At 63.7% G+C, this 49,152-nt stretch carries 43 protein-coding genes and 1 pseudogene (1 of these 44 cut by a window edge); 17 read left to right on the top strand and 27 right to left on the bottom strand.

Features of this window, described 5'->3' with window-relative positions; translation table 11 throughout:
* From HDG37_RS30355 to HDG37_RS30370, 4 genes are all read left to right on the top strand, one after another.
* Positions 1-209: the 3' portion of an oxidoreductase gene (locus HDG37_RS30355; protein ID WP_184054114.1), read on the top strand. It extends 604 nt beyond the left edge of the window; 209 of the gene's 813 nt are visible here — the last part of the coding sequence; the start codon falls outside the window, past its left edge; it ends in the stop codon at positions 207-209.
* A gap of 59 nt (positions 210-268) precedes the next feature.
* Complete coding sequence (locus HDG37_RS30360; protein WP_184054116.1) at positions 269-1,270, top strand: NADP-dependent oxidoreductase; 1,002 nt, start codon at positions 269-271, stop codon at positions 1,268-1,270.
* 69 nt (positions 1,271-1,339) lie between these two features.
* Positions 1,340-2,164 (top strand): SDR family oxidoreductase, encoded by an 825-nt coding sequence (locus tag HDG37_RS30365; RefSeq protein WP_184054118.1) that lies wholly within the window; start codon positions 1,340-1,342, stop codon positions 2,162-2,164.
* A gap of 107 nt (positions 2,165-2,271) precedes the next feature.
* Positions 2,272-2,616, top strand: a complete 345-nt coding sequence (locus tag HDG37_RS30370) for a hypothetical protein (protein WP_184054120.1) — start codon at positions 2,272-2,274, stop codon at positions 2,614-2,616.
* A gap of 67 nt (positions 2,617-2,683) precedes the next feature.
* Here the strand turns inward: HDG37_RS30370 and HDG37_RS30375 are convergent, their stop codons facing one another.
* Positions 2,684-5,650 carry a Tn3 family transposase gene (locus HDG37_RS30375; protein WP_184054122.1) on the bottom strand — a complete coding sequence of 989 codons (2,967 nt, stop codon included), beginning with the start codon at positions 5,648-5,650 and terminating at the stop codon, positions 2,684-2,686.
* A 153-nt stretch (positions 5,651-5,803) separates the two neighbouring features.
* On the opposite strand from HDG37_RS30375, the gene HDG37_RS30380 reads away from it, so the two are divergent.
* Positions 5,804-7,510: a phage integrase family protein gene (locus HDG37_RS30380; RefSeq protein WP_184054124.1), complete on the top strand. Its 1,707-nt coding sequence runs from the start codon at positions 5,804-5,806 to the stop codon at positions 7,508-7,510.
* 260 nt (positions 7,511-7,770) lie between these two features.
* Here HDG37_RS30380 and HDG37_RS30385 read toward each other — a convergent pair whose 3' ends face one another.
* From HDG37_RS30385 to HDG37_RS30450, 14 genes are all read right to left on the bottom strand, one after another.
* Positions 7,771-8,508: a GntR family transcriptional regulator gene (locus HDG37_RS30385; protein ID WP_260335150.1), complete on the bottom strand. Its 738-nt coding sequence runs from the start codon at positions 8,506-8,508 to the stop codon at positions 7,771-7,773.
* A gap of 84 nt (positions 8,509-8,592) precedes the next feature.
* Complete coding sequence (gene hpxZ, locus HDG37_RS30390) at positions 8,593-8,991, bottom strand: oxalurate catabolism protein HpxZ (RefSeq protein ID WP_090811898.1); 399 nt, start codon at positions 8,989-8,991, stop codon at positions 8,593-8,595.
* 5 nt (positions 8,992-8,996) lie between these two features.
* Positions 8,997-9,659: a cysteine hydrolase family protein gene (locus HDG37_RS30395; protein ID WP_184033140.1), complete on the bottom strand. Its 663-nt coding sequence runs from the start codon at positions 9,657-9,659 to the stop codon at positions 8,997-8,999.
* A gap of 43 nt (positions 9,660-9,702) precedes the next feature.
* Positions 9,703-11,316: an ABC transporter ATP-binding protein gene (locus HDG37_RS30400; protein ID WP_184054126.1), complete on the bottom strand. Its 1,614-nt coding sequence runs from the start codon at positions 11,314-11,316 to the stop codon at positions 9,703-9,705.
* 2 nt (positions 11,317-11,318) lie between these two features.
* The gene (locus HDG37_RS30405) at positions 11,319-12,011 is read right to left on the bottom strand and encodes a cysteine hydrolase family protein (protein WP_184054128.1); all 693 of its coding nucleotides are present in this window, start codon (positions 12,009-12,011) and stop codon (positions 11,319-11,321) included.
* A gap of 75 nt (positions 12,012-12,086) precedes the next feature.
* Positions 12,087-13,013, bottom strand: coding sequence for an ABC transporter permease (locus HDG37_RS30410; RefSeq protein WP_184054130.1), 927 nt, complete (start codon positions 13,011-13,013; stop codon positions 12,087-12,089).
* Complete coding sequence (locus HDG37_RS30415; RefSeq protein ID WP_184054132.1) at positions 13,006-14,160, bottom strand: ABC transporter permease; 1,155 nt, start codon at positions 14,158-14,160, stop codon at positions 13,006-13,008. The genes HDG37_RS30410 and HDG37_RS30415 overlap by 8 nt, the downstream gene beginning before the upstream one ends.
* 30 nt (positions 14,161-14,190) lie before the next feature.
* Positions 14,191-15,288, bottom strand: a complete 1,098-nt coding sequence (locus HDG37_RS30420) for a BMP family ABC transporter substrate-binding protein (protein ID WP_184054134.1) — start codon at positions 15,286-15,288, stop codon at positions 14,191-14,193.
* Between the two features lie 32 nt (positions 15,289-15,320).
* Positions 15,321-17,171 (bottom strand): allophanate hydrolase, encoded by a 1,851-nt coding sequence (gene atzF / locus HDG37_RS30425; protein WP_184054181.1) that lies wholly within the window; start codon positions 17,169-17,171, stop codon positions 15,321-15,323.
* A gap of 919 nt (positions 17,172-18,090) precedes the next feature.
* A complete protein-coding gene (locus HDG37_RS30430; RefSeq protein ID WP_184054136.1) occupies positions 18,091-19,206 on the bottom strand; it encodes a LacI family DNA-binding transcriptional regulator in 1,116 nt (371 codons plus the stop codon).
* Positions 19,207-19,271: 65 nt separating this feature from the next.
* Positions 19,272-20,231, bottom strand: coding sequence for a dihydrodipicolinate synthase family protein (locus tag HDG37_RS30435; RefSeq protein ID WP_184054138.1), 960 nt, complete (start codon positions 20,229-20,231; stop codon positions 19,272-19,274).
* Positions 20,232-20,269: 38 nt separating this feature from the next.
* Positions 20,270-21,589, bottom strand: a complete 1,320-nt coding sequence (locus tag HDG37_RS30440) for an MFS transporter (protein WP_184054140.1) — start codon at positions 21,587-21,589, stop codon at positions 20,270-20,272.
* Positions 21,590-21,642: 53 nt separating this feature from the next.
* Positions 21,643-22,557 (bottom strand): ribokinase, encoded by a 915-nt coding sequence (gene rbsK, locus HDG37_RS30445; protein WP_184054142.1) that lies wholly within the window; start codon positions 22,555-22,557, stop codon positions 21,643-21,645.
* A gap of 193 nt (positions 22,558-22,750) precedes the next feature.
* Positions 22,751-23,470 (bottom strand): TetR/AcrR family transcriptional regulator, encoded by a 720-nt coding sequence (locus HDG37_RS30450; protein WP_184054144.1) that lies wholly within the window; start codon positions 23,468-23,470, stop codon positions 22,751-22,753.
* Between the two features lie 344 nt (positions 23,471-23,814).
* On the opposite strand from HDG37_RS30450, the gene HDG37_RS30455 reads away from it, so the two are divergent.
* The 5 genes from HDG37_RS30455 to hydA all read left to right on the top strand — a co-directional run bounded on the left by HDG37_RS30455 (position 23,815) and on the right by hydA (position 30,978).
* Positions 23,815-25,080, top strand: a complete 1,266-nt coding sequence (locus HDG37_RS30455) for a Zn-dependent hydrolase (RefSeq protein WP_184054146.1) — start codon at positions 23,815-23,817, stop codon at positions 25,078-25,080.
* 127 nt (positions 25,081-25,207) lie between these two features.
* Positions 25,208-26,593, top strand: coding sequence for an NAD(P)-dependent oxidoreductase (locus tag HDG37_RS30460; protein ID WP_184054148.1), 1,386 nt, complete (start codon positions 25,208-25,210; stop codon positions 26,591-26,593).
* Positions 26,594-26,641: 48 nt separating this feature from the next.
* Entirely contained in the window at positions 26,642-27,922 is a 1,281-nt protein-coding gene (preA, locus tag HDG37_RS30465; protein ID WP_184033161.1) for an NAD-dependent dihydropyrimidine dehydrogenase subunit PreA, read from the top strand.
* A 53-nt stretch (positions 27,923-27,975) separates the two neighbouring features.
* A complete protein-coding gene (locus HDG37_RS30470; protein WP_090811229.1) occupies positions 27,976-29,478 on the top strand; it encodes an NCS1 family nucleobase:cation symporter-1 in 1,503 nt (500 codons plus the stop codon).
* A 42-nt stretch (positions 29,479-29,520) separates the two neighbouring features.
* Positions 29,521-30,978, top strand: a complete 1,458-nt coding sequence (gene hydA / locus HDG37_RS30475) for a dihydropyrimidinase (protein ID WP_184054150.1) — start codon at positions 29,521-29,523, stop codon at positions 30,976-30,978.
* Positions 30,979-31,206: 228 nt separating this feature from the next.
* Here hydA and HDG37_RS30480 read toward each other — a convergent pair whose 3' ends face one another.
* Both HDG37_RS30480 and HDG37_RS39660 read right to left on the bottom strand, forming a co-directional pair.
* On the bottom strand, positions 31,207-32,229 hold the full coding sequence (locus HDG37_RS30480; protein ID WP_311541638.1) for an oxidoreductase: 1,023 nt from the start codon (positions 32,227-32,229) through the stop codon (positions 31,207-31,209).
* A gap of 105 nt (positions 32,230-32,334) precedes the next feature.
* Complete coding sequence (locus HDG37_RS39660; RefSeq protein WP_260335151.1) at positions 32,335-32,718, bottom strand: type II toxin-antitoxin system RelE/ParE family toxin; 384 nt, start codon at positions 32,716-32,718, stop codon at positions 32,335-32,337.
* Between the two features lie 3 nt (positions 32,719-32,721).
* Here HDG37_RS39660 and HDG37_RS30485 point away from each other — a divergent pair.
* Together HDG37_RS30485 and gpW are read left to right on the top strand one after the other, a co-directional pair.
* Positions 32,722-33,992: pseudogene (locus HDG37_RS30485) on the top strand (terminase gpA endonuclease subunit).
* A gap of 3 nt (positions 33,993-33,995) precedes the next feature.
* Positions 33,996-34,271, top strand: a complete 276-nt coding sequence (gpW, locus tag HDG37_RS30490; RefSeq protein ID WP_184054152.1) for a gpW family head-tail joining protein — start codon at positions 33,996-33,998, stop codon at positions 34,269-34,271.
* Here gpW and HDG37_RS30495 read toward each other — a convergent pair.
* The gene (locus tag HDG37_RS30495; RefSeq protein WP_184054154.1) at positions 34,268-34,537 is read right to left on the bottom strand and encodes a hypothetical protein; all 270 of its coding nucleotides are present in this window, start codon (positions 34,535-34,537) and stop codon (positions 34,268-34,270) included. The genes gpW and HDG37_RS30495 overlap by 4 nt on opposite strands.
* 69 nt (positions 34,538-34,606) lie before the next feature.
* Here HDG37_RS30495 and HDG37_RS30500 point away from each other — a divergent pair, with 69 nt between their 5' ends.
* Positions 34,607-34,885, top strand: coding sequence for a hypothetical protein (locus tag HDG37_RS30500; RefSeq protein ID WP_184054155.1), 279 nt, complete (start codon positions 34,607-34,609; stop codon positions 34,883-34,885).
* An 82-nt stretch (positions 34,886-34,967) separates the two neighbouring features.
* Here HDG37_RS30500 and HDG37_RS30505 read toward each other — a convergent pair whose 3' ends face one another.
* The 8 genes from HDG37_RS30505 to HDG37_RS30540 form a co-directional block, all read right to left on the bottom strand.
* A complete protein-coding gene (locus tag HDG37_RS30505) occupies positions 34,968-35,393 on the bottom strand; it encodes a UPF0158 family protein (protein WP_090806713.1) in 426 nt (141 codons plus the stop codon).
* A 10-nt stretch (positions 35,394-35,403) separates the two neighbouring features.
* Positions 35,404-36,540, bottom strand: coding sequence for a hypothetical protein (locus HDG37_RS30510; RefSeq protein ID WP_184054157.1), 1,137 nt, complete (start codon positions 36,538-36,540; stop codon positions 35,404-35,406).
* 18 nt (positions 36,541-36,558) lie between these two features.
* A complete protein-coding gene (locus HDG37_RS30515; protein ID WP_184054159.1) occupies positions 36,559-39,237 on the bottom strand; it encodes a DEAD/DEAH box helicase in 2,679 nt (892 codons plus the stop codon).
* A 20-nt stretch (positions 39,238-39,257) separates the two neighbouring features.
* Complete coding sequence (locus HDG37_RS30520; protein ID WP_184054161.1) at positions 39,258-40,979, bottom strand: site-specific integrase; 1,722 nt, start codon at positions 40,977-40,979, stop codon at positions 39,258-39,260.
* Positions 40,980-41,029: 50 nt separating this feature from the next.
* The gene (locus tag HDG37_RS30525) at positions 41,030-41,230 is read right to left on the bottom strand and encodes a hypothetical protein (protein ID WP_184054163.1); all 201 of its coding nucleotides are present in this window, start codon (positions 41,228-41,230) and stop codon (positions 41,030-41,032) included.
* A 126-nt stretch (positions 41,231-41,356) separates the two neighbouring features.
* Complete coding sequence (locus tag HDG37_RS30530) at positions 41,357-42,856, bottom strand: ATP-binding protein (protein WP_184054165.1); 1,500 nt, start codon at positions 42,854-42,856, stop codon at positions 41,357-41,359.
* Positions 42,857-42,870: 14 nt separating this feature from the next.
* Positions 42,871-44,763: an integrase gene (locus HDG37_RS30535; protein WP_184054167.1), complete on the bottom strand. Its 1,893-nt coding sequence runs from the start codon at positions 44,761-44,763 to the stop codon at positions 42,871-42,873.
* Positions 44,750-45,421 (bottom strand): hypothetical protein, encoded by a 672-nt coding sequence (locus HDG37_RS30540; protein ID WP_184054169.1) that lies wholly within the window; start codon positions 45,419-45,421, stop codon positions 44,750-44,752. Before HDG37_RS30540 ends, HDG37_RS30535 begins: the two co-directional genes overlap by 14 nt.
* A 295-nt stretch (positions 45,422-45,716) precedes the next feature.
* Between HDG37_RS30540 and HDG37_RS30545 the strand changes: the two genes are divergently transcribed.
* The 4 genes from HDG37_RS30545 to HDG37_RS30560 all read left to right on the top strand — a co-directional run bounded on the left by HDG37_RS30545 (position 45,717) and on the right by HDG37_RS30560 (position 47,438).
* Positions 45,717-46,169, top strand: a complete 453-nt coding sequence (locus tag HDG37_RS30545; RefSeq protein ID WP_184054171.1) for a hypothetical protein — start codon at positions 45,717-45,719, stop codon at positions 46,167-46,169.
* Positions 46,166-46,381 carry a hypothetical protein gene (locus HDG37_RS30550; RefSeq protein WP_184054189.1) on the top strand — a complete coding sequence of 72 codons (216 nt, stop codon included), beginning with the start codon at positions 46,166-46,168 and terminating at the stop codon, positions 46,379-46,381. Before HDG37_RS30545 ends, HDG37_RS30550 begins: the two co-directional genes overlap by 4 nt.
* A gap of 134 nt (positions 46,382-46,515) precedes the next feature.
* Positions 46,516-46,971 (top strand): antitoxin Xre/MbcA/ParS toxin-binding domain-containing protein, encoded by a 456-nt coding sequence (locus HDG37_RS30555; protein WP_184054173.1) that lies wholly within the window; start codon positions 46,516-46,518, stop codon positions 46,969-46,971.
* Positions 46,968-47,438, top strand: coding sequence for an RES family NAD+ phosphorylase (locus HDG37_RS30560; RefSeq protein WP_184054185.1), 471 nt, complete (start codon positions 46,968-46,970; stop codon positions 47,436-47,438). The genes HDG37_RS30555 and HDG37_RS30560 overlap by 4 nt, the downstream gene beginning before the upstream one ends.
* Positions 47,439-48,526: 1,088 nt before the next feature.
* Here the strand turns inward: HDG37_RS30560 and HDG37_RS30570 are convergent.
* Positions 48,527-48,796 (bottom strand): DUF1488 family protein, encoded by a 270-nt coding sequence (locus HDG37_RS30570; protein ID WP_184054175.1) that lies wholly within the window; start codon positions 48,794-48,796, stop codon positions 48,527-48,529.
* Positions 48,797-49,152 lie beyond the last annotated feature (356 nt).

Raw genomic sequence — 49,152 nt, forward strand, 5'->3', positions numbered from 1 at the left:
CGGGCATGGAGCAGCGGCTCAAAGAAGGCATCGGTGGCGCAGAAGGACCTGAGATGGTGGCCACCATCGTGTTGAAGGCGGCCACCGCCGCGCAGCCCAAGACCCACTACGCTCCCGGGATGGCCGGCCGCCTGCGCCTGCTGCGCAGGTTTGCGCCCGCCAGTATGCTGGACGCCGGGGTGCGCAAAGACCTTCAGCTTGACGCCTAGGCGGCTACCGTTTCGACACGCCATTCACCAACCTCGCTACCACAGGAACTAGAAGGGCCATGAAAGCACTCACCTTCAAACGCTATGGCAAGTCGCCCGACATCGGGATTTCGGACGTTCCCCGCCCCACGCTCAAGCCCAACGAACTGCTGGTTCAGGTCCACGCTGCGGCCGTGAACCCGGTCGACAACGTTATCCCCACCGGCATCTTCAAACCCGTCCTTCGGTTCCAGCTTCCGGCTACGCTGGGCAGCGATCTGGCCGGTGTGGTGACGGAGGTCGGCAGCCGCGTGACGCGCTTCAGACCCGGCGATGCCGTCTTCGCCAGCATCTTCGACCTGGGTACGGGCTCGATCGCCGAGTTCGCAGTGGTACCGGAGAGCGCTGCCGCGATGAAGCCGGCCAACCTGGACTTCGTGCAGGCGGCATCGATCCCGATGGTCGGACTCACCTCGTGGCAAGCGCTGAACGAACGGGCCAATCTTCGGGCCGGTCAAAAAGTGTTCATCCCGGCAGGCTCCGGCGGTATTGGCACGTTTGCGATTCAGCTGGCAAAGCACCTGGGCGCCAAGGTGGGAACGACCACCAGCACGGGCAACGTCGAACCGGTGAGCAGCCTTGGCGCAGACGAGGTGGTCGACTACAAGAAGCAGGAGTTCGAGAAAGTGCTACACGGCTACGACGCGGTGCTTGGCACGGTCAGGGGTGACGCGTTAGAGAAAGCCATCGATATCCTTAAGCTGCGAGGCACGGTGGTCTCTCTGGTCGGCCCGCTGGACGCGGCATTCGCACGCGCTCGACGGCTGAACTTCTTCCTGACGTTCGTCTTCGGCTTGATGAGCCGCAAGATCATGCGCCTTGCGAAAAAGCGGGACTGCACTTACTCATTTTTGTTCGTGCGTCCCGATGGCGATCAACTCGCCCAAATCGGCGAACTCCTCAAGGAAGAGCGCATCCGGCCGGTGATCGACAAGGTGTTTCCATTCGAGCAGGCAAAGGAAGCCCTTGAATACCTTGCCCAGGGGCGTTCCAGGGGCAAGGTCGTCGTCAAGATGAGATAGAGGCCATCAGCAAGCGCAACGTCCCAGGATAACTTAGCGTCAATTTTTTGACACAATAAGGAGAACGATTTGAGTACATACCCAACCGCCAACATTGGCAAGCGCGCGCTGGTGACCGGCGCATCTAGCGGCATTGGCGCGGCAATCGCGCGTGAGCTCGCGGCGCTCGGCTTTGATTTGGTGTTGACGGCGCGGCGCCGTGACGCACTCGACGCGGTCGCCGCGACCTGCAAGGGCGTAAAGGTCGAGATCGTTATCGCAGATCTCGGCAAGCCTGATGCCGCGCGCGCGCTGTGGGCCTCCGCCACCGAATGCGGCCCGATCGACATCCTGATCAACAACGCCGGGTTCGGCTACTTCCGCCGCTTCGACGAGGTCGACTGGGCGCGCGACGCGGAGCTCGTCCAACTCAACATGACCTCGCTGGTCGCACTCGCGCGGTGCTTCGTTGACGCCCACAAGGCAAGCACCGGACCGGCGTACATGGTGAACATCGCGTCTACCGGCGCGTACCAGGCAGTGCCGAACATGGCGCTGTATGCCGCGTCCAAGGCGTTTGTCCGCAACTTCAGCGAGGGTCTCCATGACGAGCACCGCGGCACGCCGCTGTCGGTGACCTGCATCTGCCCTGGCGGCACCGAAACCGCGTTCCACGCTGCGTCTGGCGGCGGCGACTACTCGTGGATTGCGAACGCGTCGACGAAAAGCCCGGAGTTCGTCGCGCACGCCGCGATCCGCGCGATGCTGCTCGGCAAGCGCACGGTTGTGCCCGGCCTGTTCAATAAGCTGTCGTGCTTCGGTGTGCGCTTCTTGCCGCGGCGGTTCGCGTCTCAGGTTGCGACTGTAGTGCTAGGCAAGCCGCGGTTAGCGCTGCCGGCGCGCACAGCGACTTGAGACTACTCCAGGCCCCTTGGCGGGGTCCAGCTCCAGGCGTAAACGTCGCGTTCAGAATTCAAAGGGCCTAACGGAGAACTGAGCGGCTGCCGCCCGGGAATTAAACAATGAACTGGGGGTTGCTTCTTACGAAAGCAATGCAAGCGGAAAACGACGCACCTGGCCGCGCAGTGTTCGGCGCCGACGACATGCAGTCTGTGCAGACGTGGTCGGACCGCATCATTCACGAGATTGAGACCCGGACGTCGGCGCTGTCGGCGAAAGTATTCCTGTCTAACACGTGGACGGAGGGCGAAATGAGATCTTTCAGCCCATCAATCTGGTCGGCGTACAGTCTTCCGTCGCAGGGCATGGCGGGCAGGAAAATCATCGGCAGCGACATATCGATCCCGGTTTGTTGGCGGGAGAATAGTCTAACCGGTGACAAGTTCGAACATCTGAAGTGGGCCTGACCAGGCCGGTCAGCCAGCCTACTCAAAACAGTTGCCGCGCTTAGTACCCAATCAGAAAATGTTGATGCTATTGGTCCCGAGCCGGACGCAGTGGCCGGAATCCACCGCGCCGCACATGCTGGTCCTCACGCCACACGTAATCGCCCGTCAGGTTGATGTGTTCCCAGCCAAGCGGCGAAAGATATGGTAGCAAAACTGCATCGGGCGGGGCACCGCGTGCGGCCATCGCGTGGACAGCCCGTTCGAGGTAGACGGTGTTCCACAACACGATCGCGGCGGTCACCAGATTCAGGCCGCTGGCGCGATAACGCTGCGACTCAAAGCTGCGATCGCGGATTTCCCCAAGGCGGTAGAAGAAGACCCAACGTGCAAGCGCATTGCGGGCCTCGCCCTTGTTCAGGCCAACGTGAACGCGTCGGCGCAGTTCGACGTTCTGCAGCCAGTCGAGGATGAACAGCGTACGCTCGATACGACCGATCTCGCGTAACGCAACGGCGAGGCCGTTCTGCCGCGGATAGCTGCCGAGCTTGCGCAGCATCAGCGAAGCGGTGACGGTACCCTGCCGGATCGACGTCGCCAGGCGCAGGATCTCGTCCCAGTTCCGCCGGATTGCCTTCTCGTTGTACGCGTCGCCAATCATCGGCTGGAGCGCCGGATAATCCTTCACGCTGCCCGGCACGTACAGTTTCATGTCATGCAGATCACGGATGCGGGGCGCGAATCGGAAGCCCAGGAGGTGCATCAGTGCAAAAACGTGGTCGGTGAAACCGTTGGTGTCGGTGTAATGTTCCTGAATGCGCAGATCCGACTCGTGGTACAGCAAGCCGTCGAGCACGTATGTCGAATCGCGCACGCCGACGTTCACGAGGTTCGGGTAGAACGGCGCGTACTGGTCGGAGATGTGCGTGTAGAACATCCGGCCGGGTTCAGCGCCATACTTCGGGTTCACATGTCCGCTGCTCTCGGCGCGTCCGCCGGCCCGGAAACGCTGCCCGTCCGATGATGAAGTGCTGCCGTCACCCCAGTGGGCGGCAAACGGATGGGCGAACTGTGCGTTGACCAGTTCGGCCAGCGCCTGCGAATAGGTCTCGTCACGGATGTGCCAGGCCTGCAGCCATGACAGTTTCGCGTAGGTGGTCCCCGGGCATGCTTCTGCCATCTTTGTCAGCCCGAGGTTGATCGCATCGGCCAGGACCGTTGTGAGCAGCAATGTCTTGTCTTTTGCGCTCTCTCCGGTCTTCAGGTGCATGAAGTGGCGGGAGAACCCGGTCCGCGCATCGACCTCCATCAGCAGTTCGGTGATCTTCACGCGCGGCAGCATGACCGACGTCTGGTCGATCAGCGTCTGGGCAGCCTCGGGCACTGCTGCATCGAGTGGCGTGATTTTCAGGCCCGATTCCGTAATGATCGCATCTGGCAGTCCGTTTTCGGCCGCGAGCCGGTTGACGGTTGCCAGCCGCTGCTCCAGCAACTGACGCCGCTCGTTCAGGTAACGGTCGCAGTCCGTGGTGATGGGTAGTGGCAGCGCATTGTCCCGCCTGATCGCCTGGAAATTTTCCGCCGGGAGCAGATAGTCGTCGAAGTCCTTGAACTGGCGTGAGCCCTGCACCCAGATGTCGCCTGATCGCAGCCCATTCTTCAGCTCGGCCAGCGCGCACAACTCGTAGTAACGACGATCAATACCGATGTCGGTCAGGACCAGCTGTTTCCAGCGTGGCTTGACGAAGGCGGTCGGCGCGTCCTCGGGCATCTTGCGCACGCCATCATTGTCCATGGCCTTGATCAGGTTGACGGCGTTGAGCACATCGGTCGCCGCCGGCGCCGCGCGCAGTTTCAGGATTTCGAGGAAAGCCGGTACGTAGCGACGCAGCGTCGCGTAATGGTCGCTGATCCGATGCAGGAAATCGAACGCTTCGGGCTGAGCCAATTGCTCGGCCTCGCTGACACTTTTCGTGAATACCTCCCACGACATGACGGACTCGATAGCCTGGAACGCATCGCCGCCATTTTCCCTGGCCTTCAGCAAGGCGCGGCCGAGCTTCCCGTACAGTCTCACCTTGTCGTTGATCGCCTTGCCCGAGCGGTGGAACTGCTGCTGGTGTTTCTTTTTCGCGGCATTGAAAAGCCGGCCGATGATGCGGTCGTGCAGGTCGACGATTTCATCGGTGACTGTTGCCGTCGCTTCCATGACGATGGCCGCCAGGGTCGCGTGACGGCGCTGCGTTTCGAACTTCCCGAGGTCGTGTGGCGTCATCTGCGCGCCTTCGCGGGCAATCTTGAGCAAACGGTTCCTGTGCACCAGCCGGTCGAGGCCCGCGGGCAGCTCGACCGCGTGAAGGATTTTCAGGCGCTCGATGTGCTGCAGCATCTGCCGCGAACTGGCTTTGCCCGGCGGTAGTCGCAGCCACGCGAGCCATGTCATGCGGCCGTCGTCCCGACGTGTGAGCAACCGGTCGAGTCTTTGCCGGTGAGCATCCGACAGCGATTCAGTGAGCACGTCGTGGATCCGGCGTGTCGCGCGGATCACCGCCTCGGCACAAATCCGTTCGATCACGTTCGCACCGGGCAGAAGGATGGCCCGCCTGCGCAGGTATTCCACGAGCGCCTGCGCAAGCACGAGGCCCTTGTCCGTCTGCATCGCGAGATCAACGAGCGCCAGTATTGCCGGACGATAGTCGGCTACGGTAAGCGGGCGCAGGTTCAGCACCGCCTGCAGCTCGAGGAGGTGTTCGCGGCGCGTCTGGTCCCGCCGCGCGTATTCCTTCCAGAGCGCAGGATCAATGTCGAGCTGTCCGGCAACGTACTGCAGCAGCGCGGGTGGAGGCTCGACGCCAGCGGTCAGGATGATGCCCGGATAGCGCATACAGCAGAGCTGGACGGCAAATCCCAGGCGGTTAGCCGCCCCACGATGCTGGCCGGTCAGCGACAGCTCAGCTTCGCTGAAAGTGTAGTGGCGGATGAGTTCATCGCGGCTATCCGGAAACGGAAAGAGACTGTCCCGCTCGGCGGGCGAGAGAATGGAACGACGAGGCATGTTGGGCTCGACAGAGGATGGGGATGGTGCTGACGACGGGTTGCAGCACCGATTCCACTGAACTGGCGGTTCAGAAAAACAGCAGTGTAATACGTTCCATTGCCATAATCCTTCTTATCGCAATGGATGCTTTTTTCCACTAAACTGCCAAACATGAAAACGCGTCAGTCCCGGCCCGCCTCGCACACCGCCTCCGCCGAACCGCTGGCGTTTCCGGATGCCGACCAGCTTGCCGCGCTGCGCGGCTGGTATGCCGGCCTGTCGTCGCGGGCCGCCGTGGACCGCTACCTGCCTCACGCCCGGGCGCCGGGTGAATCGGCACGCGGTATCATCAGTGCCGTTCGCCGGCAGCTCACCAACCTGGCCCTCGAACGCCAGCGCGGCGATATTGCCGAGCTGCTGCAGCACCCCGTCGGTGAGCGGAGCGACCGGGCAGGCGCGGTCGCGCACGCGATGGAAATCCTGCGTGCGCTGCCGGTGCCACAACCCCAGATTGCTGATGACATCGGCCTGTGGCTGACGCCGCGCGCGGCGCGCGTGCTGCGTGCGCATGGCATCGCAACCCTCGCGGACCTGACCGTGCGGGTGCCGCGCCGGCGCCGCTGGTGGAGCACGGTGCGCGGACTCGGCCAGACCAGTGCCCGGCAGATCGAGGCGTTCTTTGCCGCCCATCCGCAACTGACGGAACGCGCTCACGCGCTGATTGCCGTGACCGCGCCGGGCGTCGTCGTCCCTTGGGAGCGGTTGAGGGTGCCGCACGAGGTGGATGGTTCGCACGGCAGTTTCCGGGCGCCCCGGCGGGCCTGCGCGCTTGACGCGAACAACGACTATGACGCGGTTCACGCGTGGCTCGCGTTGCACGAAACTCCTGCCACGCAGCGTGCCTACCGCAAGGAGGTTGAACGCCTGATCCTGTGGGCCATCGTCGAGCGCGGACGGGCGCTGTCCTCACTCACGACCGAGGATGCGATCGCGTATCGGAGCTTTCTGCGGCATCCCGGTCCGCGCGAGCGATGGGTCGGGCCGCCGAGACCGCGCAACGCACCCGACTGGCGCCCGTTCTCTGGAAACCTGTCGGCGCGCTCGACCGCCTACGCACTCTCTGTCCTGGGTGCCCTGTTTCGCTGGCTGATCGAGCAGCGCTACGTGCTCACCAATCCGTTTGCCGGCATCAAGGTGCGCGGCAAAACGCGCGTCACGCCACTGGACACGTCGCGCGGCTTCACGGAAGGCGAATGGGGGCTGGCTCGCACGATCGCCAACGGACTGGAGTGGTCCTACGGCTGGGAAGCACCCGCCGCGCAGCGGCTGCGCTTCGTGCTCGACTTTTCCTATGCGACCGGTCTGCGTGCGAGCGAACTGGTCGGCGCGAGGCTTGGCGACATCCGGATAGATGATCGCGGTGCCCGCTGGCTCAATCTCGTGGGCAAGGGCGGCAAGCCCGGCAAGGTGGCTTTGCCGCCACTCGCGCGCGTTGCACTCGAACAGTACCTCGTCCAGAGGCGTCTGCCAGTAACACCGCAGCGCTGGGATCCGAAAGCCCCGCTACTGGCGAGTTTTGACGGGGAAGGCGCAACAGGCATCACCCGTTCCCGTCTGTGGTTCGTGATGCGCGGCTTTTTTCGCCTGGCCGCCGATGTCATCGGCATCGATCATCCGGTACTGGCTGAAAAGTTGCGTCGCGCCAGCCCCCACTGGACGCGCCATACCCACGCCACCCATGCGCTCGCTCGCGGCGCGGAGCTGACGACCGTGCGAGACAACCTGCGCCACGCCTCGATCGCAACAACCTCGATCTACCTGCTGAGCGACGAGGCCAAACGCTCCCGGCAGATGGATGAGGCGTTCGCCGCGCCGTAGCCCATGCCCTTTCCGACAGGGCGTCGCCGGCTAAACGTGCTTTATTTTCCGTTTTCTCAAGCGACCCCATCTAGCCTCAACCGACGAACCGCGAAGTACCGACGAGCCCTCGGATCTTCGACTTCCTCGTAGTCGCCGGGGTGGAATGCCAAATTCTGCATGGAAAGTACGATTACCCCTTGAAGGGCGCCTCGAAGACATGAAGGCTGCGTCCGGAGACCGCGCCAGATAGTTGCACCAAAGCCCCGGAAAGGCACTCTCTAGCTGACGAAGGGCAGCTTCTCGTCGCGCGCAGTCGCGAGCATCGACAGCGTGATCTTTCGCACCTCGAGCTTGCTTTGCGTAATGTGAGCGCGCAGCAGGATGGCAGCCTCGCCAAACTTGCCGCGATCGATGAGATGGAGCATCGCCGAATGCTCGTCGTACGTCGCGCTCGTGCGATGCGCCTTGAGAAAATCGAGCCGCCGCACGATGCGGATGCGCTCGGTCACTTCGTTGTGCACGCGCAGCATCTCATTGTTGCCGGCAGCACTCACGAGGCCGCGGTGAAAGCCCTCGTCGAGCACGAACATCGTGGCCGGACGGCTTTCGCGTTCCCGTTCGTCAATGCACCATACGGCTCGCAACGCATCCATCGCATCGTGTGGCGCTCCCGAGAGCCGCTCGAGCGCCGCCAGTTCGAGAACGATGCGCAGGTCATACAACTGGTCGAGTTGATTGAAGTCGATATCGCAGACTTTCCAGCCGCGCCGGAACCCCACCTCAAGATAGCCTTCGCGCGCGAGACGAAACAGCGCATCGCGCATCGGCGTGCGCGACACGCCGTGGTGCTGGGCAATGTCGTTTTCGGAAAAGCGGTCGCCGGGAAACAGTCGAAAACTGAAGATGTCCTGCTTGATGAGCTGATACACCTGCTCGGCAAGGGGGTTTGCGCTATAGGTCACCTTCGTGCCAGATGCTGCAGGGGCTTCGGCGGCGGCTTCGGTCAAGTCGTCCATGAGTCAGGTATCGATAACGTCGAGAGTGGTGCGGCGCGTCGGTGCAATGGTGGGCGACGGGGGCCAGCTCCCTATTATCCGCCCTTAAACCGGCTCGATGAGGCTCACGTGCGCCGCCACGATCGTCCAGCCGCCGAACATATCGTTCGCCTCATGCAGCCGCGCCCAGGTCTGCATCTGGCGGCCCGTCAAAGGCGTGGTGTCGCTCGTGAACTCAGTGCTCACCGTCGCGTAGTCGCCGCCAAACGTCGTCACCACGGTGCGGTGCAACCGCCGCGAGCGGGGCACCGGCACGCAGGTTTCCCGCCAGCGGAGGATCGCGTCGCCACCATGCTGGATTTCGGCGATGCCATAGCGCACCGTTTCGGGTGCGTCCCAGAACAGGGCGTTCATCGTCTCGACGTCGTTGTCGACGAGCGCTCGCTCGTAAGCCTCGAAAGCTGCCGCGACCTGCGCGACGATCTCGGGCCGGTTCACTTCCATGGTCATCAGTCTGCCCCCAGCAGGGCGTCGAGAGGAGCGGTCCAGCCGACGATGCCGCCCTGCGAATGAATCATTGCAATCGTCGCTTCGCGAAACGCCGGTATGTAGCTTGCCGTCGCGTCCTCGACCAGCAGACACTCGTAGCCCCGATCGTTGGCCTCGCGCATCGAAGTCTGCACGCAGACCTCGGTCGTCACGCCCGCGAACACGAGATGCGTGATGCCTCGTATCGACAGTTCCTCGCCGAGCTGCGTTGCGTAGAAAGCGCCTTTGCCGGGCTTGTCGATGACGAGTTCTCCATCGATCGGCGCGAGCGTGTCGACGATCGCGTTGCCGGGCTCGCCGCGCACGAGGATGCGGCCCATCGGTCCTGCGTCGCCAATGCGCGCATCTGGCATGCCGCGCATGCGTTTGGCCGGGGGGCAGTCGGAGAGGTCGGGTGTATGCGATTCGCGGGTGTGCACGACCTGCCATCCCGCCGAGCGCGCATGCGCGAGCAGCCGCGCGACGGTCGGCACGATGCCTGAAAGCAGCGATACGTCGTTGCCGAGCGCCTGGCCAAAGCCACCCGGCTCGATGAAGTCGCGCTGCATGTCGATCACGATGAGCGCCGTATGACGCGCGTCGAACGTGAACGGCGCGGGCTTTGCGCTGGCGATGGTTGTCATCGCGACATTTCTCCGTTTGCGTTGTGTATCGTTCGCGCGCCGCTCAGGCGCTTGCGTGCAGCTCGGCCGGCTCAGCCGTCTGCGGCCTGCCTTCGTCGCCATGGCCCGCCATGTAACGCCCAAGCACCACTCGATCCGCCTCGTTTGCTGCAGTCTCGTAGACGAGACGTCCCTCGGCCATCACCACGATCCGGTCGGCAAGCTCCAGCAGTTCGTCGAGATCTTCGCTGACGAGCAACACGGCCGCACCGGCATCGCGCGCCGCGAGAATGCGGGCGTGGATGTCCGCCACGGAGGCAAAGTCGAGTCCGAACACAGGATTCGCGACGATCAGCACGTTCACTGCGTGCCCAAGCTCGCGAGCCAGCACGGCGCGCTGTACGTTGCCGCCCGACAGCGAGCCGATGGCGCGCTCGGGCAGCGCAGGCCGCACGTCGAATTCGGCGATCAGCCGCTCGGCGCGCGAGCGCATCGCGCGACGATCGAGCCACCATCCGCCGCGCCGCAGCGGCGCGCGGTCGAAATCCCGCAGCGCCATATTCTCGGCCACGCTCATGCCTGCCACGCAAGCATTGCGCAGCGGCTCCTCGGGAAGGGCGAACACGCGCATGCGCGTCATCTCTAAGCGCGTCGCGGCATAGGGCGAACCTTCCACGGCCATCGCGCCCGACTGGGCCTTGCGCTGCCCGACGAGCGCTTCGATCAGTTCCTTCTGACCGTTGCCGGAGACGCCCGCAAGCCCGAGGATCTCGCCCGCGCGCACGCTCAGCGACGCCTCGCGCACGGCAGCGTGCCCACGCTCGTCGACGACCGAAAGGCTCGATAGCGAGAGCCGCACCGGAGCGTCGGGCGAGTTCGGCCGGCGCGCAAGCCTGAACTCATCGGTGTCTTCAGCGGCGCCCTCACGCGTTTGCGCGCTTGCGTCGCTGCCCATCATCCAGGCGGCCAGCTGGTCGCGGTCGGTGTCGGCCACCGCGCAGGTGCCGACGAAGCGGCCCTTGCGCAATACCGTGACGTTGTCCGAATAGGCCATTACCTCGCGGAACTTGTGAGTGATCATCAGCACCGTGAGGTCGCCGCGCGAGGCAAGCGTGCGCATGAGGCCGAGCACTTCGTCGGCTTCCTGCGGGGTGAGCACGGAGGTGGGTTCGTCGAGAATCAGGAAGCGCTGCTCCAGATACAACTGCTTGAGAATTTCCAGCTTCTGCTTTTCTCCCGCCGCGAGTGACGAGACCGGCGCATCGAGTTCAAGGCGAAACGGCATGCGGCGCATGAAGGCGTCGAGCGAGTTGCGCTCGGCCGCCCAGTCGATCTTCCATGACAGGTTGCCGCGCGCAAGGAGCAGGTTCTCCTCGACGCTGAGCCCCGCCGCGAGTGTGAAATGCTGATAGACCATGCCGATGCCGAGCGCTTGCGCGTCGCGCGGGGATGCGATGCGCACCTCGCTTCCATCGGCCACAATCGTGCCGTGATCGAGCGGGCCGTAGCCCACGAGCCCCTTCACGAGCGTGCTCTTGCCTGCTCCATTTTCGCCGAGCAGCGCGTGAACCGTACCGGGCGCAACCCTGATCGAAACGTCATCGAGTGCGCGGAACGTCCCGAACGACTTGCTCGCGCCGATCACCTCGACGCCGAGCGCGCGTGTCGCGGTGATCATGGTCACTGCTCCAGGGCAGCGACGAGCGCCGCCGAACTGGACACCGTGCCGAATACGCCGCCCTGCATCAGGACCATGTTCAGCGCAGCGTCATGGTTGCCCTGATCGGTTGCGCCGCAGCAGTCCGCGAGCAACGTGCATTCGAAGCCGCGGTCGTTTGCTTCGCGCATCGTCGTATGGACGCACACATCCGTCGTGATGCCCGTGAGCACGAGATTCGCAATGCCGCGTGTGCGTAGGATCAGTTCGAGGTCCGTCGCGCAGAATGAGCCTTTGCCAGGCTTGTCGATGATGATTTCGCCCGGCAGCGGGGCGAGTTCGTCGATGATTTCCCAGCCCGGCTCGCCGCGCACGAGTATCCGGCCGCACGGTCCCATGTCACCGATGCCGAGACCGTTCGTGCCCGCCTGGCGGCTGCGCCAGCGCTTGTTCGCCGGCAGATCGGACAGATCCGGCCGATGCCCTTCACGGGTGTGGATGATCGTGAAGCCGAGTTCGCGCATCTGCCCCAAAACGCGCTTGATCGGCTCGATCGGGGCGCGCGTGAGCGAGAGGTCGTAGCCCATCTTGTCGACGTAGCCGCCGTAACCGCAGAAGTCGGTCTGCATGTCGATGATGACGAGCGCCGTGTTGTCGGGGCGCAGGTTCCCGTCGTAGGGCCAAGGATAGGGACGGGCTTCGATGGTACGGGTCATGTTGATTCTCCGGTCGCGCGCTACGCGAGCGCGGGCGATTCTGGATTCGGTCGGTCGGTCGGAAGCTGTCCGCGCTCAGCGCGTCAGGCTCAGCTCGCCGGGTGCGCCCGCCAGCGTGCGGTCCGGCCTGCAGTTGATGATCATGAGCGCGAGCGTCAGCACGTAAGGGGCGGCGTTGAAGAGGTAATAGCCGCTGGTCACGCCGATTGCCTGCAGGGCGGGGCCAAGCGCTCCGGCAGCGCCAAACAGCAGCGCAGCCCAAAGACAGCGCAGCGGCTGCCAGCGTGCGAAGATCACGAGGGCAACGGCCATCAGGCCTTGCCCGCTCGACAGTCCCTCGTTCCAGCTGCCGGGATAGACGAGCGAGAGATAGGCACCGCCCACGCCCGCGAAGAAACCACCCACCGCCGTCGCGATGACGCGTATCCGCGTAACGGGATAGCCCATTGCACGCGCGCTCTCGGCGTTCTCGCCGACGAGCCGCAGCGTCATGCCCCAGCGCATCGAGCGCAGTCCCCACTGCAAAGCGACGGCAAGCACGACGCCAATCACGAAGAGCAGATTGATATGCAGCGCGTTGTGCACTTGCTGCGAGGCGGCCCACGCGCCGAGATCGATCGACGGGAGCATCGCTGCCTGCGGCTCGATGAACGGCTTGCCGAGATAGAACGCCAGGCCGGTGCCGAACAGCATGAGCGCGATGCCGAACGCGATATCGGAAACACGCGGCAGCGAGCAGACCAGCCCATGCAGGCAGCCGAGCACCAGACCGGCCGCCGCCGCCGCGAGCACGCCGATCCACGGCGAACCCGAGAGATACGAGCCCGCATAGCCGCACATGGCGCCGGAGACCAGGATGCCTTCGAGACCGAGATTCACGCGGCCGCCTTTCTCGGTGAGGCACTCGCCGAGGCTCACGAACAGATAGGGCGTACTCACGCGAATGGCCCCCGCAAAGAGCGAAATCAGCAGTACCGCAGCGGGCGAATGAAGGTCAGACATGGCGGGTACGCTCCAGTGAAGCAGACGAGGTGTCGAGCGCGACGGCCTGAAGTTTCACGCGCCAGGCGGCAAGACGGGGAGCAAGTGCCTCCCAGGCCAACAGGTTCGCGAAAAGCAGCCCTTGCAGCACGAGCGTGGCGGCGTCGGGCAGCTCGAGGTGACGTTGCAGCAGACTGCCGCTCGCCTCGATGCCGCCGACCATCAGCGCGCACACGATCACGGCGAACGGATTCTGGCGTGCCGCGAATGCGACAAGGATGCCCGCATAGCCGTAGCCCGAGAGCAGCGACGCATTCGCGCTGCCTTGCACGGCCGCAACTTCGAACATTCCGGCAAGTCCCGCCGATGCGCCGCCTAGCGCGCAGGCGGTGAGCGCGAGCCCGCCCACGGGCAGGCCGACGAGGCGCGCCGTGTGCACGTTGCCACCCGTTACGCGCATGGCGAAGCCGAGCGTGCTTTGGCGCACGAGCACCCAGGCAGCGAGACACGCGAGCACGCCCCAGAAGAGGCCCCAGTGCACGTCGAGTCCCGGCAGCGAGCCGATGGTCATGGCGTCGGGGAGGGGCAGCGTCGACGGTTTGTTGAGACTGGCGGGATCGCGCAGCGGCCCTTCGACGAGAAACTTGAAAACGGCGATGGCGATATACGACATCAGCAGGCTGCTGATGGTCTCGTTGACACCACGCCATTGACGCATTGCGCCCACTGCGCTGATCCACAGGCCCCCCGCGAGCATGCCTGCAATCGCCATCAGCGGCGTCGCGACGATCCACGGCGTAGCCTGCGGCAGGCACTGCGGCACGACGGCGGCCGCGAGCCCGCCCAGCGCGAGCGCGCCTTCGCCGCCAATCACGATCAGGCCGACCTGGGCAGGCAGCGCGACGCACAGAGCCGTAAGCATGAGCGGTGCGGCGCGCAGCAAGGTGTTCTGCCATGCGAACGACGAGCCGAACGCACCTTCGCCAATTAGACCAAGGGCCTGGATGGCCGGCTGTCCCTGCACGAGCAGGAAGATGCCGAAGATCGCCAGAGTTGCCACGATTGCACATACTGTCGGCAACGCAGGCAACAGGGCAAGCAGCAGGCGCGCAAGACTTGCAGGCAGCCTTCGCGACGGCCCGTGAGCGGGAGAAAGGGATGCGGACATCAGGACTCCTGGCGAGAACGCTTACGGTCCTCAGATCTGGCCAACCACACCGGCAACCAGATAATTCATGCTTTCGAGCGCGAGATCGGTCTGTGCGTAGCTCGTGCCGGCCGCAATGGCGCTGCCGCCCTTGTTGTCCTTCATCGGTCCCTTGAAGATGACGTAGTCGCCCGCGACCATCTTCGCCTTCACGGTATCGGCTTGCGTGCGGGCATCGGGTGTCACCTTCGCGCCATACGGAGACATCTTCACGAAGCCTTCGCGCAGACCGCCGCGAAGAATGTTCGGCTGCGGCTTGCCCGTCTGCGCGTTCGTGACGAGCAGCTTGTAGGGCGTCGCCCAGTCCCATTCGGCGCCCGTCAGATAGCCCTTCGGCGCCAGCGCCGCCTGGCTTGCGTGGTAACCGCAGCTCATCGCGCCGCGTTTCTCGGCTGTCTCGATCACGACCTTGGGTCCGTCCACGTGACACGTGAGCACGTCGCAGCCCTGATCGACGAGGCTGTTGGCGGCCTCCGCCTCCTTCACCGGCATCGACCAGTCGCCCGTGAAAATCACGTGCGTGGCGATCGACGGATCCACCGACTGCGCGCCCAGCGTGAATGAGTTGATGTTGCGCAGAACCTGCGGAATAGGCTTGGCCGCGACGAAGCCCAGCTTCTTCGTCTTGCTCGCATGGCCTGCCACGACGCCGTTCAGATACTGGCATTCGTCGATATAGCCGAAGTAGCTGGAGATGTTGGCCGGATTGCCGCTCTTCCAGAGACCGCCGCAGTGGGCGAAGCGAACCTTCGGATATTTGGTTGCCATTTTCAGCACATGGGGATCGAAGTAGCCGAACGAGGTCGCGAAAATGAGCGTCGCACCGTCCTGCTCGATCATCGCCTCCATGGTCTTTTGGGCGGCGACGGTCTCGGGCACGTTTTCTTCCTCGACGACCTTCACGTTCGGCAGCTTCTTGATGACAGCCGCAGCTTGCGCTTGTGCCTGGTTGTAGCCGTAATCGCCGCGCGAACCGACGTAGACGACGCCGACCGTAAGCGGCTCGGCACCGAAAGCGAGGTCGAATGGGAGCGCGCTGCCGAGGGCGAGGGCGCCAGCGCCCTTGAGAAAATCGCGACGGTTTGTCATGGTTGGACTCCTCGTGAGTTCAATGCATATGTTCAGAATTGCCGATCGGATTGGGCTTGCGTTCCGGCCGCCGTTGCGAGCCATGCACGCCAGCCGCCGAATGCAGTGATGTCGTGTGCGCCGCTGCCTGGTGCGACCGCCGAGGGCTCGCTGATAAAGCCCTTGACGATGAGTCCATCGGCTGTCTGCACGCTGCCGATGCCGAGCGGCGCCGGCACGTGGGCAACGAATGCGCCGAAGCTGCGCAGCGGCACTTCCCAGAGCTCGATCTCGATGGGCTGGCCGGCCTCGTGCGGCGTACGCACCAGAGCGGGCTTGGCCGGCTTCGTACCGGCGAGCGCGTAAAGGCGGTAGTGCGAGGACGTGGTGGTGCTCTCGACGAAACGCGCACCAGCCTCGAGCAGTTGCCAGCAGAGGGGCTGCCCGCGCAGATGAGCGCCGACCACGGCGAGTGTCACCGTCGGCTCTTCGAAGGGCAGCGGTTGCGCGGCAATCGTGGCAGCGTCGTCGGGTGTAGCGTGCGCCCTGAAGAGCGCCTGGATGCGTGCGCCGAGCACTGCCAGGCGCTGGTCCGCGCCCGCTGGGGCGATCAGCGTCACGCCGGCTGGCAGGCCGTCCGCGCGGCGAACGCCAGGCACCGCCAGAGCGCACAGATCGAGCAGATTCACGAAGTTGGTATAGACGCCAAGCTGGCTGTTCGCCCCGATCGGGTCCGCATGTACTTCGTCGAAGGTTGGATGCGTGGGCGTGGTCGGCACGATGAGGACGTCGATCGCCTCGAACAGCGTTGCCACTTCGCGGCGCAGTGCGGCGAGTGCATACTGTCCGTCGAACGCATCGACAGCGCTGTAGCCGTCCGCTTTGGCAATCGCCTCGGCGACAACCGGATCGATGTCGGCGCGATTCGTCTCGAAGAAGGAACCGAGCGCGGCACGGCGCTCCGCTACCCACGGGCCGTCGTAAAGCAGCGCGGCAGTTCGCTGCATGGGTTCGAACGGCACGCTTGTTGGCGAAAGCGCAAGGCGCGAAGCGATCGTGTCGAGCGTGGCGGCAAAGGCCTGATGCGCCTGAGCGTCATCCTGGAAGGTCAACTGATCCGGCACGGCGAGGCGCAGTGGTGCATGGGGCAGTCCGAGTGCCGGCACTCGGCGCGCATAGCTGTCGTCTCCATCGTACTTCGCCATCTGCAGCAGGACCTCCCAGGCGTCGCCCACGTCATGCGCGAAGATCGACACGCAGTCCAGGCTCCGGCACGCCGGTACCACGCCGCGCTTGCTTACGATGCCAGGCGTTGGCTTGAGACCCACGAGGCCGTTGAAGGCTGCCGGAACACGCCCCGAGCCGGCGGTATCCGTGCCGAGTGAGAACGCAACCAGCCCAGCCGCAACAACGACCGCCGAGCCGGAGCTTGATCCGCCGGAGATGTGCGCATCGGATTCGAACTGTCGCACGCCGCCATAGGGCGAGCGTGTGCCGACCAGGCCTGTGGCGAACTGGTCGAGATTCGTCTTGCCGATGAGGATGGCGCCGGCGTCGAGCAGACGATCGACGGCGAATGCCGAGGCTGCGGGCGTGTAGGCGAAGGCGTCGCAGGCTGCGGTGGTTGGCATGCCGGCGACGTCGATGTTGTCCTTCACCGCGAACGGTACGCCGAACAGCGGCATCCGCTCAAAAATCGCGGCGCCCAGGCGCGCGCGCGCTTCTTCGAGCGCGGCAGCCCGGCTGCCGAGATCGGCGGCACTCACGCGCGATATCCAGACTTCGGGGCGACAGGAGGCGTCGATCCGGGCGATCACCGTGTCGACGATGTCGCGAGGCGTCGTGCTTTTGGTGGCGTAGGATTCGAGCAGCGCTCGAACCTTGAAGAAGGCGTCGGGAAGCATGAGTTCAATCTTGAATACAAGTTTGAGCTCATGCTCGCAGCAACTGTGCCAGGCAGGGGAGGTTGGCAGGAAGTCCTTGCCCGGCAACGATTTTTACCTTGGCGTAGAGGCTGGTACTTGGCTACCCGTGATCCAGTGTGGGTCGCGATTGGTTTGGGTTGGTGCACGTGTCCCGCTCATCGTGCACCAACCAGAGGGAAGGGCGCGAGCGGTGGTTCGCTCGGCTATCGCCCCCTCGTTGGCACCCACCGGATCCTGACGCTCGCAGGACTGAGCGAGCGGTAGTTAAGGCACTCCTGGCCGAAGCGAGGAAGCCTGCGAAGACCATTACCACCGGCTCGGAGAGGAACTGGACGAGCATGACGGCCCGCCGCCCCGCGAAGTTCACAAGTGGGTGTGTTTGGGCGGGCGATACGAAATTCATCTCGAAATAAGACCCGCATATGCCCAGCCCGTGCCACCATCTTCGTGCTCCGGGTTTGGGACACAAGGCAAGACCGCTGATCAACGGGCGTGACCAGCCGGTCACTTTCCCAAGCTGCACGATCGGGGCACAAAAAAGAAAACGCCCGTGTTATTCACACGGGCGTTTCCGTGGCCCCGCTACCGCGCCCCAATGAACGATTTCTCGTCCGCTTCTGCATCAGGGGCCGGCTTCCGCGCGGCTCTCTTCAAGTATAGGGCGCTTGGCGGGATATCCAAGTCGGCGAGACCAGCTTTTTGCACGGAACGCGAGCGGATGATTCAGACGTTTGAATACTCGCGCCGCCTCTGGGCTCAACGCCGTCATTGAGCTTTCAGCCGTTCATGCCGTTCGGTACATGAAAGCAACAACCTTACTGCAAAGCCGGCTGGCCTGATAGCGATAAGCAATTCTTCGAAAAATGCACGTCTGCTTCCGCAAGCGCACACGAGGACATCATCTTTTGCCAGCCGCATCGAGATACGGCCCTGTTGACCCGCGTACTTTTAGCACCGCAGGCACCGCATATCCTTGTCGCGTTGCCCGGCCGTCCAGCGCGTCGAGCAGATGCCTCGCGGCGACCGTGCCGATCTCGCGCGTGTCCACGTACATCGTCGTGAGGGGCGGGCGCGCTTCGCGTGCGATCGCGAGATCGTCGAAGCCGGTGACCGAAAGCCGCTCGGGAATGGCGATGCCCAACTCTTCCGCCTCCCGCAAAATGCCGAGCGCAATATGATCGTTGCCGCAGATGATCGCTGTCGGACGCGGCCCGGGCTGTTGCCAGAGCGAGCGCAACGCGCGCCGGCCAAAATCGAGCGTGGATTCACCTTCGACGAGGTGCTCCGGCCGCACCGCGAGGCCATGACGCTCCAGCGCGATGCGGATGCCTGCGAGCCGCGCCTGCACACGGTCGTTGTCGCGCGTCGGTTGGATGCAGACCGCAAACGACCGATGACCGAGCGCGACGAGATGCTCGGTGATCCCTTCATACGCGGCGCGGTTGTCAACGCCGATGCAATCGTGCGGACTGCCTTTGCGCCACGCATAAAGCACGACGTAGGGCACGCGCCAGACTCGCAGCGCATCAAAGAGCTCCGGCGGATGCGCTTCGCCCACCACCGCGATCGCCTCCACGCCGCGCGCGAGCATCGCTTGAACCTGGGAAAGAGCCTCTTTAGGATCGTAGTTCGAGCACCCGAGAAAAAGCGTGATGCCGCGCGCGGCGAACGCAGCCTGCATGCCGCTCACCTGCGAGGCAAACACCTGATCATCGAGCGTCGGAATGACGATGCCCGCAATGTGGCTGCGTGTGGATGCGAGCGCACGTCCGGCTGCATTCGGAAACCAGTTCAGCTCCAGCGCAGCGCGCTCGACGCGCTCGCGCACGCTGTCCGACACTTTGCTGGGCTCGTTGTAGACGCGCGATACCGTCGCCGTGGACACGCCCGCGAGCTTCGCCACGTCGGACAGCACCGTGCGCCCCGTGCTGCGGCGGGAGCGCGCCCCGGCCGCCCGCCCGGCAGGTGACGGTTTTTCTTCGAGAGCAGAGTCAGAGGCGGAAGAGCGAGGCATCGACGTTCAGGTTTCGTACAGGGAGCGCGTCATCTTACTCGCGGCGCGACACAACGGCGCATCCGTCAGGCCCCCGCTGCGATGCGCGAGCGGAAATGCTCGGTACCTTCGACGATCTTGTCGAGCACCGCGTCGAGCGCCCAGAAGCGTTCGCGCACGTCGTAGTCGATCGCGCGGCAGCGAATGGACTGGAACGTGCCGATGCGCTGGTGGTACATCTTCGCGAGCGCCGGATAGCCGAGTGCCTCGGATACCGCCGCGACCACGAGAAAGATCGAGAGCTCGCGGGCGAGCGCTGGGTTCTCGTCGGCGCGATTGCGCAGCCAGTTGTACAGGTCCGGATGGAAGTTCGTGAACACGCCGTTGAATCCCGCGGATCCGGCTTTCATCGCATCCCAGGCAATCGCGGCATTCGCGTTAAGGATCTTCATGGGCGAACCCTTCGCCAGGGCAACGCGGCGCTTCACCGTGTCGAGATCGCAACTCACGTCCTTCAACATCACGAAGCGGCCGGTGTCGATGCACATCTCGAGCTCGTCGTCGGATAGCAGGCGCCGGTAGGGAGCGGGGCATTCGTATAGCCCGAGCGGTATGTCGGAAGGCAAGCGGCTCATCAGACGGCGCAAGTTCGTTGAGAACGCTTGCGTGCCGTAGCGGGCTGGATCGAGCCGGTTCGTCACCAGCACGATCCCGTCCGCGCCGGTCGCCGCGGCGGCGTTCAGCTCTTCGGCCTGCGCGTCGGGATCATCGCTGATATGGCCCGAGACCACCACCGGCACGCGGCCGCCCACGCGCTCGACCACGAAGCGGCCAAGTGCCGCGCGCTCCGCGAGGCTGAGAAATTGCATCTCGCTCGACTGCGCCACGGCGAACAGCGCGTCCGAGCCGTGCGCGAGATACCACTCGATCAGCCGTTCGAGCCCGGCATAGTCGATGGCGCCGTCGTCGTCGAAAGGCGTCAGCATCACGGGCACGATGCCTTCGATCGTTTGCGACGAGCGCGTCGAAGAAGTGGGGAGGGTCATGTCGGTGTTGTCCTTAGCAGGGTTGAACGGGCAGTTCATCAAGCGGGTGCCCGTGCCGGGCTGCCCGGTTCCGGTTCGCTTTCGATCGGTTTGCGCACCAGAAACAGATAGCTCATGGCGCCGACGAAGGCGATCGCGGCAGCCGTCAGCAGAGCCGGCACGAAGGACCACGCCTGCGCGATGTAGCCCGTGAGAATGGGCGCGAGCGCGCCGCCCAGAAAGCCGCCGAAGTTCTGGATCGCGCCAAGCGAGCCGACGCGGTTGGCGGGCGCAGCGGCCGTCGCGAGCGCCCATGAGCAGGCGGACGCCGCGTTGGCGAGAAAAATCACCACGGAGATGCAGACGATCGCGATCGTATTGCTTTCGACGAGCGCGGCGGGCACGGTAAACGCGACCATCCCGAGCATCGCGACGACGACCGCGTTACGTCTGCTCGCCACCGGCGAGGCGCTCTTCTTCGTGATGAGGTCGGAGAACCATCCCGCGCAGAGCGCGCCGAGGAAGCCGCAGAAGAACGGCACCGAGGCCGCGATGCCCGTGTGGATCAGCGTCATGTGGCGCTGCATCGTCAGATAGCCGGGCAGCCAGGTCAGATAGACCCAGTTCAGATACACCGAGCCGAAGAAGCCGATCAGCATGCCCCACGTCGTCAGGTTCGAGAAGAGGGCGCGCCAGTCCGCGAAGCTCAGGCTTTCGGCGGGCTTCGTCTCCGCGACGTCGCCCTTCAGATAGCGCCTTTCTTCCGGCGTCAGCGTCGCCGGGTTCGGGTCGCGATAGACCGCGAGCCAGATCACCGCCACCACGAGGCCGAGCGCGCCCGTAATAATGAAGGCCCAACGCCAGTGAAATTCGACGACCAGGACCGACAGGCACAGCGGTGCAAGCGCGGTTCCGAGCGGCGACGCTGAATTGAAGATGCCGGTCGGCTTGCCTCGCGCGCGCAGCGGAAACCAGTTGCTCACGACGCGCGCCGCGGACGGAAACTGCGGCGACTCGCCGATCCCGAGCACGATGCGCGCGATGACGAACCAGCCGAAGGTGGACACGATGCCGCCCGCCGCCTGCGCGAGCGACCACAGGATCAGGCCGCAACCCAGCAGCCTGCGCGGGCCGATGCGGTCGACGAGGCCGCCGACCGGCAATTGAAACAGTGCATAGCTCCAGGAGAACGCCGATAGCAGCAGCCCCATTTCGCCGAGCGACAGACCGAGATCCTTGCGGATCAGTGGATTGGCGACCGCGAGCGTCCCCCGGTCGAGATAGTTCACGATGCCGCTCACCATCAGCAGCGCAAGCGCCACGATCTGGGCGCGGCGCACGCGGGATGGTGCCTGTTCGGGCGCGGGGGTTGGGTTCATGCTGTCGTCTCCGTGTCGTCTTATGAATGGACTGCAACGTCGCGCAGCCGGGTCTATGAAACCGCCGCCGCGAACGTGGGTTGCGCCCGCACTTCGAACTGTGTCGGGATGGATGCCTGCGCGCCTCGACGCGTAACGCTGAGCGCCGCGGCTCGCTGAGCGAAGTCGATCGCGCCGCGGATGCTCGCGCCGCGCACGCGCTCGGCTGCGAAGCCGCCCACGAAGGTGTCGCCGGCTGCCGTGGTGTCGATCGCATCGACGCGCAGCGCGGGCAGATGGCCTTCCTCTCCGGTCGTCGCATACCAGACACCCTGCGCGCCAAGCGTGACGATCACCGTCTCCACGCCTTTCGCGCGCAGACGCGTCGCCGCCTCGCGCGCAGAAGCGGGACTATCGACGGGAACGTGCGCCAGCAACGCCGCTTCCGATTCATTGAGGATGAGAAAGCTGGTCTGTTCGTAAAGTGCATCTGGAAGGGCCTGCGCTGGGGCGGGATTCAGCAGCACTGGGGTGCCGAACTTTGCCGCGAGCGCGATCGCGTGCCGCACGGTATCGAGCGGCACTTCGAGCTGGCAAATGAGCATGCCGGCGTCAGCGATGCCGGCAGCCGCGGCGTCCAGGTGATCGGGCGTGAGTGCGGCGTTGGCGCCGGGCGAAACGACGATCGTATTTGCACCGTCCGCGGCCACGGTGATGACGGCGATGCCGCTCGACGTGCCATCGACCGTGTGCACGTGCGCGGTGTCGATGTGTTCGTGCTGAAGGCCGTCGCGAAGCTGCGCGCCAAATTCGTCGCGGCCGACACAGCCGAGCATTGCCACTGATGCGCCGAGACGCGCCGCCGCCACCGCCTGATTGGCGCCCTTGCCGCCGGCGAATGTAGCGAACGCGCCACCGAGCAAGGTTTCGCCGCGCGCCGGAAGTCGCTCTGCGTGGACAACGAGATCCATGTTCGCACTGCCGACCACGACGATCCGGTCGCAGGAATGCCGGTCCGCAGATTGAATGGTAGCGCTTACATTTTCGAGAATTTTTGACGATGACATATCTGAATGAAGTGGGTATTGCTACTTGTTGGAAGTGTTAGCGCTTACATTAACGCGGAAAACAGCAACCGGGGCAACGAGAAAATGACGTCATCAGGGAAACTCCCTAAACGATTCATCGGACCGGCGATCGCGCTCCGCTCGCCCGCAGGATCATGCTCACCACTTCTTCCGTCGTAGCCTCGAAGCGCTTCGTCGAGAGCGCGCGTTTGCCCGAGAGCGCGCATATTTGAGCCTCGAAATCGGCGTAGTGCTGCGTGGTCGCCCAGATCATGAAGAGGAGCGTCCGAGGGTCGACGGGCGCGAGCAACCCTTTGGCTATCCATCGCTCGATCAGCTTCACGCGTGTGTCCATCCACGGCTTCACACGTTCGAGCAGGATCTCTTGCATGTGCAGCGCCCCGCTGATTATTTCGTTGGCCCACACCTTCGATCCAAGTGGGCGGCGCCGTGACAGGGCCATCTTGGCGCGCACGTAGCCGCCAATCGCCTCGACCGGATCGTCGCTTGCATCGAACAGGTTGGCGGCGGCGTTCCATTCCTCGAACACATCGTCGAGTACGCGCCAGTACAGCGCCATCTTGGTCGGGAAGTAATAGTGCAGATTCGCCTTCGGTAAACCCGCGCGCTCGGCGATCAGCGCCGTGCTCGCGCCTTCGAATCCGCGTTCGGCAAACACGGCTTCGGCACAGGCGAGTAGATGGGATTCATTCGACGCGCGAATGGAGGCTTTGCGCCGCTGTGGCTTGTGCGATGTGTCGGCGGCTCGTTGCGCCTGCACGGTGCCGCGCGTCGCGAGGGGCGCGGCTCGCGTGGTGGGTTCGTCGTCGCGCATGTTCGGTCCATTCGGAAGAGAAAAGGAGCGCGGCGGCCGCGCGCATGCCGGAATCATTGTAGCCACGATGCAAGTGCGCCGCGAATTCACCGACATCAGGAGAAACGCGCAGCACGGACGCCTGGTTTTTTCGCGCACTGCAGCATCAGTGGCACGCTTCTCGCTCGTAACTCCGCATTGAATTCGCGAAGTTTCTCGTCTAAAACCTGTCCAATCGGACAGGATTCGAAGGGCTGGGTTTCAGGGGCAGCGCAGTGCCATCGAGACGTGCACCGTCGTGATCCTTCGCGCCCCAACACGGTGGCATGCATGCACGTTTGACGAGCACGGACAGGAGAACACGCATGAACGCAGTAAGCGAAGCCGCGCTGACGACCGCGATCCACGTGAACGGTCAGCGATTGTGGGACAGCCTGATGGAGATGGCCAGGATTGGCGCCACGCCCAAAGGCGGCGTGTGCCGTCTGGCGCTGACCGACCTCGACAAGCAGGGCCGCGATCTCATCGTGCAATGGGCGAAAGAGGCGCGCTGCACGATCAGTGTCGATCAGATGGGCAACGTGTTTATGCGCCGCGCGGGGCGCAACAACGACCTGCCGCCCGTGATGACCGGCTCGCACGCGGACTCGCAGCCAACCGGTGGGCGCTTCGACGGTATCTATGGGGTGCTCGGCGGCCTCGAAGTGATTCGCTCGCTCAACGATTACGGCATCGAAACCGAGCGCCCTGTTGAAACGGTGATCTGGACCAACGAAGAAGGCTCGCGCTTCGCGCCGGCGATGGTGGCCTCGGGCGTATTTGCGGGTGTGTTTGCGCTCGAGTACGGACTGTCGCGCAAGGACGTCGACGGCAAGACCATCGGCGAGGAATTGCAGCGCATCGGCTACGCGGGCGCGTTGCCGTGCGGCGGCCGCAAGATTCACGCGGCGTTCGAACTGCACATCGAACAGGGTCCGATACTCGAGGCCGAAAACAGGACGATCGGCGTGGTCACCGACGCGCAAGGTCAGCGCTGGTACGAAGTCGTGCTCACGGGCCAGGAGGCGCACGCGGGGCCTACGCCCATGCCGCGCCGCCGCGACGCGCTGCTGGGCGCCTCGCGCGTCGTGCAGCTCGTCAACGAAATCGGCCTGCGTCATGCGCCGCTCGCGTGCGCGACGGTCGGCATGATGCAGGTGCATCCGAATTCGCGCAACGTGATTCCGGGCCGCGTGTTCTTCACCATCGATTTTCGCCATCCGCAGGACGAGGTGCTGGCGCAGATGAACGCCGAGCTGCGCGAAGGCATCGCGAAGATCGCGGAACAGGGCAAGCTCGAAGCCGACGTCGAGCAGATTTTCTACTACGCGCCCGTGCCGTTCGACGAGGCGTGCGTGAAGTCCGTGCGCGCGGCGGCCGAGCGCTTCGGCTATTCGAATCGCGACATCGTTTCGGGCGCAGGTCACGACGCGTGCTATCTCGCGACGGTCGCGCCGACCTCGATGGTGTTCGTACCGTGCATCGACGGCATCAGCCACAACGAAGTCGAGGACGCGACGATCGAATGGATCGAAGCCGGCGCGAACGTGTTGCTGCACGCCATGCTCGAACGCGCGAGCGAGCCCGGCTGACGCAATTTCGATCGAACGCAAGCGGTCTCAGCGCCGCGCTGTCTTTCCAACGATTCCCCACGTACCGGCCGCGCACGTCACGCACACGGCCGGCGGACCCGTGTCTTGCCTCGCAAGGAGCATCCGGATGTCCCAGACCACCTCGAATGCCGCCAACGGCATCGCGCCAGGCCGTCTCAGTGCCGAGCAACTGGGCTGCAATTTCGCCGACGTCGCGCCGCCGCTTTCCGCGAATGCGGCCGTGATCGCCGCCGACCGCTGTCATTATTGTTACGACGCGCCTTGCGTGAACGCGTGCCCCACGGGCATCGACATTCCCGGTTTCATCCGCAAGATCGGCAACGGCAATCTCAAGGGCGCGGCGCGCGATATCCTCAGCGCGAACCCGCTGGGCGGCATGTGCGCACGCGTGTGCCCGACCGAGATTCTCTGCGAAGGCGCCTGCGTGAGAAATCATCAGGATGGCGAGCCAGTTCAGATCGGCGCGCTGCAACGTCATGCCACCGACTTCCAGATGGCCCGCGAAGCCGCCGGTGCCCCCGCGCTCTTCAAGCGCGCCAGCGAGACAGGCCGTCATGTTGCCGTGGTCGGCGCGGGTCCCGCGGGTCTCGCCTGCGCGCACACGCTCGCGCTTGCCGGGCATCGCGTGTGCGTCTTGGACGCGCGCGAACAGCCGGGCGGGCTGAACGAGTACGGCATAGCCGCGTACAAGACCGTCGACGACTACGCGCAGCGCGAAGTGCGGTGGCTTCTTTCCGTCGGCGGGATAGAACTGCGCCAGGGCCAGCGACTGGGGCATGACGTGACGCTTGCGGAGTTACGCGCGGCGTATGACGCGGTGTTCATCGGCGTGGGCCTCGGCGGCACGCATACGCTCTCCATCGAAGGCGAACTGCTCGACGGCGTGCTCGATGCCGTGGATTTCATCGCGCGCGTGCGCGAGGCCGACGATCTGGCCAGCGTGCCCGTCGGTCGCAAGGTGGTGGTGCTCGGAGGCGGCAATACGGCAATCGACGCCGCCGTGCAAAGCCGCAAGCTGGGCGCGGAGCAAGTGACGCTCGCCTATCGTCGCGGCGCGGCGCAGATGAGCGCCACCTGGGCCGAACTGGAATTCGCGCGTAGCCAGGGTGTGACGTTGGCCGAGTGGATGAAGCCGCTGCGAATCGTCGGCGACACGCAGGTGCGGGCCGTGGAATTCGAGCGCACCGGGCTCGATATGAGCGGCGCATTGCGCGGCACTGGGGAGATCGTGCGCGTGGAGGCCGATATGGTGCTGAAGGCAATCGGCCAAACGCTGTTACCCGAAGCCCTCGACGGGTTGCAACTCACCGAGGAAGGCGGGCGCGTCGCGGTGGATGCGAACGGCGCCACGTCCCTTGCGGGCGTTTTCGCAGGCGGTGACTGTGCCGGCCACGGCGCCGCCGATCTGACCGTCCAGGCCGTGCAGGACGGCAAGCTTGCCGCGCATGCGATCGACCGCTTCCTTGCGAATCAGTCCGCCAGGGCCGCCTGAGCCGCGTGATAGCTACACCGAATCCAGATAAAACGAAGGAGTCGCATCATGGCCGACTTGCGCTGCACGATTGCCGGCATTCAATCGCCTAATCCGTTCTGGCTCGCTTCCGCGCCGCCCACCGACAAGGCCTACAACGTCAATCGCGCCTTCGAGGCGGGTTGGGGCGGCGTGGTCTGGAAGACGCTCGGGCTCGATCCGCACGTGGTGAACGTAAGCTCGCGCTATGGCGCCACCACCTGGCGCGGCCAGCGCATGGCGGGTCTGAACAACATCGAGCTCATCACCGACCGGCCGCTCGACGTGAACCTGAAGGAAATCGCGCAGGTGAAGCGGGACTGGCCCGACCGGGCGCTCATCGTCTCGCTGATGGTCCCTTGCAACGAGCACGACTGGAAGTGGATTTTGCCTCAGGTGGAAGACACTGGCGCGGACGCCGTGGAGCTGAACTTCGGCTGTCCGCACGGCATGAGCGAGCGCGGCATGGGCGCGGCGGTGGGTCAGGTGCCCGAGTACATCGAAATGGTCACCCGCTGGGTGAAAGAAGGCACGCGGCTGCCTTGCCTCGTAAAGCTCACACCGAACGTCACCGACATTCGTCACGGCGCGCGCGCGGCGATGAAGGGTGGTGCGGACGGCGTCTCGCTGATCAACACCATCAATTCGATCGTCGGTGTCGATCTCGACGTGATGGCGCCGCTGCCCACCGTGGACGGCAAGGGCACTCATGGCGGCTATTGCGGTCCTGCCGCGAAGCCCATTGCACTGCACATGGTCGCGGAGATTGCGCGCGACCCGCAAACGCAAGGCTTGCCCATCTCTGGCATCGGGGGCATTTCCGACTGGCGCGACGCCGCGGAATTCATCGTGCTGGGAGCGGGCAGCGTGCAGGTATGCACCGCGGCGATGCACTACGGTTTCCGGATCGTCAGCGACATGATCGACGGCCTTTCCAACTGGATGGACGACAAAGGGTACGCCAGCCTCGACGCGATTCGCGGCCGCGCCGTGCCGAACGTCACCGACTGGCAATACCTGAACCTCAACTACGACATCAAGGCGCGTATCGATCAGGACCGCTGCATCCAGTGCGGGCTCTGCCATATCGCCTGCGAAGACACCTCGCATCAGGCGATCACCGCCACGCGCGACGGCAAGCGCCACTTCGAGGTGGTCGATGCGAACTGCGTCGGGTGCAATCTATGCATGCATGTTTGCCCGGTCGACCAATGCATCACGATGGAGCGTGTCGATTCGGGCGAGCGCTACGAGAACTGGACCACGCACCCGAACAACCCGGCGCGTGTCGCCGACCCGAAAGCCGCCTGACATTTCGAAGCCGGATCGAGCCGGACCCACGACAAGCACGGAGAACCCACGTCATGAGCCAGCCCTTTGCAGTCGACGCCAATGCGCGCCGCGCCGAAAGCGAGCTATACAACGATGACCTCGCGCCCACCGGCGTCGCGCAGCGCACATGGCGCTGGTATCACTTCGCGGCACTATGGGTAGGCATGGTGATGAACATCGCCTCCTACATGCTCGCCGCCGGCCTCACCGAGCAGGGCATGGCGCCATGGCAGGCCGTGCTAACCGTGCTGCTCGGCAATCTGATCGTGCTCATGCCGATGCTGCTGATCGGTCATGCGGGTACGAAGTACGGCATTCCTTATGCAGTGCTCGTGCGAGCGTCGTTCGGCACCCAGGGCGCCAAGCTGCCAGCCATGCTGCGCGCCGTGGTGGCGTGCGGCTGGTACGGCATTCAATCATGGCTTGGCGGCAGCGCCATCTACACGCTCGTCAACATCCTCACGCACAACGCGCTGGTGGGCGACGCACTGCCGTGGCTCGGCATTTCGATCGGACAGGCTAGCTGCTTCCTCGTCTTCTGGGTGTTCCAGCTGTACTTCATCCTGCACGGCACCGATTCGATCCGCTGGCTCGAAAGCTGGTCCGCGCCCATCAAGGTGGTGATGTGCGCAGTGCTCGTGTGGTGGGCATGTTCGAAGGCAGGCGGCGTGGGCTCGATGCTGTCGCAACCGTCACAGTTCGCCGCCGGCGGCAAGAAGGCGGGCCTCTTCTGGGCGACGTTCTGGCCGAGCCTCACGGCCATGGTGGGCTTCTGGGCCACGCTCGCGCTCAACATTCCCGACTTCACGCGTTTCGCAAAAACGCAAAAAGACCAGTTCGTGGGCCAGGCCATCGGCCTGCCCATTCCGATGGCGTTGCTCTCGGTGGTCTCCGTGGTCGTGACCTCGGCAACGGTTGTGATTTACGGAAGGGCGATCTGGGACCCGATCGACCTCACGAGTCGCATGGAGGGCGTCGGTGTGGGCATCGCGCTCATCATCCTCACACTGGACACGATGTGCTGCAATCTCGCCGCGAATCTCGTCGGGCCAGCTTACGACTTCTCGAGCCTCTGGCCCAAGGGCATCTCGTACAAGACGGGCGGTCTCATCACCGCGGGTATCGCCATCGTGATGATGCCGTGGAAGATCCTTGCCACCACCCAGGGCTACATCTTCACCTGGCTCGTCGGTTATTCGGCGCTGCTTGGGCCTGTGGCCGGCATCCTGATGGTCGACTACTTTCTCGTTCGCAGCACACGCCTAGACACGGCCCAGCTGTTCGAGGAAAACGGCGAATACGCCTACTCGAACGGCTGGAATCCGGCTGCCGTGATCGCGCTGATCGCAGGCGTGCTGCCGAACCTGCCGGGCTTTCTCAATGTCGCGTTCCCGAATGCGTTTGCCGCCGTGCCCGATGCGTTCAAAAGCATTTACACCTATGCGTGGTTCGTGGGGCTCGCCATTGCGGCGCTCGTCTATGGCGTGATGATGAAGCTCGGCAAGAGCCGGCGCCCACGTGTTGCGAGCGCGTGAGCGTTTCAAGCGTGAATGTTCAACTGAAGGAGACTTGGCATCATGGCGATCCTGATTCGAGGCGGCACCGTCGTCAATGCAGACAAGAGCTGGCGTGCGGACGTGCTCTGCGAAAACGGCGTGATCCAGAGCGTTGGCGAGAACCTCGACGCGCCTGCGGGCGCGACCGTGGTCGACGCCGGTGGCCAATACGTGATGCCTGGCGGCATCGATCCGCACACGCATATGGAGCTGCCCTTCATGGGCACGACCGCCAGCGACGACTTCTACACGGGCACGGCGGCGGGGCTTGCGGGCGGCACGACATCGATCATCGACTTCGTCATCCCCAACCCGAAGCAACCGCTGATGGACGCCTTTCGCGAGTGGCGCGGCTGGGCAGAGAAAGCCGCTTCCGATTATGGCTTTCACGTGGCGGTGACGTGGTGGGATGAAAGCGTGTATCGGGACATGGGGCTCCTCGTGAACGAGCATGGCGTATCGAGCTTCAAGCACTTCATGGCCTACAAGAACGCCATCATGGCCGACGACGAGATTCTCGTGAACAGCTTTGCGCGCTCACTCGAACTGGGCGCGCTGCCTACCGTGCATGCGGAAAACGGCGAGCTCGTATTCCAGTTGCAACGCCAGTTGCTTGCGCGCGGTTTCACGGGGCCCGAGGCGCATCCGCTTTCACGGCCACCCGAAGTCGAAGGCGAGGCAGCGAATCGCGCCATCCGCATCGCGCAGGTGCTCGGAGTGCCGGTGTACATCGTGCATGTCTCGGCGAAAGACGCGCTCGAGGCGATCGCGCGCGCACGCGGCGAAGGGCAGCGCGTATTCGGCGAAGTGCTCGCGGGGCATCTCGTGATCGATGAGTCGGTCTATCGCGACCCGGACTGGACGCGCGCCGCCGCCCACGTGATGAGTCCGCCGTTCCGTACCCAGGAGCATCGCGACGCGCTCTGGCGCGGGCTTCAGGGCGGCCTGCTGCACACCACCGCAACCGACCACTGCGTGTTCTGCGCTTCGCAGAAAGCCATGGGCCGCCATGATTTCACGAGAATTCCGAATGGTTGCGGCGGCGTGGAAGATCGCATGGCGGTGTTGTGGGATCAAGGTGTGAACACCGGCCGGCTCACGCCGAACGAATTTGTGCGCGTCACGTCCACCAATGCGGCGCAAATCTTCAACCTGTACCCGCGCAAGGGCACGGTGGCCGTGGGTGCCGACGCCGATCTGGTCGTCTGGGATCCCGAGGCCACGCGCGCGATATCGGTCAAGACGCATCATCAGAACGTGGACTTCAACGTGTTCGAAGGGATGACGGTTCGCGGCGTGCCGACACACACCGTCTCAAAAGGCGAACTCGTGTGGGCGGACGGCGACCTGCGCGCGCGGCGCGGAGCCGGGCGTTATCTGAAGCGGCCCGCGAATCCCGGCTATCTGCAGGCCTCGCGCCTCGCGAAGAGCCTGAAGCAGACGCAGCCGGTGCATCGCGAAGGTGACGCACCACAATAAACAAGGCAACGCGTGGAGGCACTGCAGGGGATATCGGGGGCTCGACGCGACAGGATTCGCGTTGCGCCCCGGTAGTTCGAGTGCAAACCGGTCGGCGCTTTTTATCTGCGTCGGAGTTCGCCATTGAGCGATCAGATACAAGAACAGCGCGAGCCGGGGGTGCGGTCATGGTTGAATGAGTAATCCGTATCTCGCGGTTAGTGTTTCCCGCGTTCCGCGATCCATGCGCTATCCGGTCGCTGTTCCAGTCAGCGATTCACAGGCCTGCCAGAGGCGTCTTGCATCGGTTCCGTTTCTTGCCTGACTGGCGACGTTCGCTGGTCCCACGACTCGCCCACGCGTTTCGAACAATCCGAGCGGACCATAGTAGCCGCCGTCGACGACATCGGCCGCGGTTGCGGCATAGAGCGTGGAAAGCGCGCCGGTCTGGTCACTGTTGAACAAGATATCGATCAGTCCGCCTAGCGCAGAGCGGACGATCGGGCTTGCGGCAAAATGGTCGGCACGGAACAGATTCGTATTGGCGACGCCGGGATGCGCGGCAACGGACATCACGCGCGATCGTGCGGCGCGCAACCGGCGATCGAGTTCGAACGCGAACATGAGGTTGGCGAGCTTCGACTGTCGATAGGCGGTCATCGGACGGTAACGACGGGTTGCCTGAAGGTCGTCGAAGTCGAGCCGCCCGGCCTTGTGTGCGATAGAGGCAACCGTGACCACGCGCGGCCGCTCGGCAGACGCTCCTGCCGCCATCTCGAGCCCAGGCAACAGCAGGCGCGTCAGGGCGAAATGCCCGAGTACATTGGTGCCGAACTGCAATTCGAAGCCGTCGACCGTTTCGAGGCGTCGGCGGGGCGCCATGACGCCCGCATTGTTGATGAGGATGTCGAGCGGCCGGCATTGCGCGAGTTCGCGATCGCAAAAGGCGCGCACCGAAGCAAGGCTTGCGAGATCCAGTCGTTGAAGCCGCAATCGGGCGGCGGGCAGTTCCCTCTGCAGACGGGACAGGGCATCGGCGCCGCGCTGTTCGTCACGGCAGGCGAGTACGACTTCCGCGCCTGTGCGAGCCAGTATTGCAGCGACGTGATAGCCGATACCGCTGTTGGCCCCCGTGATGATGACGCGTCTGCCGTGCTGAGGCGTGATGTCGTCGATGCTCCATTGTTTGTTCTGGTTCATTGGCGATTGTCGAGGGAAGGCCGTTAGCCGGAGAGAATGCTGACTAGCATACCCGTTGCACGCGCGCCGCATGTGCTGGACATTTTCGGGTTTCGCACGGATCCGGCGGCTTCCTGAGTCGGGCGCGTAGCGCGCGCATGCAATGCGAGTGAAACGCAAGGCGGCCGTCCTGACCCGTTACATCAGCCGAAGCACGATTCTCTGAAGGAGGGAGGGCAGGTCGCGTCGAGCGTCGACCACGAGATGAACGAAAACGGTCTCGTCGCGGACCTGATAAATGATCCGGTTCTTGCCGGAAAGGCCTTGCCGGAAACCGTCCTCGAAGAAGTCCCCAAGCTCGGCAGGCGCATGACCGCTAGCGGGGAACTGGCCAATGTGCGTGATCGTCCCCTGCAGTTGCGTCGATGTCTGACGCCACATTTCCCATCCGAATGTGCGGACAACATAGCTTCTGAGTTCGTCAATGCCGATCCGCGCTGCGGTCATCGTTTCTTTTCTGATTTTTTCCGGCACGTCGAGTGGAGCAAGACGCACGACGAGGCCGGAACGACGCGGGCGCATGACATGGAAAGCGCGCGCGTGTACTGCGAGGCCTGCGGCACCGGCTGGTCCGAAGCTGACCGGCTCGTCGCGCTGCAGAGCGCGCGCTGGCACCAGACGAAGCCTTTCGACTGCTGCGGCGCGCGACACGTCCCGCTCGATGACTACGCGAACGCCTGGCATGAACACGACGGCGAGGCGGCCGTCGATACCGTATGGGACTGGTGGCACGACGCGCAGAACCACCGTTACGGCGTCTATCGCGCGAAGTGTCCGACCTGTGGCGCGTGGGCGGTGAACAACACGCACGCCGGATTCCGGGCGTCGAAACTTTACAGCCCGTGGACGCGTGACCGGCCGCCCGAGATTGCGCAGAAGTGGCTGGCCGCGCAGGGCGACGAGGAAAAGCTCCAGGCCTGGTGGAACACGCAGATGGGGCTGCCCTATCGCGCCCATACCGGGCGACGCGTGCAGGCTGAAGTGCTGGCCGCGCGCGGGGAAATGTGGGCGGCAGCCGTACCCGAGGGCGTCGCCGTGGTCACAGTCGGCGTGGACGTGCAGGACTACCGCGTCGAACTGGAAGTCGTCGGCTGGGGGCGCAACGAGGAAAGCTGGTCACTGGACTACCACATCATCGAAGGCGAGTTTTCCGATGCGGGCACCCAGGCGCTGGTCGATGCGTATCTGAAACGGTCATGGCATCGCGCGGACGGCCGGCCCTTCGAGATTGCGGCCGCGTGCATCGATTCGGGTGGTCACCACACGCAGGCGGTCTATGAATTCTGCAAGGCGCGCATCGGCCGCCGCATCTGGGCGATCAAGGGCGAATCGGCGCGCGGCGGCGAACGCAATCCGGTGTGGCCGTCCAAGCGCCCTACGTCGCGCACGAAGAAGACCTACCGGCCGATCATTCTCGGCGTGAACGCCGCGAAGGACGCGATCCGGCAACGGCTGCTGCTCGATGCGCCGAAACCGGGCTATATGCATTTCCCGCCGACCGCGACATCGGCTATTACACGCAGCTCACGGCCGAACGGCTCGTTATCAGGCAGCAGGGCGGCAAGCGCTTTCGCATCTGGGAACTGCCACCGGGACGGGCTAACGAAGCGCTTGACTGCCGGGTCTATGCATACGGTGCACTGTGCGGGCTGCTGTTCTTCGGCCTGCAACTGAACCGGCGCGCGGATGCCATCGGCGCGTGGACGACACCGGCACCACCGACCCCACCGGTAGCACCCGTAGCACCCCGGCCCGCATCGGTCGCGAAGCGGTCATTCATCCAACGTCTGGCGTAAATCATGACGGTCTGCCGTTGCACAAGCATCCTTGATGGCATGCCGCCTGACGTGCTGCGCGCGAAGCTCGCGCAGATGCAGGTGGCGTATCTCGCCGTGATGACGGGCTCGAAGCCTGAGGGCGCATCCTACACGCAGGCCGATGGCTCGCGCTCGATCAGGTACACGCGCGCGAACATCGGCGACCTCGTGCAGGGCATTCTCGGTGTACAGGCGCAGATCGCGAAGCTCACGGGCAACTGCTGCAACCGCCGCCCGCCCGTGGTGCCGTTTTTCTAGTCCGCTGGCTGCAACAGATCATCGATGATGCGCTGTCCTGCACTGAATCCGGCCATCAGGGCTTCAGCCCGTGTCGCAAACGGACGTTGAGCATCGCCCGACAGACGCATCGGTGCGACCAGTACAGGCATGGCCTCTTCACGACGGATGCTAACGACCGCAATAAAGCCACGGGGCGGAAGCAATGCCACGCCCACAGCCTCGGCGAATATGGGCTCAAGCTTGACTTCGACCTGCAGGCCTTTGTATCTGTAGATTCTGTTCATTCTGGCCCTCCGTCTTAGCGTTCCGCTTTCCGACCTGGCGAATCAAGCATACTCCCCCGAAAACTGGCGATGGGTCTGATTGTCGACGAGCACGGCAAGCCGCTCGCGACGCCCGGCACGCCCGCGCTGCGTGCGCAGACTGATGGCGTGTTCAACGCGCGCCCCGGCACGCCGCTCGGTCTTGCGCCGTACAGCTTCCCCTATGAGGCGTCGGCGTGGCTCACCCAGGAGATGGGCAACTGGCTGCCGTGGATACGTGTCAAACGAACTAAAGTTGATACGAATTTCTACAAAAGTTGGTGCTTTTTCAGTTCTGTGACGAATTCCGGGCTGAAGAGCCTTGTGTAGCAGGGGTTTCCGGCTGATTGACGTAAAGATGGTACGCTGTGTAGCGAGAGACTTTGGCCTGTCTCACCCGACGCGTCGCCTCTCAATCAAGAATCTCGAGCCCGTTTTCAGCGCCCCATTGCCTTAGTGCCTTTTCGACAGAGTCGGCTTCAAACGCATACCAGCGTTCCAGAGCACCTTCGCGCTCGAGTAAATCCTTGAAGCGCGCGTATGCCCCTCGCCGCTGGAAAAACCCTTCAATCTGGTCATAACGCGCAGGCAGCTGCTGTGCGGCAAAGCGCAGGGCGAGACTGCTTCCGAGATCAAGTTCGTTCTTGTGCGGTATCGCGAGGTAGCGATCCGGGTCTTCCAGATCCTCGGGAATCGCCTCCTCGATCGTGTCGATGGCATCGGAAATCCAGTAGATTTTTCCCGTATCGAGCGAGATATACGCCTGGTGTTCCATCGGCGCTGCATAGCTGACGAAGTCGAAGGCCGAGGAAAGATCATCGAATTTGACGGCGACCATGACGGTGACCTCATCGGGATGTTTTTGCTTTCTGTGGGGATCGTGGTGTCGTCGGCGAACGTGTGGGCGGTTTTTGCGTGGCGGTTGAACGGGGCGCCTTTGGAGCGCCCGCGCGCAGCTTGCCGGCAGGTTTTGCGGCAACGACGGGTTTGACCACCGCTTTAGGCGCCGCCGTTTTGCCTTTCGAGGTCGATTTCGCGCTTGCTGAACGGGTCGCCCCTGGTGCGTCCGCACGCGCCTTGCCAGCAGGTTTTGCGGCACCGACGGATTTGACCACCGGTTTGGGTGCCGCAGTTTTGCCTTTCGAGGTCGATTTCGCACTCGCTGCCGGTTTCGCTGGGGTCGATGGTGTGGGAACCCGGCTCGTTTGCGCAGCGGACTGCCTGCCTGTCCGTTTGCGTGCAGCAGGCGGTGTGGCGAGCGGCTCGCTGCCGGTGTCGATCTCGATACCGAATACGTCGCCCAGGGCCGCGTTGTCGAGGACCTTGCCCGACACGGGCGCGGGTCCCGCTGCGGACAATCCGGCACCCGTGCTGCTCACGAGATCGGCGGCGTCCACACCCCGCAGCGTGAAGAGCAGTTCGGGCTGCTGGTCGAACCGGGCGCCGATACCGTACAGCACCGCGGCCACATGCTTGCACATCGACGCCCAGTCGAGGCAGCTGCAACCGAACCGGATATCCTTCGGCGACGGAAAGAGCCCCGTGCCCGGCTTGCAGATCCGTTCCATCACGGCGCCCGATAGCTTGCCCTGCAGCAGCTCGACCATGGAATCGATCGATGACGCGCAGTCGGCGACCAACGTGCGCCACTGTTGATTGGCAGACGCACTGACGTCGATCTTGACCGTGTAGAGGCTCGATCCCATGACCTGCGCGTGTATTTTGCCCGCCGTGATCTGCAGATCGATCACCGAACCGTTACGGACGTAGGTGCGCCCGCGCGGCAGGCGATTGCCGTAGTCGCTGTAGCGCTCCAGATTATCGCACCACGCCTTGCCCCAGAAGGTTTTCGCGATGGCGCCGCGATACGGCGCGATCGGCGACAGCGTCCTGCCGGTCTTGATTGCTTTCGCGACCTGCTGTTCGGCTTTTCTCCGGCGTTCAGCCACCGGGACATAAGGTTTCCATCCACCGTAGTAACCCATCACATTCCCTTTGCGTAGTCAGGTTTCCTGCGCACGATGTATATCGAGCCTGACGAGATCGAGCAACTCCCGATCGGTCATTTCAGTCAGCAGCAGCTCCGCTCCGCCTTCGAGCACATCCTTCACCAGTTGCTGCTTCGTTTCGATTAGCTGGTCGATCCGATCCTCGACTGTGCCCCGGCAGACGAACTTGTGCACCAGCACGTTCCTGCGCTGGCCGATGCGAAAGGCCCGGTCCGTCGCCTGATTTTCCACGGCCGGATTCCACCAGCGATCGAAATGAATCACGTGGGAAGCGGCCGTGAGATTCAGCCCCGCTCCGCCCGCCTTGAGCGACAGCACGAAGAAGGGTGTCAATTCGTCTTCCTGAAAAAGCCTGACCAGCTCGCGCCGCTTTCCGACCGGGGTGCCGCCATGCAGGATCAAACCCTCGCGGCCAAACAGTGATCCCAGAAACGCCGCCAGGGGCTCGGTGGTTTCGCGAAACTGCGTGAATACGAGTACCTTTTCCTGCTTCGCGGCAATCACGTCGACCAGTTCCCGCAGACGCGCAAATTTGCCGCTGGCCTCAGGCTTCCATGCCGCGTCGCCGAGCCACTGGGACGGATGGTTGCATATCTGCTTCAAACGCATCAGGTAGCTCAGCACGATGCCCTTGCGCTCGATGCCTTGTGCACCGTCGAGCGCGGCGGCCAGGTCCTGAACCGCGCGCTCGTACAGTGCGGCCTGGACGGGACTCAGGTGACACCAGGCCTTGAGCTCGGTCTTTTCCGGGAGATCGGCAATGACATTCCTGTCCGTCTTCAGGCGGCGCAGAATGTACGGTCGCACGAGCGAGCGAAGCGGACCGAAGTGCCCGGCTTTCGCGAGACGCCTGCTGAATCCGGCGAAATCCTTCGCCGAGCCCAGCAGGCCCGGATGCGTGAAATCGAAGATGGACCACAGGTCCGCCAGGCCGTTTTCCATGGGGGTACCTGTCAGGGCGATGCGCGACTGCGCCTGAAGCTTCTTGACCTGCCGGGTCTGCCTGGCGCCGGGGTTCTTGATTGCCTGCGCTTCGTCGACGATCGCCAGGCGCCAGCGGATCGTCTCCAGCGCGGGTTGGCGAAGCAGCGCGCCAAAACTGGTGATGACGAGGTCGGTCTGGGCGAGCCGCACCTCATCGAGGCCGCGCAGGGTCTCGGCGGGCGTGACGGAGGGGTGGGCGACCAGGACGCGCAGACCGGGCGCAAAGCGTTCGGCTTCCGAGGCCCAGTTGGCCAGCAAGGAGGCCGGCGCAACGAGGAGGCTGGGACGTGGATCACGCTGTTCGCGCTTCAGGATGAGGAGCAGCGCGAGGATCTGGATCGTTTTGCCGAGCCCCATGTCGTCGGCCAGACACGCGCCCAGTTCGAGCCGGCTGAGCAGGTAGAGCCACTGCACGCCCGCGTGCTGGTACGGTCGAAGCTGCGCATGCAACCCGGGGCCCGGCTCGACGCGCGCCAGGCCTTGCGGTTGACGCAGGTTCTGAAGGGTATCGGCCAGCCAGGGACCGGCCACGACCTGCGCCCAGTCGTGTTCTTCAGGCACCTCGGCATCATTGCCCGGCACGCCTGCCAGCAGGCGTAGCGCGTCGTTGAGTGGGAGCCCCGATTGCGCGGCCTGCCCGAGATCTTCGAAGCGTTGCAGAAGACGGCCGAGCTTCCGGGTATCCACCTCGATCCAGCGCCCGCGGATCCACTGCAGGCCGTCGGCGCCCTTGAGCAGCTTTCGGACTTCCGCAGGGCTTAATGGTTCGCCCTCGAGCGAGACCGCCAGATTGAAATCGAGCAACGCATCCTTGCCGACGAGCGACGGCGGTTTCGTGCCCACACTGGCCGTGACGCTCGGCCGCGCGGGACGACCCGTCGTCCACGTACCGGGCAGCCGGACGATGATGCCGGCGGCCTCGAGTGACGGCAAATCCTGGAGCAGGTGCCAGGCCTCGGTGGGCGTCCAGCGCAGCGGATGATAGATCTCGCGCGACTCAAGCATGGAGCGCACCCAGTCGCAACACTCGGCCGCCCGCTGAACGGGGACCAGCAGCGAAAGAAGCTGCGCCTTGTTGCGCGTGCCGGAAAATTCCTCGAGCGAGCGCGACAGGGGCTGATGCTGGGTCTTGCCATGCGCGGAGACGCGCGCCGTATAAGTGGCCAGAAAAGCGAAGGGGGCCTCAGGGTCTTTCCGGTTCTCGGCAAGATTGAAGTGGACCCGGCCCACCAGATTCCAGGTGGGGTGACGCGACCTGAGAAATGCCTGAAGCGAGCCTCCCGTGCTGGCCAGCTCCTGGCGCAGGGCGCTGCCGATCTCGCCCCACAGTGTCGCGAGCACTTGCGGCGTGAGATATTCGACGCCCGTCATGGGTGGGGCATCGTCGATCAGCCTCCCGATGTCCCGGGCGTCCGGTTCGGCGACTGCGATGTCCCCGTCTGTGGCCGTCGTGCATAACGCGGTGACGTAACGCATGGCGAAGTCGCGCCACCAGCCCCAGGCGGGGGGCAGTGCCCGTCCGATTACCGTGCTGCCGAGATAGAGCAGACCGTGGCCTGCGCCGGCCTGGAAAGCGCGGTCGAGCGCGATGTCTTCCGGCACAGGGGGAGCATCGGTTTTCGGCACCGCAAGAAGATGACCCGTCGGCGTGATGTTGGGCGCAAGATGATCCGTATTGATCGAAGGCATGATGGTCGAAGGCGCTGATTTCACTGCAAGTCAGACGGTGTACGCTGTTTCCTGATGCGACGTCCAAAGGCCTCAGCGAACTGCCGGGCGCGCTTGAGGTCGTCTCCGCGCAGGTACATCGAGGTCGTTGAGATGGACGAGTGGCGCAGGTTGTCGCGTACGCTCGTCAGTTCCGCGCCGCGCGCGAGTGCATGACTGGCGTGGGAGTGCCGCATCCAGTGCGGGCTCGCGCGGCACAGTTTTTCCGCCAGCAGCGGATGATCACCCTCCAGCACGCCAGCGGCCTCCACGAAGAACCGGCGCATGACGCGCCACAGGTGCGCGCCCGTAATACCCGCGCCCTCATTCTCGCCGAGGCTGGCGAGGATTGGCGTCGCCGGGCTCCAGCGCTCCCGTGAGACCGGCAGCCGTCGTTCAAGCAGATATTGATCAAGCGCATCGGTTGCCAGCGGCGGTAACGCCACCCTGCCGGGTTTGCTGCCTTTGCCAATGAGGTGAAGCCACGACTCGCCGTGCCCGTCAGCACGGATGTCGCGCAGCACGGCGCCCACGAGTTCGCTCGCGCGCAGGCCCGTCGCGTAGCCGAAGTCGAGCAGGAAGCGCAGCCGCTGTGCGGCCGGTCCGGACCAGCCGTACGACCACTCGAGACCGTCCGCAAAGGCCCGCAGCAGCAGCCACTCACCCTCGGTGAAGCCGCGCGTCGTGTCGAGTTCGGGGCGCAGGGCCGCGCCGCGAACCTTGACGCCGGCAAAGGGGTTGGCCAGCACGTAGCGCTGCTCGATGAGCCATCGATACAGCGCCGAGAGGACCGTCAATGCGTAGGCAGTCGAGCGCGCCGACAGGCCGCCTGTGAAGGGGCGCCATTCGACAGAATCACGCGGTCGCGGGGGACCGACCCAGCGTTCACGGGGCGAGGGACGGCGTACAAACGTCCGGTATGCAATCGCGTCTTCGGTCGTCAGCGACGAGAACGCGCGGCCTCGCTCGACGATGGCCCAGAGGATCAGCCGCTCGGCTTCCTTGCGGTAGGCGCGCTGCGTCGTGACTGTTTCGTGCAGCGCGAGCCACGCCTGCACGGCCTCGTAGTCGTTCGTGGCATTGAGCGTGCAGGTCTCGCACGGGGCGCGCAACGTACCCTGCGAACCGTCGACTTCATGCGGCAGCCGTAGCTGCTCCCACGGCACGATACCGGCCGGCTGCGTGAGCGTGATCAAGGCACGGGCACGCTCGGTCAAGGCAGGGTGCGCGGCGAAGAACGCTTCGATGGCGTGCGCGCCGGTCGCCCCGAGCCCCTTGATCCGGGTCCACCACTGGCGCCGGCGCGGAATGCGTACCGTCAGATCCGTGAGCGTACGAATGCCGTGCGCATGCAGCGCCCGCACTGTGCGCGGCGCGAACCACAGCGCGACGTCGTCGGTCACTTGCGGTTGTGGTACGGGCAACGATCCAAGCGTCCTGATCGTGCGCTCGACCGTGCCCGCCCGTGCGTGCCGTTGCGTGGGTGTATGTTCGAAGACTGCCGCCAGATCGGGCCGATGCCGGCTATGCGCAAAGGCGATCAGTTGCCTGCGGATGTCTCCGATGAGACCCCGTGAGGAAACGCCTGCCGCCCTGCGCCCGCCCAGGTAGCGGGCCACGGCTGCGCGCGAGGACAGGCCCGCATACCAGCTGCGCAGGGCGGCAAGCGAGTCGGCATTGGGGAAACCCTGCCCGGCGGGCTCCTGGGTCTGACGCGTTTCCATGGTGCCAACTTTTCATGTGCGAAATGAATGACGCGATAATATCAATTATCTCACTGCTTCGAATTTTTAAAATTTTTCTCGAGCGCAAAAGACTGTGTGCCGCCTTGAAAAGGCGGGTGCAGGCGTGCCAGGTCAGCGGGCCGCACGAGTAGCGCGTGAAACAGATATTTTTCTCTGGCACGCATGAACCGCGCAATGCGCGCCCATGCGCAGGCTGACCTCGCCAGATCTTGCGCCAGCCACGCGGACATCTGCTCCCGCCAGCGATCAGGAGGAAACTCAGCGGGACGGTGTGGTGCGTGGGCAAGCCATCCGGTCAGGCCCACGGCTGGCATGCAAGGCTTGTGTTCTGCCGCGCATGTGCGCGAGAAACCGTATCAGCTGATTGACCAGCCGAGAGCAGTGGCCTGATCGACACTCATGTCCTGGGTGTGGGCGACAATCGCATCACAGCGATTTGGCACGAACAGATACATCGGAGCAATTCGGCGGATATCACCAAAGAGGTCGCACCCGACATGCTTCAGAACCTGTTCGTATTCCAGAAAAACGTCGTCGAAATGCGGCCAGTCGTCACGAGCCCAGGCAATGACGCCAGTTTCCCAATCGTCGTCTGGTGACGGAACAATTCGGCCTTGATTCACCATGGCGAGCTTAACGCTACACCGCTCAGTGAGCTCCGCAAGTGAAGGTGGCGGTACTTCGTAAAGCCGGTTCAACAGCTGGATGCAGCGGGCCCGGCATAGCATCCGGATTTCGATGTCTGCGGCAGATTGAGGCGCGAATCTTCCCGTGACCGGGGCGCGCGGCGGAAACGGCATGGCGGCGACCGCCATCATCGCATCGGCAGGCGGTATGGCAGCGGTAATATTCATGACGGGGCGCGATGCCTGGCGCGGCGTGATGGCGGACAACATGGGTCGACCTGCTTTCTGCCCCAGCACATAACGACTTCGTTCGACCATCTCGTTCCAGAAGAGGGCATCGAACTTCAGGGTTTCACTGTCTCGGGCTGAACCGGACAGCAGTGCGGCTTCGACCGCGGCAGTGAAGTATTTCATGCCGATCTCCACCGGCCCATCCAGATTCGCCTTGATGTGTGCGTCTTCGAATGCATCCCACAACCGGGCCGCGGATTCTGCGAGACGCAGCCCCGCCGCATACGCCTTTGGCACGAAGAATCGCACGTAGCTCCAGCCCGAGTTCGCGGGATATTCGCCGTTGTCATAGGTCGCGAGAACGGCCGCGCATTCGGCCGCGCTGACAATGCCCCGAAACGCGAGCTCCTCGACCATGAATCGCGCGACAATCTGTTCCTTGTCCTGCGCCTGGAAGACCGATTTCTGTGCGAGCAATTGCGGTTGTCCGACCAGAAAGGTGAACAGGCGCAGCGCGTTGCTCTCCATCTCGTCGTGCAGGTCACGCAGCCATTCGTACTCGATTTCACGCAGGTTTTGCGCTTCGTCGGCGAACAGGATGACACGATCGTCGCCCTTGTTTTCGGCCACCTGCCGCAGCTTGTGCAGCAGGCGACCGCGCAGCGCCGCCTTGGACGCGCCGCTTTGCGAGGGATGCTTGACGGTATGCAGCAGCGCCGAAAAGAAGTTGTTTTCCGAGGCCGTTTGTGAGCGCGGGCAACGCAACACATACACGGAAATCTTTGGATATCGCCGTTCAAGATCCTGGCGCAGGAATTCGATGGCGTAAGTCTTCCCGATACGGAGGCGACCATGAATCAGAGCCCCGGTGATATAGAGAAACAGACATTCATCGATGAGCTTGCGAAAGGCTGCGATGGAGGGCGTGGGAACCCGGTACTTGCGTCGGCAAAGAGGAAGTTTGTCGTAGGCAACCGGTCGGCGAATGTCGTCGGACATGCAGGTTCTCCCTGTCAGCGGTTTTGTACCTTCAGATCCCCCAGATCAACGGGCACCACCACGGCATTCGCCTGGCGACGACGCGTGGGTGGGGTGGGCGTCTGGGACGCAACCGCCGACACAGTATCCGGCCCGTCACCAGAGGTCTGCTGCGAAAGCTGCATGATGGCCGTGGCCTGTTTGCGGCTGCGCTTCCTGAGGCGCCGCTGGGCTTCGGACAACACCTGCACGGGATTCTGCTCACCGGCAAACTTGAGCTTGCCCAGTCGCCGCTGTCGCAGGATGTGCTTGCGCAGCCGCAACGTGTGCCGGCTGTAGCGCCAGCCCTCATGGACAGCGAGGCGGCCGAGCTCGGCTCCGTTGGGCAGATAGGCCCATGCCTCGCGCATGTCGGCAGGATTCGGATAGACGCGAATTCTTTCACCGTTGAGCCCAGGCGTGCGCTGCAGCACCTCGTTGCTGTACCTTGCACCGTAAAAGCTGATGTAGGGCGCGACGCCTCGCGCCACACTACCTCGTACCGTGCACAAATGAACCGATTGCAACTGGTGCAGCCGGGCGCGCAGCAACTGGGGCAACGTGCGCACGGCAGTCTGCTGATGGGCGATGGCCAGTTGCAGCGCCTCCAGCGGCGTGCGCCCGTTCAGACCGTCGTGTGGCGATGCGTGATAGTTCGCGATGGTCACGTCCAGCAACTCTTCGAGCTCAGGCAAGGTGATCAGTTGTTCCACGGGTACGCGTCTGCCTCGCTGGCCTGCCGGATCTTCCGGGTTGCGGCCGGTGGTGCCAACAACCTGCCTGGACATGCGGTCCGTCAGCGTCAGGAAGAATCGTTCGATGAAAGGCCGTGTCGTCGGCTGCGCAACGGGGCCCGCTTCCAGCCGGCAACCGATGAACTGGTAGGCCGGCACGAAGGTTTCCTCGCTCAGATGTGCCGCGGCGTTATCGACCTTCAGGACGTCCCAGCATGCGTAAGCGACTTCCGGGCAGGCATCCGACGCGAAACCGGCCCCCGGTCGATATGTCAGCCCGGCAATGAGTAGCTGGTCACGTTTGCGGCGTGGCCGAAGTGCGTCCTGCATCGCGGCCAGTACATCGTGGTGGTTGTATTCGGGCGCGGGCACAACCTGCCAGCCCAGCACGACGCGGGTGCAGACATCGATCAGCGTGACCACGAACAGGCGCTCCGTTTCAAGATCGACGCTGACGCCGGAGGGCTCAGTAAAACGAATCCTCAGCCGCAGGTCCAGCTTGTGGCCATCCAGTTCGACCACGGAAAACGGACGGATGGTGGTTTCCCAGGCGCGCTCGCGACTGTCCGTGCGGCGTACTGGAACCCGCGCCTCGAGCCGGCGCCTCACCCAGCGAGCCAATGACCGGTATCCCATCTCGGCCTGGCTGAGCGGCCAGGCCTGCGTGCCAAGACCCGCTTCCCGGCAGGCCGCGATCAGCTTTGACTGCGCATTTCGGAGTCCATAGAGCCGGCCGTTTTTTGCGATTCCCAGCGTACCAGCCCCAACTTCTCGTTCCAGCATCTGGGCCAGTTGCGGCAACTGTTCGAACAACTGCCCCAGCGCGCCTGTCAACCCTCCGCGCTGTGAGCGTCGAACCGCCGGGACAATACGGCGGTAGCTTTTCGTTCGGACGTGCGGAATAAGTCCGCGAAAGCCCTGGATCCTGCCATCGGGATGGGGAGCAAGACAGCGCTCCAGAAGGCGCGTCAGGGTACTCCGGTTGATGTCGAACTGTCGCTTCAGATCGACAGGCGGCGTGCCGCGCAGGTAAGCCTGGATGGCGCCTTCGCGCTTCTGGTAGACCAGCAGGCGAGCAGCATCGATTGCCGACGGATCGACCCCGGGCCATGCGCTGCAATCTGCCAGTTGTTCGGGAATGTCACTGAGCTTCATGTGTTTCCCCGCGATGATATCGGCTCACCCGTGTGTGCCGGCTGAACGCAAGCGTGACCAGACCTGGACTGATGAGCTGACCGCTATGCAGTCCGGCGATCACCGCCGTTCGGACGAGCACGGGGTCGATGCGGGGAAAATGCTGCTCAGCTTCATCGATGGTCGCGGAGTGATCGAAGAATTCGACGACATTCGCGAGCAAGGTTGGCTCGATCAGATGTGCGCCTGTTGCCAGATAGGGAAGTAATAGCATCCAGTTCTGGATCCAGATGCGATGACGTTCGATTTCCTCTCTTGAAATGATCTCGACATCTGGCGCCGACCGGCTGGTCTGCGCCGCGGGTTGCGGTTCATGCAGGTCGGCACTATCGTCAATGCTCAACCACTGCTCCCTTCCATCACGCATGACCCAAAAGTCAGCCAATGGCTCCGTCACCCCTTCGACGGACAGCGCAGGCCGTTCACAGTAGCTCGTCACCCCGGGATTTGCCTCGAGCATGATCCATAGGCGAAGCTGCATCGCCGAGGAAAAGAGAATCGGACGTTGCAGTTTGGGCGCCCAGGCGTGATGAAGGGTTTGTCTGGGAAGACGCCGAACGGGTAAAGGAACCGGAGAATTCATGAATGACGTAAAGTTGGAACATTCATAATCGATCAACTTTAGTTCAATTTCTTCGAAAGTTGCAAGTTTAAGTCACTCGGGGTTGACGTAAAGATGGAACCCTCATCAACGTTGTTGCGGCCTGAAGCGGGTTTCAGCCGATGCCGCGGTTCTATGTTTAGTTCGATTGACAGGCTGAGGCCGCGCTCGACGAACGCAACGCCGCACTGCTTACCGCGCAGACGGAAATCCGGGAATTCGGGCAGGCGCTGGCGGTGGCTGACGCGGCGCGGCTCACACTGGAGGCCGATGTCGCCCGCCTGCAGGGGAAAACCGCGACAGCGATGCGGCCTTGGCACAGGCGCGCGCGGACTTTGCGCGCGAACTGGACAAGCTGCGTGAGGACGCGCAGCGCTCGGAGGAACGTCTGCGGGCAGCGGAAAAGCGCGCGCTACTCGAGATTGAGCGCGAACGCGCGCTGGCCACGCGGCTGCAGAAAGACCTGGATGCCGCGGTGCAGCGGGCCGAGCAGCACGACGAGCGTCATCGCACTGAATCGGAAACCTTGCGGGGCCAGTTGGGCGACGCCAGGCATCAGGCCGGGCTGATGCAGGGTCGGCTCGACGCGCTTGAGGCGACCAACGCTGCGTACGTCGACGAGCTGGAGACGCTTCGGCAAAAGCTTTCGGCCGTGCCGGTTTCGGACGTGGGCATCGCGGGCCGCCCGGCGCGGCGTACCGGGGTGGCGAGGAAACCCATGCGGACCGTTCGCAGGGATCGCGGAGCAAAGGGGCCCACCGGATGAAAAAGCGGTCCGGGCGTCGTCGTCGCCCAGCATGCCCGCTGATCGGGGCGCTGATGCGATATGGAACGCGGATCGTACGCGTGATCGCCGAAGCCAGTGGTCAGCGGGCGGTGATCGAGTCGGTCCGCGAGGATGGCCGGGTGTTTCGCAGCGCGGTCAAATGGATCAGTCTTTCGGAGCTGGAAAATGGGCTGTTTCAGGAGGGCGGATAAACCCCGTATTGCGGTTGGGAGGAGAATGTTGGATGTGGCACCGGCTGCGGGCGTCAACGAGAAGCAAACAACGGCGTGGCAGTAGGGCGGCAAAATGCCTATAATGAAAGGGCAAATTGCCGAATGGAGCCGCGATGATCACTATCTCTTTCAAGCCAAGCGGAGCGGGCAACCCGCGCCGGGAAGAGTTCGCCCTCTTGCAGCGGCTGCTTGATGCGCCTGTGCGCAGCGGTTCCGACCTTGCAGAGCTCGCGACCGAACGGGTCGGCGTCGCCGTGATCGACCGTCTTGCAGAGCACGGACTGAAGGCCGATGAATTGTCTTTCATCATCCCCCGGCGGACGCTGACACACCGTCGGCAACAGCACGAGCGACTCTCGACGGAGGAGTCAGACAAAGCGATTCGTCTCGCCAAGATCGTCGCCCAGGCGACCTCAGCCTTTGGCAATGCCGGGAAGGCAATGCTGTGGCTGCGAAATTCCCAGAAGCGGTTCGGTGAGAGGACCGCGCTCGATATGGCGAGGACCGAGCACGGCGCCCGGTTGGTCGAGGAGGCGCTCGTCCAGCTTGACGAAGGCTACTTTGCCTGATGGTCCTGTGGAGAATCAGTAACTACGCCGACCTGAAAGGCATTGGTGGCCAGCGGGCAGCGGGCCGATGGCATTTCGCCGGCCAGCCGGTAGTGTATCTGGCCGAACACCCCGCGGCCGCCCTTCTCGAGATTCTGGTACATCTGGAAATCGGCAGCCCCGCCGATCTACCGGATACCTATCAGCTGCTCAAGGTTGAAGTCGCAGACGACGTAACGATTGCGGAGATGGCCGACGACGGCATCCCCGCCAACTGGCGGGACGATATGGCGTGGTCTCAGGATGCCGGGACTGAATGGCTGGGTGCCGGTGGCAGCGTACTGCTGAAGGTACCAAGCGCAGTCGTTCCTTACGCGCACAACTACCTGATGAATCCCGAACACGAAGACGCTGGTCACCTCACGATCAGCATGGCAATCCAGGTCCGACACGATCCCCGCGTTCTGAAATTGATGTCAAAAGCGTAGGGAAATGCTGATGAAATATTGCGTGAGTTAACGTCATCGCTCTTTCTCAATTGGGTAGCGGAGCACGTTATCGTGAAATCCAGCAGCGCAACAATCTGCCGAATCCTAATTTGATCCTGGCGGGACAGCAACTAATAATTCCCGGTCGATAACACGTGCGAAGAAAAGCTGAGGCGGCGTTGCAGTAGTGACTTTCGGTGTCGTGCAAGCGTGATCGTCGGATCTGAAATCAGCTCGCCGCATCCGGTATCCAACGGAGATACCGGATGCGACTTTTATCAAGCTATAACTCTGAAACGCCCGCACGGGTCGTGTACAGCGACCGACTGCCGGCAACGGGTCGGAAAGACTTGGTCATTGAATAGCGATAGCCGACGTTCGCCGACATCGGTTTGCGAATGACAGCAGTGCGACATGCAGCTGCCGTACTACGTACAGTCCGCGACCGTCGGCTCTGGCCGAAATGCCGCACTCGGGAAGCTGGCGCCGAGGACCGGACTGGTCCGTTACCCGCCCTCCGAATCGCGAGAAACGCGATCGTCGGCAGAGAGCGGGATTGGCATAGAGCTATCGGTCAGGGAGGAATAGGTGGTTCGTCTGCGCGTCGGTGTCACGCGCAAAACCGTCACGGCCTCGATGACCGTCCTTCAGAAAAACCGGAGTGTGCTCCGCCTCAGACTGCTGACGGGCAGACGCAGATCTCCGGCCGACGCCATGCGAACGCGACGCATCGCCGCGCGTCGTTCATAGGCTCATAGCCCCCGCAAGGGACCTGTTTCCCGGCAGCCTATCGTCGCAGGCGAATGGCTCAGTACAAGGCCCAGTCGCAACGTCCGTCGGTTTCTCCCTTTCAGCTACGCGCCAGAGATAGGGCAGCAACCCGTGTGTCCTCAAGTCGTCCGGCGCTCGTGACGCAACTAACTGTCAAGCGCTGGCGCCCTCCGGCCTGGCTTCGCCGCAACCCGGTCTGGCGGCAGGACGGGATACGGGCCACGACCCCGGTCCGTCCGGAAAAGGGCATGCGGGTTGAGCAACCCGTGATTTCATTGCGGACAACTATGTGGCGTCACCTGCCGTGCTCGCTTTGATCAGTGGCGCCCGAAATCGTCAGGTGTCAGTTCGACGCGTGCGCCCAGGTGCGCGAGCAGCTTGCGTTCAGCGATCGCGCGGATGCGGCTATATCCGTCGCGGAAGGTCCTGAGGATCCGCAGGTCGTCGGCCCGGTCTTCAAGCCAGAAATGAGCCTCGAGCGCTGCGGTCGTGATGACGCATTCGACGAGGGTTTGCCCTCTGACGAGGCGGAATGACACGCCTTGGCGGCTTGCCAGAATCTGCGGCTCGAATTCAGGTTTTTCCATGACGGGTTTCAGGGCGTTGCCGTTTATGCGGGTAAAGCGGTATGTGTATCGGTCTGATGACGTTGGCGATCGTCGCCGGCATCAGGATACAGGCTGCTGGGCATCGCGAAGCGCCAGGCGTGCATACCGGACGGCGGCTGACAGGCGCGTTCGTGACGCGAGCGGGCACTCTCACCTCCGGGTTGTAAAAGCCTCGCCGATCTGCCGCGCGCGCTTCACTTCGTCGCTGTGCAGGTACCCAAAATGTGCTGCAGCACATTTCCGGTATTACCGGCCGAAAGTTTTTATGTGCAGTGTCGAATCCAGCCCGCGATAGCAAAGGTCTCCGGTCGTAGAAACTCTACATAAAAGTTGGG

Source organism: Paraburkholderia sp. MM5384-R2, assembly GCF_014201025.1.
Taxonomy (GTDB): Bacteria; Pseudomonadota; Gammaproteobacteria; order Burkholderiales; family Burkholderiaceae; genus Paraburkholderia; species Paraburkholderia tuberum.

Bases quoted from the DNA above. Each gene is read 5' to 3' on its own strand.
- HDG37_RS30360 (WP_184054116.1), top strand. From the start codon at position 269: ATGAAAGCACTCACCTTCAAACGCTATGGCAAGTCGCCCGACATCGGG.
- HDG37_RS30370 (WP_184054120.1), top strand. From the start codon at position 2,272: ATGAACTGGGGGTTGCTTCTTACGAAAGCAATGCAAGCGGAAAACGAC.
- HDG37_RS30375 (WP_184054122.1), bottom strand. From the start codon at position 5,650: ATGCCTCGTCGTTCCATTCTCTCGCCCGCCGAGCGGGACAGTCTCTTT.
- HDG37_RS30380 (WP_184054124.1), top strand. From the start codon at position 5,804: ATGAAAACGCGTCAGTCCCGGCCCGCCTCGCACACCGCCTCCGCCGAA.
- HDG37_RS30385 (WP_260335150.1), bottom strand. From the start codon at position 8,508: ATGGACGACTTGACCGAAGCCGCCGCCGAAGCCCCTGCAGCATCTGGC.
- hpxZ (WP_090811898.1), bottom strand. From the start codon at position 8,991: ATGGAAGTGAACCGGCCCGAGATCGTCGCGCAGGTCGCGGCAGCTTTC.
- HDG37_RS30395 (WP_184033140.1), bottom strand. From the start codon at position 9,659: ATGACAACCATCGCCAGCGCAAAGCCCGCGCCGTTCACGTTCGACGCG.
- HDG37_RS30400 (WP_184054126.1), bottom strand. From the start codon at position 11,316: ATGATCACCGCGACACGCGCGCTCGGCGTCGAGGTGATCGGCGCGAGC.
- HDG37_RS30405 (WP_184054128.1), bottom strand. From the start codon at position 12,011: ATGACCCGTACCATCGAAGCCCGTCCCTATCCTTGGCCCTACGACGGG.
- HDG37_RS30410 (WP_184054130.1), bottom strand. From the start codon at position 13,013: ATGTCTGACCTTCATTCGCCCGCTGCGGTACTGCTGATTTCGCTCTTT.
- HDG37_RS30415 (WP_184054132.1), bottom strand. From the start codon at position 14,160: ATGTCCGCATCCCTTTCTCCCGCTCACGGGCCGTCGCGAAGGCTGCCT.
- HDG37_RS30420 (WP_184054134.1), bottom strand. From the start codon at position 15,288: ATGACAAACCGTCGCGATTTTCTCAAGGGCGCTGGCGCCCTCGCCCTC.
- atzF (WP_184054181.1), bottom strand. From the start codon at position 17,171: ATGCTTCCCGACGCCTTCTTCAAGGTTCGAGCGCTGCTCGAATCCTAC.
- HDG37_RS30430 (WP_184054136.1), bottom strand. From the start codon at position 19,206: ATGCCTCGCTCTTCCGCCTCTGACTCTGCTCTCGAAGAAAAACCGTCA.
- HDG37_RS30435 (WP_184054138.1), bottom strand. From the start codon at position 20,231: ATGACCCTCCCCACTTCTTCGACGCGCTCGTCGCAAACGATCGAAGGC.
- HDG37_RS30440 (WP_184054140.1), bottom strand. From the start codon at position 21,589: ATGAACCCAACCCCCGCGCCCGAACAGGCACCATCCCGCGTGCGCCGC.
- HDG37_RS30450 (WP_184054144.1), bottom strand. From the start codon at position 23,470: ATGCGCGACGACGAACCCACCACGCGAGCCGCGCCCCTCGCGACGCGC.
- HDG37_RS30455 (WP_184054146.1), top strand. From the start codon at position 23,815: ATGAACGCAGTAAGCGAAGCCGCGCTGACGACCGCGATCCACGTGAAC.
- HDG37_RS30460 (WP_184054148.1), top strand. From the start codon at position 25,208: ATGTCCCAGACCACCTCGAATGCCGCCAACGGCATCGCGCCAGGCCGT.
- preA (WP_184033161.1), top strand. From the start codon at position 26,642: ATGGCCGACTTGCGCTGCACGATTGCCGGCATTCAATCGCCTAATCCG.
- HDG37_RS30470 (WP_090811229.1), top strand. From the start codon at position 27,976: ATGAGCCAGCCCTTTGCAGTCGACGCCAATGCGCGCCGCGCCGAAAGC.
- hydA (WP_184054150.1), top strand. From the start codon at position 29,521: ATGGCGATCCTGATTCGAGGCGGCACCGTCGTCAATGCAGACAAGAGC.
- HDG37_RS30480 (WP_311541638.1), bottom strand. From the start codon at position 32,229: ATGCGGCGCGCGTGCAACGGGTATGCTAGTCAGCATTCTCTCCGGCTA.
- HDG37_RS39660 (WP_260335151.1), bottom strand. From the start codon at position 32,718: ATGCGCCCGCGTCGTTCCGGCCTCGTCGTGCGTCTTGCTCCACTCGAC.
- gpW (WP_184054152.1), top strand. From the start codon at position 33,996: ATGACGGTCTGCCGTTGCACAAGCATCCTTGATGGCATGCCGCCTGAC.
- HDG37_RS30495 (WP_184054154.1), bottom strand. From the start codon at position 34,537: ATGAACAGAATCTACAGATACAAAGGCCTGCAGGTCGAAGTCAAGCTT.
- HDG37_RS30500 (WP_184054155.1), top strand. From the start codon at position 34,607: ATGGGTCTGATTGTCGACGAGCACGGCAAGCCGCTCGCGACGCCCGGC.
- HDG37_RS30505 (WP_090806713.1), bottom strand. From the start codon at position 35,393: ATGGTCGCCGTCAAATTCGATGATCTTTCCTCGGCCTTCGACTTCGTC.
- HDG37_RS30510 (WP_184054157.1), bottom strand. From the start codon at position 36,540: ATGGGTTACTACGGTGGATGGAAACCTTATGTCCCGGTGGCTGAACGC.
- HDG37_RS30515 (WP_184054159.1), bottom strand. From the start codon at position 39,237: ATGCCTTCGATCAATACGGATCATCTTGCGCCCAACATCACGCCGACG.
- HDG37_RS30520 (WP_184054161.1), bottom strand. From the start codon at position 40,979: ATGGAAACGCGTCAGACCCAGGAGCCCGCCGGGCAGGGTTTCCCCAAT.
- HDG37_RS30525 (WP_184054163.1), bottom strand. From the start codon at position 41,230: ATGTCCGCGTGGCTGGCGCAAGATCTGGCGAGGTCAGCCTGCGCATGG.
- HDG37_RS30530 (WP_184054165.1), bottom strand. From the start codon at position 42,856: ATGTCCGACGACATTCGCCGACCGGTTGCCTACGACAAACTTCCTCTT.
- HDG37_RS30535 (WP_184054167.1), bottom strand. From the start codon at position 44,763: ATGAAGCTCAGTGACATTCCCGAACAACTGGCAGATTGCAGCGCATGG.
- HDG37_RS30550 (WP_184054189.1), top strand. From the start codon at position 46,166: ATGAAAAAGCGGTCCGGGCGTCGTCGTCGCCCAGCATGCCCGCTGATC.
- HDG37_RS30555 (WP_184054173.1), top strand. From the start codon at position 46,516: ATGATCACTATCTCTTTCAAGCCAAGCGGAGCGGGCAACCCGCGCCGG.
- HDG37_RS30570 (WP_184054175.1), bottom strand. From the start codon at position 48,796: ATGGAAAAACCTGAATTCGAGCCGCAGATTCTGGCAAGCCGCCAAGGC.